49 protein-coding genes (1 of these 49 running past the window's edge) are annotated in these 57,671 nt (G+C 35.0%); 11 read left to right on the top strand and 38 right to left on the bottom strand.

The window, feature by feature from the left end:
* Positions 1-418: the 5' portion of a DUF4296 domain-containing protein gene (locus AC07XU_RS11955; protein ID WP_494943860.1), read on the bottom strand. It extends 182 nt beyond the left edge of the window; only the first 418 of its 600 coding nucleotides appear in the window; the start codon lies at positions 416-418; its stop codon lies off the left edge, out of view.
* A gap of 72 nt (positions 419-490) precedes the next feature.
* Between AC07XU_RS11955 and AC07XU_RS11950 the strand changes: the two genes are divergently transcribed.
* The 5 genes from AC07XU_RS11950 (at position 491) to AC07XU_RS11930 (ending at position 5,029) form a co-directional block, all read left to right on the top strand.
* The gene (locus AC07XU_RS11950; protein ID WP_494943859.1) at positions 491-1,180 is read left to right on the top strand and encodes a YggS family pyridoxal phosphate-dependent enzyme; all 690 of its coding nucleotides are present in this window, start codon (positions 491-493) and stop codon (positions 1,178-1,180) included.
* A gap of 101 nt (positions 1,181-1,281) precedes the next feature.
* Positions 1,282-1,752, top strand: coding sequence for a GNAT family N-acetyltransferase (locus AC07XU_RS11945; RefSeq protein WP_494943858.1), 471 nt, complete (start codon positions 1,282-1,284; stop codon positions 1,750-1,752).
* Positions 1,749-2,555 carry a DUF3298 and DUF4163 domain-containing protein gene (locus AC07XU_RS11940; protein WP_494943857.1) on the top strand — a complete coding sequence of 269 codons (807 nt, stop codon included), beginning with the start codon at positions 1,749-1,751 and terminating at the stop codon, positions 2,553-2,555. The genes AC07XU_RS11945 and AC07XU_RS11940 overlap by 4 nt, the downstream gene beginning before the upstream one ends.
* Positions 2,555-3,829: an aspartate kinase gene (locus AC07XU_RS11935; protein WP_494943856.1), complete on the top strand. Its 1,275-nt coding sequence runs from the start codon at positions 2,555-2,557 to the stop codon at positions 3,827-3,829. The genes AC07XU_RS11940 and AC07XU_RS11935 overlap by 1 nt, the downstream gene beginning before the upstream one ends.
* Before the next feature lie 21 nt (positions 3,830-3,850).
* The gene (locus AC07XU_RS11930) at positions 3,851-5,029 is read left to right on the top strand and encodes a THUMP-like domain-containing protein (protein WP_494943855.1); all 1,179 of its coding nucleotides are present in this window, start codon (positions 3,851-3,853) and stop codon (positions 5,027-5,029) included.
* Between the two features lie 253 nt (positions 5,030-5,282).
* On the opposite strand, the gene AC07XU_RS11925 is transcribed toward AC07XU_RS11930, so the two are convergent.
* From AC07XU_RS11925 to AC07XU_RS11905, 5 genes are all read right to left on the bottom strand, one after another.
* Positions 5,283-5,480, bottom strand: coding sequence for a cold-shock protein (locus tag AC07XU_RS11925; RefSeq protein WP_494943854.1), 198 nt, complete (start codon positions 5,478-5,480; stop codon positions 5,283-5,285).
* 89 nt (positions 5,481-5,569) lie between these two features.
* Entirely contained in the window at positions 5,570-6,205 is a 636-nt protein-coding gene (locus AC07XU_RS11920) for a peroxiredoxin (RefSeq protein ID WP_494943853.1), read from the bottom strand.
* Between the two features lie 56 nt (positions 6,206-6,261).
* Positions 6,262-7,185, bottom strand: a complete 924-nt coding sequence (locus AC07XU_RS11915; RefSeq protein ID WP_494943852.1) for a DUF72 domain-containing protein — start codon at positions 7,183-7,185, stop codon at positions 6,262-6,264.
* A gap of 71 nt (positions 7,186-7,256) precedes the next feature.
* A complete protein-coding gene (locus AC07XU_RS11910; protein ID WP_494943851.1) occupies positions 7,257-8,348 on the bottom strand; it encodes a S1 family peptidase in 1,092 nt (363 codons plus the stop codon).
* Position 8,349: 1 nt separating this feature from the next.
* A complete protein-coding gene (locus AC07XU_RS11905) occupies positions 8,350-8,916 on the bottom strand; it encodes an RNA polymerase sigma factor (RefSeq protein WP_494943850.1) in 567 nt (188 codons plus the stop codon).
* 394 nt (positions 8,917-9,310) lie between these two features.
* Between AC07XU_RS11905 and AC07XU_RS11900 the strand changes: the two genes are divergently transcribed.
* From AC07XU_RS11900 to AC07XU_RS11880, 5 genes are all read left to right on the top strand, one after another.
* Positions 9,311-9,514, top strand: a complete 204-nt coding sequence (locus AC07XU_RS11900) for a hypothetical protein (RefSeq protein ID WP_494943849.1) — start codon at positions 9,311-9,313, stop codon at positions 9,512-9,514.
* Between the two features lie 97 nt (positions 9,515-9,611).
* Positions 9,612-9,803, top strand: coding sequence for a hypothetical protein (locus tag AC07XU_RS11895; protein WP_494943848.1), 192 nt, complete (start codon positions 9,612-9,614; stop codon positions 9,801-9,803).
* 136 nt (positions 9,804-9,939) lie between these two features.
* On the top strand, positions 9,940-11,286 hold the full coding sequence (purB, locus tag AC07XU_RS11890; RefSeq protein WP_494943847.1) for an adenylosuccinate lyase: 1,347 nt from the start codon (positions 9,940-9,942) through the stop codon (positions 11,284-11,286).
* Positions 11,287-11,406: 120 nt separating this feature from the next.
* Positions 11,407-11,958 carry a NifU family protein gene (locus AC07XU_RS11885; RefSeq protein ID WP_494943846.1) on the top strand — a complete coding sequence of 184 codons (552 nt, stop codon included), beginning with the start codon at positions 11,407-11,409 and terminating at the stop codon, positions 11,956-11,958.
* Positions 11,959-12,132: 174 nt separating this feature from the next.
* Positions 12,133-13,398 (top strand): Hsp70 family protein, encoded by a 1,266-nt coding sequence (locus tag AC07XU_RS11880; protein ID WP_494943845.1) that lies wholly within the window; start codon positions 12,133-12,135, stop codon positions 13,396-13,398.
* Here AC07XU_RS11880 and AC07XU_RS11875 read toward each other — a convergent pair.
* The 26 genes from AC07XU_RS11875 to AC07XU_RS11750 form a co-directional block, all read right to left on the bottom strand.
* A complete protein-coding gene (locus AC07XU_RS11875) occupies positions 13,395-13,763 on the bottom strand; it encodes an XAC2610-related protein (RefSeq protein ID WP_494943844.1) in 369 nt (122 codons plus the stop codon). The two genes, AC07XU_RS11880 and AC07XU_RS11875, sit on opposite strands and share 4 nt — an antisense overlap.
* A 51-nt stretch (positions 13,764-13,814) precedes the next feature.
* Positions 13,815-14,072 carry a hypothetical protein gene (locus tag AC07XU_RS11870; protein WP_494943843.1) on the bottom strand — a complete coding sequence of 86 codons (258 nt, stop codon included), beginning with the start codon at positions 14,070-14,072 and terminating at the stop codon, positions 13,815-13,817.
* Between the two features lie 14 nt (positions 14,073-14,086).
* Complete coding sequence (locus AC07XU_RS11865) at positions 14,087-14,875, bottom strand: inositol monophosphatase family protein (RefSeq protein WP_494943842.1); 789 nt, start codon at positions 14,873-14,875, stop codon at positions 14,087-14,089.
* Positions 14,876-14,877: 2 nt separating this feature from the next.
* Entirely contained in the window at positions 14,878-16,032 is a 1,155-nt protein-coding gene (locus AC07XU_RS11860) for a prolipoprotein diacylglyceryl transferase (RefSeq protein ID WP_494943841.1), read from the bottom strand.
* Between the two features lie 199 nt (positions 16,033-16,231).
* Positions 16,232-17,551: a tRNA (N(6)-L-threonylcarbamoyladenosine(37)-C(2))-methylthiotransferase MtaB gene (gene mtaB, locus AC07XU_RS11855; RefSeq protein ID WP_494943840.1), complete on the bottom strand. Its 1,320-nt coding sequence runs from the start codon at positions 17,549-17,551 to the stop codon at positions 16,232-16,234.
* Positions 17,552-17,727: 176 nt separating this feature from the next.
* The gene (locus tag AC07XU_RS11850; RefSeq protein WP_494943839.1) at positions 17,728-18,501 is read right to left on the bottom strand and encodes a hypothetical protein; all 774 of its coding nucleotides are present in this window, start codon (positions 18,499-18,501) and stop codon (positions 17,728-17,730) included.
* 2 nt (positions 18,502-18,503) lie between these two features.
* Positions 18,504-19,073, bottom strand: coding sequence for a UbiX family flavin prenyltransferase (locus tag AC07XU_RS11845; protein ID WP_494943838.1), 570 nt, complete (start codon positions 19,071-19,073; stop codon positions 18,504-18,506).
* A 344-nt stretch (positions 19,074-19,417) separates the two neighbouring features.
* The gene (locus AC07XU_RS11840; protein ID WP_494943837.1) at positions 19,418-21,043 is read right to left on the bottom strand and encodes an NADP-dependent glyceraldehyde-3-phosphate dehydrogenase; all 1,626 of its coding nucleotides are present in this window, start codon (positions 21,041-21,043) and stop codon (positions 19,418-19,420) included.
* A gap of 3 nt (positions 21,044-21,046) precedes the next feature.
* Entirely contained in the window at positions 21,047-22,621 is a 1,575-nt protein-coding gene (locus tag AC07XU_RS11835) for an MFS transporter (protein WP_494943836.1), read from the bottom strand.
* A 101-nt stretch (positions 22,622-22,722) separates the two neighbouring features.
* The gene (locus AC07XU_RS11830; RefSeq protein ID WP_494943835.1) at positions 22,723-23,391 is read right to left on the bottom strand and encodes a beta/alpha barrel domain-containing protein; all 669 of its coding nucleotides are present in this window, start codon (positions 23,389-23,391) and stop codon (positions 22,723-22,725) included.
* Positions 23,384-24,400 (bottom strand): PfkB family carbohydrate kinase, encoded by a 1,017-nt coding sequence (locus AC07XU_RS11825; RefSeq protein WP_494943834.1) that lies wholly within the window; start codon positions 24,398-24,400, stop codon positions 23,384-23,386. The genes AC07XU_RS11830 and AC07XU_RS11825 overlap by 8 nt, the downstream gene beginning before the upstream one ends.
* Positions 24,401-24,403: 3 nt before the next feature.
* Positions 24,404-25,804: a glucuronate isomerase gene (gene uxaC, locus AC07XU_RS11820; protein ID WP_494943833.1), complete on the bottom strand. Its 1,401-nt coding sequence runs from the start codon at positions 25,802-25,804 to the stop codon at positions 24,404-24,406.
* Between the two features lie 69 nt (positions 25,805-25,873).
* Complete coding sequence (locus tag AC07XU_RS11815; RefSeq protein ID WP_494943832.1) at positions 25,874-26,686, bottom strand: SDR family oxidoreductase; 813 nt, start codon at positions 26,684-26,686, stop codon at positions 25,874-25,876.
* Between the two features lie 163 nt (positions 26,687-26,849).
* Positions 26,850-27,680, bottom strand: coding sequence for a 5-dehydro-4-deoxy-D-glucuronate isomerase (gene kduI / locus AC07XU_RS11810; RefSeq protein WP_494943831.1), 831 nt, complete (start codon positions 27,678-27,680; stop codon positions 26,850-26,852).
* A 113-nt stretch (positions 27,681-27,793) separates the two neighbouring features.
* Entirely contained in the window at positions 27,794-29,437 is a 1,644-nt protein-coding gene (locus tag AC07XU_RS11805; RefSeq protein ID WP_494943830.1) for a UxaA family hydrolase, read from the bottom strand.
* Positions 29,438-29,446: 9 nt separating this feature from the next.
* Positions 29,447-30,943 carry a tagaturonate reductase gene (locus AC07XU_RS11800; protein ID WP_494943829.1) on the bottom strand — a complete coding sequence of 499 codons (1,497 nt, stop codon included), beginning with the start codon at positions 30,941-30,943 and terminating at the stop codon, positions 29,447-29,449.
* A gap of 303 nt (positions 30,944-31,246) precedes the next feature.
* Positions 31,247-32,284: a pectate lyase gene (gene pelA, locus AC07XU_RS11795; RefSeq protein WP_494943828.1), complete on the bottom strand. Its 1,038-nt coding sequence runs from the start codon at positions 32,282-32,284 to the stop codon at positions 31,247-31,249.
* Positions 32,285-32,374: 90 nt separating this feature from the next.
* Positions 32,375-34,300, bottom strand: coding sequence for a glycoside hydrolase family 88 protein (locus tag AC07XU_RS11790; protein ID WP_494943827.1), 1,926 nt, complete (start codon positions 34,298-34,300; stop codon positions 32,375-32,377).
* Between the two features lies 1 nt (position 34,301).
* Positions 34,302-35,972 carry a glycoside hydrolase family 28 protein gene (locus tag AC07XU_RS11785; protein WP_494943826.1) on the bottom strand — a complete coding sequence of 557 codons (1,671 nt, stop codon included), beginning with the start codon at positions 35,970-35,972 and terminating at the stop codon, positions 34,302-34,304.
* A 156-nt stretch (positions 35,973-36,128) separates the two neighbouring features.
* On the bottom strand, positions 36,129-37,745 hold the full coding sequence (locus AC07XU_RS11780) for a glycoside hydrolase family 43 protein (RefSeq protein WP_494943825.1): 1,617 nt from the start codon (positions 37,743-37,745) through the stop codon (positions 36,129-36,131).
* A gap of 153 nt (positions 37,746-37,898) precedes the next feature.
* Positions 37,899-38,852: a pectinesterase family protein gene (locus tag AC07XU_RS11775; RefSeq protein ID WP_494943824.1), complete on the bottom strand. Its 954-nt coding sequence runs from the start codon at positions 38,850-38,852 to the stop codon at positions 37,899-37,901.
* Between the two features lie 190 nt (positions 38,853-39,042).
* The gene (locus AC07XU_RS11770; protein ID WP_494943823.1) at positions 39,043-40,038 is read right to left on the bottom strand and encodes a pectinesterase family protein; all 996 of its coding nucleotides are present in this window, start codon (positions 40,036-40,038) and stop codon (positions 39,043-39,045) included.
* 1 nt (position 40,039) lies between these two features.
* Positions 40,040-40,810, bottom strand: a complete 771-nt coding sequence (locus AC07XU_RS11765) for a rhamnogalacturonan acetylesterase (protein WP_494943822.1) — start codon at positions 40,808-40,810, stop codon at positions 40,040-40,042.
* Positions 40,811-40,868: 58 nt separating this feature from the next.
* Entirely contained in the window at positions 40,869-42,548 is a 1,680-nt protein-coding gene (locus tag AC07XU_RS11760; protein ID WP_494943821.1) for a DUF4957 domain-containing protein, read from the bottom strand.
* Between the two features lie 12 nt (positions 42,549-42,560).
* A complete protein-coding gene (locus AC07XU_RS11755; RefSeq protein ID WP_494943820.1) occupies positions 42,561-44,399 on the bottom strand; it encodes a RagB/SusD family nutrient uptake outer membrane protein in 1,839 nt (612 codons plus the stop codon).
* Positions 44,400-44,411: 12 nt separating this feature from the next.
* The gene (locus AC07XU_RS11750) at positions 44,412-47,648 is read right to left on the bottom strand and encodes a SusC/RagA family TonB-linked outer membrane protein (RefSeq protein ID WP_494943819.1); all 3,237 of its coding nucleotides are present in this window, start codon (positions 47,646-47,648) and stop codon (positions 44,412-44,414) included.
* 228 nt (positions 47,649-47,876) lie between these two features.
* On the opposite strand from AC07XU_RS11750, the gene AC07XU_RS11745 reads away from it, so the two are divergent.
* Positions 47,877-48,875, top strand: a complete 999-nt coding sequence (locus tag AC07XU_RS11745) for a LacI family DNA-binding transcriptional regulator (RefSeq protein ID WP_494943818.1) — start codon at positions 47,877-47,879, stop codon at positions 48,873-48,875.
* A gap of 281 nt (positions 48,876-49,156) precedes the next feature.
* Here AC07XU_RS11745 and AC07XU_RS11740 read toward each other — a convergent pair whose 3' ends face one another.
* From AC07XU_RS11740 to AC07XU_RS11715, 6 genes are all read right to left on the bottom strand, one after another.
* A complete protein-coding gene (locus AC07XU_RS11740) occupies positions 49,157-49,387 on the bottom strand; it encodes a hypothetical protein (RefSeq protein ID WP_494943817.1) in 231 nt (76 codons plus the stop codon).
* 155 nt (positions 49,388-49,542) lie between these two features.
* Positions 49,543-49,974, bottom strand: a complete 432-nt coding sequence (locus AC07XU_RS11735; RefSeq protein WP_494943816.1) for a nuclear transport factor 2 family protein — start codon at positions 49,972-49,974, stop codon at positions 49,543-49,545.
* 113 nt (positions 49,975-50,087) lie between these two features.
* Entirely contained in the window at positions 50,088-50,477 is a 390-nt protein-coding gene (locus tag AC07XU_RS11730) for a response regulator (protein WP_494943815.1), read from the bottom strand.
* A gap of 41 nt (positions 50,478-50,518) precedes the next feature.
* Positions 50,519-52,441, bottom strand: coding sequence for an OmpA family protein (locus tag AC07XU_RS11725; RefSeq protein ID WP_494943814.1), 1,923 nt, complete (start codon positions 52,439-52,441; stop codon positions 50,519-50,521).
* A gap of 74 nt (positions 52,442-52,515) precedes the next feature.
* The gene (locus AC07XU_RS11720; protein ID WP_494943813.1) at positions 52,516-53,496 is read right to left on the bottom strand and encodes a PorP/SprF family type IX secretion system membrane protein; all 981 of its coding nucleotides are present in this window, start codon (positions 53,494-53,496) and stop codon (positions 52,516-52,518) included.
* Positions 53,496-57,671 (bottom strand): DUF7507 domain-containing protein (locus AC07XU_RS11715; RefSeq protein WP_494943812.1); only part of this gene is annotated, 4,176 nt, incomplete at its 5' end. The genes AC07XU_RS11715 and AC07XU_RS11720, both read right to left, overlap by 1 nt.

Here is a 57,671-nt window from a genome sequence, read left to right as displayed (position 1 = left end):
TATTCAAATTACGATCTAACAGAAGTGTATCGGACTTATCGAAAGAAAAAATACCTTTAAAATTATCATTTGATGCATTTTGAGCCCATGATGCATTTTTATCTTTTAGAACCGAAAGTTTAACAGAAATACTATCGTACATCTTTTTCATCACCTCTGGATGTTTGTAGTAATAGTTAAGGCTGTTGTTGTAAAGCGCAGAATCGATTTGAAACTTGTCGTAAACACCTTTATAATAAGATGAACCTACTTTTTTTGCCGTGTCTATACCTGGCAAAGTAGAAATGTATCCATCAACTAAATGTATATCAATAAGCACTTGCTGCATTTTATCGGGCTGTATAATATCTTTGGGTATGCCGGGTTTACAGGCATAAAAACATACAGTAATGATAATGAGATAAAAAATTCTGTTCATTATTTGTAATAACCTTCTAATTTCTTAGCCAAATTGAGCTAAGGTTGTTAATTTTACCAAAAATACTGATAAATGAGCATTACAGATAACTTATTAAAATATAAAAATGAATTAGATTCGGCTGGAGTTAAGTTGGTGGCTGTTTCTAAAAATCATCCAGCAGATGCCGCACTTGAAGCCTACAATGCCGGACAGCGAATTTTTGGAGAAAATATAGTGCAAGAAATGGTTGAAAAACAGGCTCAATTGCCTAAAGATATCGATTGGCACTTGATCGGTCATTTACAAACCAATAAAGTAAAATACATTGCTCCATTTGTAAAATTAATAGAATCTGTAGATAGTATTAAATTGCTTAAAGAAATTGATAAACAGGCTGCCAAAAATAAACGTGTTATTGATTGTTTGTTGCAAATTTACATAGCAGATGAGGATACAAAATTCGGTTTAGCTTTTGATGAAGCTATAGAAATATTAAGATCTGAAGAATTTGCTACCCTTAAAAATATTAGAATTGTAGGCTTAATGGGAATTGCAACGAATACAGCATCAGAATTGCAAACAAAAGCTGAGTTTCAGGAATTAAAAGTTTTATTCGATGGCATAAAAATGAGTTTTTTTAGAAAAGAAGAAAGTTTTAAAGAAATTTCGATGGGCATGTCGTCTGATTATAAGTTGGCAATTGCCGAAGGAAGTACAATGGTTAGGATTGGCAGTAACATTTTTGGAAAGAGAGTGATTAAGCATTGGAAGGAAGCTTAATTTAAGGTTGATGGTTAGAAGGCTGGAAGGTTAAAGGGTTGAGAGCAAAGATTTATGCCGAAAGACTAAATTGTAAAGATCAAAAACTAAAAACGAAAACAATGAACATAAACATACGGGTTGCCATTAAAGAAGATTGCCCAAGGGTATTAGAACTGATAAATGAATTAGCACTTTATGAAAAAGCTCCTGAAGAGGTTACAGTTACTTTGGCAGAATTTGAGGATGCAGGCTTTGGCGATAACGCCGTTTGGAAAGCTTTTGTTGCAGAAGAAAACAGCCATATTTTAGGCTTTGCCTTGTTTTATACAAGATACTCTACCTGGAAAGGCAGACGTTTATATTTAGAGGATTTTATTGTAACAGAAGCAGCTAGAGGAAAAGGAATTGGAAAAATACTTTTCGAAAAAGTTATTGAAGAGGCTAAGAATGGCAATTACAATGGTATGTCTTGGCAGGTTTTAGATTGGAACGCTCCAGCAATTAACTTTTACAACAAATATAGTGCAGCCCTTGAAAGCGGCTGGTTAAACGCTTCATTTTCAAAAGAAACAACACATCAATTGTTATGAAAAAATTAATGATTCTGCTTATTGGAATTGTATTATTTGCATCCTGTAGAAACGAAAAAAAAGCGGAAACATCTGCAAATACTGAAACCAAGACAGATACCCTGACTTACAATTACGATTCTGTAAAGGTATACAGCAAAAATATTGTTAAGATTGATGAAGAATTAAAAGACACCGCAAAAGCTACAGTGAAATATCCTGTGTTTAAGAATGATGCTTTAAATAAATATATACAGCGCCAAATTTTAAATTATTTTTCTGAAGAAGATCCTTCAATTATCTCTTATCAGGAAATTGCCAATAGTTTTATTAGAGGCTATGATAGCTTTTTTAACGACGATAAAAACACACCACAATCGTGGTTTTTAATTATTGATGTTCATGTTTTAAAACAAAGTTCAAATTACATCGCATTGCGATACTTACATGGTGATTATGCAGGTGGCGCTCATCCAAATTCCAGCATTACTTTTATTAATTTCAATCCTAAAACAAACCAAGCTATTACTTTAGATTCGTTAATACAAACTGCTCAAAAACCTAAATTATTAGCAGTAGCCGAAGCAATTTTCCGTAAAAATGAAAAGCTAACACCAACAGAGCCTTTAGCAGACAAATATTTTTTTGATAAAGGAAAATTTGCCTTGGCACAAAGTTTTTATGTAAATGATAAAGGCTTGGTTTTTCTTTACAATCCTTATGAAATTAAGGCCTATGCATACGGAACTACAGAACTTATTATTCCTTTTAAGCAGTTAAAAGAAATAGCAAAACCTAACACAATCTTATCAGAAAACAATTAATGCAAGTATTTAAGTTCGGCGGAGCATCTATTAAGGATGCAAATGGCATCAAAAACATAACCAACATCATAAAAAAATATCCATCTACAAATTTGTTGATTGTAATCTCTGCAATGGGAAAAATGACCAACAAGTTAGAAGAACTAACAAAGGCTTATGTAAATGGCGAAGAACATATTTTTGAAGTTTTTGAAGAAATAAAGGCTTTTCATTTTAATATTTTAAATGAACTTTTTGAAGATCATCATAATCCTGTTTTTGATGATGTAGCAAATACTTTTGTAGAAATTGAGTGGCTTTTAGAAGAAGAAGCAAGTGATAGTCCTGCATATTTATACGATCAAATTGTTTCTATTGGCGAATTGGTTTCAACTAAAATAGTTGCAGCTTATTTAAACCTAAGTGGAGTTTTTAGCATTTGGACTGATGCCAGAAATTACATTAAAACTGATAATAATTACCAAGAAGCAAATGTAATTTGGGATAAAACAGAACAGGAAATACAAAAACATTTACCAAGTTTTTTAGATAAAGGCATTGTGGTTACCCAAGGTTTTATCGGAGCTACGAGCGAAAACTTTACCAGTACTTTAGGTAGAGATGGCTCTGATTATTCGGCTGCTATTTTTTGCGCTTGCTTAAATGCAGAATCCCTGACTATTTGGAAAGATGTTCCGGGTGTTTTAAATGCTGACCCAAAATGGTTTGATGAAACTGAAAAAATTGAGGAACTTTCTTATCATGACGCGATAGAACTTACCTATTATGGTGCAAATGTGATCCACCCTAAAACGATTAAACCTATACAGAATAAAGGAATTACCCTTTATGTTAAATCTTTTTTGAACCCAGATGAGCCTGGAACGGCCATAACCAACACCAAAACTCCCTTACCTGTTGCATCATTTATATTTAAAGTAAATCAGGTACTCATCTCTATTTTTCCGAAGGATTTTTCATTCATTATCGAAGAAAATTTAAGTCAGATTTTTAATATCCTTCATAAAAACAAGGTTAAAGTTAACACGATGCTTAATTCGGCCATAAGTTTTTCGGTAAGTGTAGATCATGATGAAGCAAAAATTAAGCAGTTAATTAGTGATTTAAGCGAAACATTTAAAGTTAAATATAACGCTGGATTAGAGCTAGTTACCATCCGCTACTACAACCAACAAACCATCGATAGAGTTACTGTTGATAAAGATGTTTTATTGGAAGTAAAAAGCAGACATACTTGTCAAATTGTGATGAAAAATAAAACTCCAAACGCCTAAATAGGTATTTATTTTTCTAATATGAATCGAAATATTTTGAATGAAGAGGTACAGCAATACATCAATAAGCATATTAATGCAGATGTTAATCAAATTGCTTTGGCCAAACCTATCTTTGAAAATATTTCTTCGGCAGAATTAGCGGGTCAAATAGCGGCCAAAAAAAAAGCTAAAAATAAGTTACCAACTTGGTTTAGTACTAATAAAATTTATTATCCTGCCTTACTTTCCATCGAGCAATGCTCATCAGAACCTACTGCAAATTATAAAATCAATTTAACAAAAGGCAACTCTTTAATCGATTTAACTTCAGGTTTTGGAGTTGATAGTTTTTACTTTGCTAAAAAAGTTAAGCAGGTTTACAGTTGTGAAATTAATGAAGAATTAGCTGCAATTTCTTCTCATAACGCCAAACAATTAAGCACAAATAACATCCAAGTTTTAGCTGAGGATGGCTTGGATTTTTTGAAAAATACAACTCAACATTTCGGAACAATCTACATCGATCCTGCAAGGAGAAACCAGAGCAATAAAGTTTTTAGGCTAAAAGATTGTACGCCAGATGTAACTGAACATTTAGATTTATTTTTAAGCAAGGCTGATAGAATAATTATAAAAACTGCGCCTTTGCTAGATATTAAAGCTGGACTAAGCGAATTAAAAAACGTGAGTGAAATACACATTGTTAGTGTTAAAAATGAATGTAAAGAACTGCTTTGGGTAATAGATAAAGAATTTAGTGGCAGCACAAAAGTAGTTTGCGCAACTTTAAACGAAAGCTTAAAAACGTTTAATTTTACTATTGATGAGCTAAAAACCACTACAACAATTGCTCAATTGGCACCAAAAGGCTATTTATACGAACCAGATGTAGCGCTTTTAAAAAGTGGAGCTTTTAATTTAATCGCCGAACGATTTGAATTGCAAAAGCTGCATCAACAAACACAGTTGTATTTTAGTGAAGATGTTAAACCGGCCTTTATAGGAAGGATATTTGAAATTGAAGCATTGCTCACTTTAAATGAGCTAAAAAAAGAGAAAAATTTGTCCGGCAATGTAATTGTGAGAAATTTCCCTGAAAGAGCTGAAAATTTGGCTAAGAAATATAAAATTATCCCTAGTCATGATGATTTTATCATCTTTACACAAACAGCTAATGGTTATATTGCAATCAAAGCAAAAATAATTCAGCATTATTAATTTAATTCATTAATTAAGCATTCTGTTATACTTTAACCACCCCGCCCTTTGGGCACCCCTCCGAAGGAGGGGAATTTTGGTCGCAATTCCCTCCGATACGTCGGAGGGTGGTCATAAACCAGTAAATAATACAAACTTTTACAGCATCTTAGATAACATTCTAACTGAAAAACCCTTTCGCAAAGACAGGTTAACACAAAAAAAGTCTGTTTTGGTTAGAAACAGACTTTTTACTTATTAATGATTGTAAAATTTAAGATTTATTAACATTTACGGCTTGCAATCCTTTTTTTCCTTCGGCTATTTCAAATTCCACCTCGTCATTTTCCTTAATAGCATCAATTCCTCCGTTCACATCTTTAAAATGAACAAAAATTTCTTTATTGTTATCATAAACAATAAAACCATAGCCTTTTTCGGTATTAAACCATTTTACTTTTCCGGTATTCATAAAATTGCAATTGTATTTATAATTTTTTTTAGTTTTAGTTAACCTAAAGTTAATTATAAATCATTGAAATAATTAAATAGTTTTAAAATTTATTTATTTGGCTGTGGTGTGGTACGTAAATAAGGTTTAATTACTCTATGTCCTTTCGGAAACTTAGCTGGAATATCTTCCGTTTTAATGCTGTTCATCACAATTACATCTTCTCCATCTTTCCAATCTGCTGGCGTGGCCACGCTGTAATCTGCAGTTAATTGCAACGAATCAATAACTCTTAATACTTCAGTAAAATTTCTTCCAGTAGATGCCGGATACGTAATCATCAACTTTACCTTTTTATCTGGCGAAATCACAAACAATGAGCGAACGGTCATCGTTTCACTCGCATTCGGATGTATCATATCATACAAATCTGCAATAGATTTATCCTGATCGGCAATAATCGGAAATTCTACATTTGTGTTTTGCGTTTCGTTAATATCTTTAATCCAGCCATTGTGAGATTCAGGTGAGTCTACACTTAATGCCAAAACTTTAACATTTCTTTTATCAAATTCTGGTTTTAACGAAGCAGTGCGACCTAATTCGGTTGTGCAAACTGGTGTATAATCTGCAGGGTGAGAAAATAAAACGCCCCAACTATCTCCTAAATATTCATAAAAATCAATATCACCAATAGATGTTTTGGCTTTAAAATTTGGTGCTGTATCTCCTATTCTTAAACTCATAATATTTATTTTTTTAAGTATAATTTGTAATAATGTTTAAAGCTATAAAAAGTCTATCAAAAAAGTAGACTATTTTTGTCAATAAAATTTATCCGTGACAAATCGCTCCCTAAATGTTTATTAAATTGCTCAATTGTATAATCTGCAATTAATGGCGTATCTGCTTCATCATGCTGATGCAAAAAGAAATAAACTTGTGATAAGCCGTTAGCTAACCATTCCTTAATTCTTACAACCCACTCATCAACCCTAGCCTTGTCTGAGTCTAAAAATTTACCCCCATTACCTACAAATCGAATAAACGCTTCTGGAGTGGGTAATTCCATATGCAAACAATCTCTTCTACCGCTTGCATCTGTAATAGCAGCCCCTTTTTTTAATTTGGCTAACATGCTAAATAATTGTTTTTTAGCATCTCCATTAAACCAATCCTTATGCCTTACTTCAACAAAAACCTTTAAGTCTTTGGGTAATTTTGCAAGGTAGCTTTCTAAAATATCAATGTTATTTGGGCCAAAATTATCGCTTACTTGTAAAAAGCACGGACCTAAATATGGCCCAAAAGCAGAAATCGCCTTAATATATTCATCAGTTAAAAAATCCGTATCCTTTAACCTTTTGATGTGAGTTATCGATCTAGAAAACTTAGGGAAAAATAAAAATTCTTCATCAGTGTTTGCCTTAACTTGCTCTCTCCACTTTAAAATTTGCTCTTCTTTAGGTATGCTGTAAAAAACCGCATTCAATTCTATAGCGTTAAAGTGTTTAACATATTCACCTAAAAAATCTGCTTCTTTTGTTTTTTTAGGGTATATCAAATCTTTCCATTCCTTTCTCCCCCACTTTGCACAACCTACGTAAAACAAAGGTTTAGCAATTTTTTTCTCCTTGCTTAAAGTTAACGCAGTTTGCTCGCCATCTGGTGGCAAAGTAAAATCTACTTCAGCAATTTCTTCTGGTGCTACTCTTCCAAATTCCATAATTAAGTATATAAATAAAAACCCCGAACTCAAATAAAAGTTCGGGGTTTGTAAATTAAATATTTATTCGCTTAGTTATACACCTTAACCATAAAAACATAATCTTGTATTTTTTGCACTTGCTGATTGCGTTTTAAACCTTGCAAACCACTTCTTTTACCAAATGCAACACGTTTACTAAGCGAGTCTTGCGGAATAGCATTTAAAGCTTCCATAATATATCTAGATTTTACCGCAAAAGCAGCTCCATCAGTTTTGTGCTCTTTACCGTTAATTACACCAACTACATAACCATTGTTATCTAATAACGGACCACCACTATTACCCGGATTTACTGGAATAGCTACTTGCAAAGCAACAGTATCTCCATTTAAGCCAGTTTTTGAGCTCACATAACCATCACCTAAAACCACATCATCTTTAGGGTAACCCAAGGTATAAACCGCATCGCCAAGCCCTACGTTTCCTTTTCTGATACTATAAGGTAGGGAACCTAAATTTTCAAAAGCCGAATCTTTTATCTTTAAAATTGCAATATCATTTACTGCATCTGTATAATAACGCTCAACTTTAAATGTTTCTCCTTTGCTATTCTGCACAGAAATAGAACCTTTTCCATTTATTACATGGTAACTAGTTAAAATATATCCATTACTTGATATGGCAAAACCAGTACCACCAAATTTTGCTGGAGCATCCTCGGTTTTTCTTTTATTGTCGTTATTAATAGTTCTCACAATTATATCTTGCGAACCTTTAATATCAGATATTTTACCCGCCAAAAGTTGCATATCACCAACTTGTTTATTCTGACTTTGGATTGAATAAACCATAACCATTGCCAAAACTAAAAACGAAGCAGCAACCGCAATTGCAGATCTATTGTTTCTCCAAATTCTAACAATTCTCGATGGATGAGGCTTAACCTGATCACTTAAAGCAGCCACATCAATACCGTTATGAGCAGCATCCATACGTTCTTTAAGCAATAAAATATCAGCATATTGCTGCATCGATTCTAAAAAAACCTTATGTGCAACCACTCTATGATCAACAATTGGATCATTTGCACGCAACTGCTCAAAAGCTTTTTGCTCATCAGCAGTAAGTTTACCTTTTAAGTAATCTTCAATAATCGCTTCTAATTCTATCTCGTTCCTCATTTTATGATTGAAAAAATAACTTTTTTAGTCGTTGTAAACATTTATACTTCTGTGTTTTGGCATTATCTGTATTGGTATAGCCAAATTTCTCACATATATCCTGCATCGATAAATTGTGGATATAAAAATCCTCGATAATCGTTTTGCAAGGCTCGCCTAAACTCTCAAGCGCAACTTTCATTTTATCAAATTGCATGTCCTTTTGTTCATGCGTTTCAATATCTTCATCAATTGCTAAAACATCCTCAAAATCGGCTATGTTATTTGTTTTCTTACTCATCTGCGTAAGTTTTTTTAACCAAATGCGTCGGCTAACCGAATACAAATAAGTTTTTAACTTACTACTGAGCTCAAAATTGCCGCTCTTAATTTTGTTGTATAAAACAATAATCGCTTCCTGATACACATCTTTCGCATCGTCTTCATCGCCATTATTGTTTAAAATAAATTGTAAAACCATCGGAAAATAACCCGTATACAACTTATTTAGCGCTTCTTCTGAGTTGTTAAGTATACCTAATACTACCTCTCTATCTGTTGGAACTGAACTGCTTAACTTAATACTCACCAATTAATACTTTTAAACGTGAATGGTAACCCAATGATAGGCAAAAAAAATATTTATCGCTACAAAATGACAATTCTTTAGCCTTGCTAACTAAAATTTGAAAAGCAAAAACAGCAGCACTTATTAATGTTAGTCCTGCTTTTCGTTTCAATCTTTTTGTGTTTTTTGTTCATCAAAACTAATCAACTAAAATTCTACACCACAAAAAGTATTTACACTTCAATCAGGTTTAAAACACACATTTACTTGCAACAAACTCACAACCGTTAATACAAAAAACAACCAATGGTAACCCCAAAAATTAAAAAATATATTTGCTAGATTTTAAGGTCACCTTTTAAAAAGTTTGGCATTAATTGTAAATCAATTATTAACCAAATTTAAAAAAGAAACAATGAAAAACGCATTAAAATTAGGCGCATTAGCCATCGCAATTGTAATAACAGTAAGTTCGTGTGATTATTTTAGCACAAGTAAAAAAAATAATTCAATTGATACTACACAAATCGACACATCTATCATCGACACCAATAAAATAGATACCTCTAAAATAAATTCTGATCAAAAAAACGCCGTTCTAGATACTTTAAAGCGATAAATAAAAATAATTTAATTTTTTTTCACTTTACAGGGTTACCTTTTAAAGTTTAGGGTATTAACAGTAAATTAATTAATTATTTAAATAGAAAATTAAAATGAAAAACTTATTCAAATTTGGCTTTTTAGCTTTAGCATTATCTTTATCAGTTGTAGCTTGTAATTCAGAAAACAAAGCTGAAGGTACTGATACTGTAGGTTCTGATACTACTATCACTGCTGATACTACTGTAACTGATACAGTTGTAACTACTGATACTACTGTTGTTGATTCAACTGCTAAAAACTAGTATTTAGTCAAAACATAAAAAAGGCTTTAGCAAATTGCTAAGGCCTTTTTTGATTCTAAGCTATTTTATAGTTTTACCATTCTGTAAAATACCTTATTAATGCTAACTTTGCGGACATATCAATTTTTTCAAAACAATGAATTTATCTCCGCTTCAAGCCATTTCTCCTGTTGATGGCCGCTACAGAAAAACAACCGCTAAACTTGCCGAATACTTTTCTGAATCTGCTCTTATTAAATACAGAATTTTTGTAGAAATTGAATACTTTATCGCACTTTGTGATGCTAAAATACCAGGTTTAGAAAATTTTGATTCTAACCTATATCCCCAATTAAAAAATATTTATTTAAATTTTAATGATATAGATGCGCAAACTGTGAAAGACACAGAAAGCATTACGAACCATGATGTAAAAGCAGTTGAATATTTTATCAAGACAAAATTTGATGAATTAAACTTACAGCCTTACAAAGAATTTATCCATTTCGGATTAACTTCTCAAGACATAAATAATACCGCAATTCCCTATACATTTAAATTAGGCTTAACTGAGGCTTATTATCCAGCAGTTGCTGAATTGGTTGAAAAGATTACTGCTTTAGCAAAAGAATGGGAAAACGTTCCATTACTGGCACATACGCATGGGCAACCAGCTTCGCCAACCAAATTAGGTAAAGAGTTTATGGTTTTCGCAGAACGTTTAACCATACAATTGAGCAATTTAAAAGCGATACCAAATAGCGCTAAGTTTGGTGGTGCAACTGGTAACTTCAATGCTCACCATATTGCTTATCCAAAAACCAATTGGGTAGATTTTTCTAACCATTTCGTGAATAATGTTTTGGGCTTAAATAGAGCTCAATATACTACTCAAATAGAACATTACGATCAATTTGCTGCTCAGTGTGATGCTTTAAAACGTATCAACAACATCATTATAGATTTAGATAGAGATATTTGGGCCTACATTTCGAAAAACTACTTTAAACAAAAAATTAAAGAAGGTGAAGTGGGTTCATCGGCCATGCCACATAAAGTAAACCCTATTGATTTTGAAAATGCAGAAGGAAACGCAGGATTAGCTAACGCCTTATTTGAGTTTTTTGCAGCTAAGTTGCCGATCTCACGTTTACAAAGAGATTTAACCGACTCAACAGTTTTAAGAAATGTAGGTGTACCAATGGCGCATACATTAATTGCCATTACATCTACATTAAAAGGATTGAACAAAATTATTTTAAATGAGGAAGCGATCAATGCTGACTTAGAAAATAATTGGGCAGTAGTTGCAGAAGCAATCCAAACCGTTTTAAGACGAGAAGCTTATCCAAATCCTTATGAAGCATTAAAGGCATTAACACGTACCAATCAAAAAATAACTGCACAAACTATGGCTGTTTTTATTGATGAATTGGATGTGAATGACCAAATTAAGGCAGAATTAAAATTGATTACTCCGTTTAATTATACTGGGATATTTTAACCTCACCCCAACCCTCTCCTTCAGGAGAGGGAGTAGTTTCTATAAATGACCTAAAATAGACAACAACTATCTGCTATTTAGAATTAGAATTAATTATTTTTGCAATATAATTTTAAAGACATGACTATTAACGTATATACAGAGCAAACACCAAATCCGGCAACCATGAAGTTTATGGTAAATAAGCTTTTGATAAATGGTAGTGAAGATTTTGCAACAAGAGAAAGTGCAGAAGCATCTCCTTTTGCTAAAGAGTTATATAAGTTCAACTTTGTTAACGGTGTATTTTTTGCAAGTAATTTTGTAACTATTACCAAAACCGAGGATGCAGAGTGGGTTGATATAGAAGCAATTTTAAAAGAATTTGTAAAAGGAGCTGTAGAATCTGAATTAAAAATTAAAGATGCAACAGCAGATGAAGCACCAGCATTTGAAGGAAGCGACTTAGAAATTAAAATTCAGCAAATTTTGCACGATTATGTTCGCCCTGCGGTAGAACAAGATGGTGGCGCAATTAGCTATAAATCATTTGATGAAGGTGTAGTTACTGTAGAACTGAGAGGTTCATGTAGCGGTTGCCCGTCAAGTACAATTACATTAAAATCGGGGATCCAAAATTTATTACAAAGAATGGTACCTGAGGTAAAAGAAGTTGTTTCTATGGCATTATAACCCCAAACCTCCCGACAAATTGGGACAAGCTCTAAAGGGGCTTATCATAAAATTGATAAAAAAGAGTTCATACTTAATGTGTGAACTCTTTTTTGTTATAAAAAGCAATCAATATTATTAATTAACAGGTATTTTTCCTACTTTCGCCGCCCCACTAAGCAAAACCTTATCGCAATGAACAAGTATCTGTACGGAATAGACTTCGGCACGACCAATTCTGCATTGGCTATTTTTGATGAAGAAAAGAAAGAAATTATAGATACGATCATCATTCCATCGTTAATTTATTTTCCTTCCATTTCTCACCCAAACCAAGAGAAATATGTGATTGGTGAAACTGCAATTTCGTCTTATTTGAGCGATAACATGCAAGGAAGATTCATCAAATCCATAAAGCAAATTTTGTCTAGAAGTAGTTTTATTGAAACTCGCATACAGAACAAAAGATACAATGCATCTGATTTAGTTGCCTTAATTTTAAAAGAATTAAAACAGCGAGCTGATGAAATTATTGGCTACGATTGTAAGAAAGCAGTTATTGGCAGACCAGTATTTTTTGATGATGACAATACGCTAAAAGACACTTTGGCACAAACTCGTTTAAACAAGGCTGCACAGATTGCTGGTTTTACAGAAGTTCGGTTTCAATTTGAACCTATCGGAGCTGCATTTGCTTATGAAAAAACTATCAAGCAAAAAGAAAGAGTTTTGGTTGGCGATTTAGGTGGAGGAACAACAGACTTTACGTACTTGATTTTGGATCCTCAAAAAGTTGCGAGCAAAGACCGAAAAGGTGATATGATGGCCACAGGAGGTGTTTATGTTGGCGGAGATAGCTTTGACTCTGCTTTTATGTGGGAAAAAGGTACACCTTATTTTGGCAAAAACACCATTTATGAGGCAACACCTGGTAAACCTTTAAATGTTCCCAAATCTCTATTTGCAAATATTTGCACTTGGGACAAGATGAACTTTTTTAATGGATTAAGGATACAAAAAGACATTGAAGATTATTATTACTATTCTGGCAATGATCCGCTTTTTAAAAATTTGATTACGCTAATTGATCAAAATTTAGGTTACTCGGTTTTTCAAGCTATTGAAAAAACCAAGATTGAACTATCTAGCTCAAATCAAAGTGATTTTGTTTATCAGAAAATGGAGATCGATATAAATGAAACTGTAACAATTGAAGGGTATGGTGAGCTTATTTCAAAAGATGTAATCAAAATAAGCAATTACTTAGATGAATTTTTAGTGAACAATAACTTAGATCCAAAAAATATTGACAGTCTATTTTTAACTGGAGGTACTTCGATGGTAAAAGCGATACAGGATTTATTTAAGTCTCGTTTTCCTCATTTAAAAATAAACTCTGGTGATAATTTTAAAAGTGTGGCAAAAGGATTAGCTTACAGTGGCTATTTATTTGAAGATTAATTTGAAATTACTTTTTTTGCGTGATTTAATATTTTAGCAATTTCTTTATCTAAATCTAAATCATTTGTCTCTTTAAAGGGTTTTCCGATTTTAGTTAACTTATGGCTTTTTGAAAGTTTATAAATACTGTAATAATTTTCGCCAGCCAAACCTAAAGATACGATTACGTTGTATTTTTTATTAAAACTTGGATTAACGATATCATCAAAGCCATTAACCTTTTTTAATGTTTTTAACTTTGAATTTACTAAATATAGATGATAATAGGCATTACCGCCTCTACCCCCTGTCATTGTAAATAATACTAAATCTTTAACTCCATCATTATTATAATCTTCATAATCAACATTATCAATTATCGGCACAACATAAGATACCTCCTTCCAGAAAATAAATTCTTCCTTACCATCATCCCTTCAGAAATAAATGACAGCATTTTGTCCTTCATCTCCAGTTAAGTCTTTATTATACCCATCATCTGAAAATGCTATAGCAAGAACATATTTTTTATCAGCAAATGGATGATAATATTTCCAGCTAAGATTTTTCGTTTTTAGAATAATTGATTTTTTGAAATATAGCTGTTTATCCTGTTTACCTGTATTTGATAAACGTGATAAAATTGAAGTATTTAATGTGCAGAAAATTAAAAAGGTAAGTGTTGAAATTTTCATTTATAAGGCCAACATTAAAAATGCTTTTTAATCGTAGCTAAAATTTCACCACTCACAATTCCATTTGTAGCTAACATTTCTCTGGTTTCTAAAAATTCAGCGCCACCACTAAAGTTCATCACTTTGCCGCCAGCTTGCTGTACAAGATAAGCTCCGGCTGCTACATCGTAAGCGTTTAAATTGTATTCGAAAAAAGCATCGAACCTACCGCAAGCAACGTAAGCTAAATCTACAGCGGCAGAACCAATACGCCTTAAACCATGGCATTTCTGCATCATTTCTGTAAAAAGCTGCATGTATTGTGGTTGTTTATCAAACTGATAATATGGAAAACCTGTAGCCAATAAGCTTTGAGATAAATTTCCATTTTTTGAAACATGGATTGGCTTATTGTTTAAAAAAGCAGCTCCACCTTTAAAAGTAGAAAACATCTCTCCCCTATTAATCTCATAAACTACGCCAATTACAGGCTCATTCTCTTCATATAAGGCAACGCTAACTGCGTAAGTTGGTATGCCATGTATAAAGTTAGTAGTGCCATCTAGCGGATCAATGATCCAAGTATAAGTTTTGTCGGTAATGTTTTCTGTATCTTCCTCTGTTATAAATCCTGATCCGGGAAGTATTTTTGAAAGGTTTTTGACCAATTGTTTCTCTGCATTTTTATCTACATAAGAAACCATGTCATTTAAACCTTTATACTCAATTGCATTTGCATCAAAAGCCATAGCTTCCTTACGGATAAAATTACCCGTTAAACGTGTAGTAGCAACAACTTTAGCACAAAGCAATTCGTAGTTCATAATTAATAGTTTGCGTGTTTTTCTTTGTTTTTAATAGAATACCCTACCAAAATACAGCCAGAAATAAATAATATTGTTGAAATTAATTCTGCTTGAGTAAATGGAATTCCTGCAACTGTATATTTTGAATTGACACGAATTAATTCGATGAAGAAGCGTTCTAAACCATTAAAAATTAGATAAATGCCAAACATCATTCCTGGTAGTTTAATTTGTTTACGGATATTCCATAAAATTAAAAAGATGATGAAAGCCAATACAACTTCATAAATTGGAGTTGGATAAACTGGCTGAGCTAATTCGTTACAATATTTACCAACGCATCCCGCAATCGGATTACCTTCATTTGCTACGTTATTTGGATAGGTGTATGCCCAAAGCCAATCTGGCAACCAGGTAAAGGGCTTTGGATTTAAATTTGGTATACCCCAATCGCCATCGCCAGACAAGTGACAGCCAATCCGACCAACACTATAGGCCAACATCATTCCCGGACCACCAACATCAAGCATGTGTAATGGTTTAATTCCATTTTTGTAAGCGATGTATAATACTGCAGCACCGCCACAAATTAAACCACCGTAAAATGTTAAACCGCTGAAAGATAAAAGTCCGCCAATTGGATCTTGTATAAATGTATCCCAATGCTCTAAATTGTCAAAAATCTTTGCTCCAAGAAATCCCCAAACAGCTGCCCAAACAATTAAATTGCTCATCAACTCATGCGGACGAACAGTTACTTCAACTGTTTTTGGTTTAGGTAATTTTGTTTTTTCTTTCTCTTTATAATCCCAATAGGTAAATAATGCTGCTAATGCCAAACCACCCAAAACATTACCCTTAAGCGATAAAATAACTGTTTGAGCATCGTTTACAAACAGTTTATAGTTTAATAAAGCATAAATGAGTTTATAGCCAATAATGAAACCAAAAAACGCATTTGATGCCAATTCAACAAAAGATGCTGGCTCGCCAATGGTTACTGTTCTTTTTGTAGGCTTAAGAATTCCTAAAGCCTCTTTACGTTGCAACTCTTTACTAAACGCCCAATATCCGGCTACAAAAGCTAATGCCACAAATACGCCAAAAGTATTAAAGGGTAATGGTACATCTATACCAAACAAATAGTTTAAAAAGTGCGAAACGGTAGGAAACATAGTAAAAAAGTTTAGGCGAAGATAATAAACAAAGGTGAAAGACTAAAGCTTAAAGACCAAAGAAAGGTGAAAGTTGGAAAGTCGGGAAGTCGGGAAGTTGAGAAGTTGGAAAGTCGGGAAGTCCGAAAGTCCGAAAGATGGGAAGTTGGGAAGACTAAACACCTAGGTTGAAAGACGACTAATGAAAAAAGATATAAAACTAATGACTGTAAACTGTCTCTAATTCAGCAACTTCAACTTCTCCGTCGGCAAGCAACTCTACTAACTTCACATCTTTAAGCTCGTTTACCATGATAGGATCGTATTTAGCCTTTACTTTCACATAGTTTTTGGTAAAGCCATGCATAAATCCATTTTTTTGATCGTCTTCAAAAAGAACTTGGGCAGTTGAACCAATTTGCGATTGGTAAAAAGCTCTTCTTTTTTTATCAGAGAGGATATGCAACATTTTGTTTCTTTCGAAACGTGTACTTCCAGCAACTTTACCTTTCATTGTAGCTGCTTCTGTTTGCTCACGTTCTGAGTAGGTAAAAACGTGTAAATATGAAATATCTAATTCGTTTAAGAATTGATAAGTATCTAAAAAATCTTCTTGGGTTTCGCCTGGAAAACCTACAATAACATCAACGCCTATACAGCAGTTAGGCATTACAGCCTTGATTTTCGCTACACGTTCAGTGTACAATTCACGTTGGTAACGTCTTTTCATCAAGCCTAAAATTTTATTAGAACCTGATTGCAACGGGATATGAAAGTGAGGAACAAAGCGCTTAGAAGTAGCCACAAATTCGATGATTTCGTTGCTCAATAAATTTGGTTCGATTGATGAAATACGAATGCGCTCAATTCCTTCAACTTCGTCTAAAGCTTTAACCAGATCGAAAAATTTGTCTTTACGCTGGCCATCTCTAATTCCAAAATCGCCCAAATTAACACCAGTTAATACAATTTCTTTTACGCCACTTGCTGCAATTTGCGTAGCACGATTAACCACGTTTTCAATGGTGTCACTCCTACTTCCGCCTCTGGCTAAAGGAATTGTACAATAGGTACAAGGATAATCGCAACCATCTTGTACTTTCAAAAAAGTACGGGTTCTATCGCCAATTGAATATGCGGCAACAAAATTATGGTTTACTTTTTCAATATTTTGTTGATGAACAACTGCCTTCGGATTCTTAGTTAAATCAGAAATAAACTCAACAATTCTGAATTTTTCTGCAGCACCTAAAACCATATCAACACCTTCAATTTCGGCTATTTCAGTTGGTTTTAACTGGGCATAACACCCAACAATGGTCACGTAAGCATTCGGCGAATATTTAAGTGCTTCTTTAACAACTTTTCTGCATTTTTTATCTGCGTGATCGGTTACCGAACAGGTATTAATCACATAAACATCAGCACCTGCTGTAAAATTTACCACAGCATAACCAGCATCGGTAAACAAACGACCAATTGAAGAGGTTTCTGAGAAATTTAGCTTACAGCCAAGTGTATAAAATGCAACTTTTTTCATTGAGGTTGCAAAGATAAGAATTTGATGTGACTAAAGAGATTTGAGATGTTAGATTTGAGATATGAGACTTAAGTGTTGGTTAAAATTTACAATAAGATGTGAGATTTGAGAATGATTTGAAACCTTACATTCAGTTTCAGTTTACAGTTTTCAATTCTTAGTTAATTCAAGATTAACTAAAGTAACCAATAAAATATCTTGTAAGCAAAAAACTCCTTATCTGGAGTTGCCGATTTTAAAATCATATTAGTTTCAGCGGTTTTTATATTTGGCTCTTTTCTAAAACCAGTACCAAAAACTGTAAAGCTGTCTAATCTACCTTTTACAGTACTAATTTGGCTTCGGCTTGCATTAAATGTCAAACTATTTTCAGAAAAATTTTCAGTAAATTTATAATTATTATTATCCAACTTTTCAATAACTACCTTATCGTTTGTAGAGCTTGGTTTTCCTTTATGAAACATAATTCCATAGTTTTCCACAAAATTTCCATATTCATAAAGACGGTAAACATTAACGCCGAATGACGTATCTGGAAGTATGTTTTCAAATTTCTTTTTAGCCGCTACAATTCTTTCATAGTTTTCAAAACGGCTTTCCAAGAAATAGTCGTTAATTGTTATACTATTATAATTATGAGCCGTTTTCCTCATTTTTTTTATAACGGAAATCGGTGTGTTTTCTGTTGGGAAAAGAAAATAACTCAAAAGGATAACAAAACAGGTAGCGCCAACCTGAAAGAATTTCGTTTCAATACTCTTTCTTTGCAAAACAGAATGAATAATGGTAAAAGCAAAACTTACTAAGAAAATTATTGGAAACGTTAGGAATACAACAATTCCTCCGCCATACTCACCATGATGAAAAGATTGAAAAAGGATGAAATTAACTCCCAATGCAATTATTGGGTATGTCCATCTATTAATGTCTAATCTTTTTGCTTTCTGCATAACTATTCCTCATTCCAACGGTAGCTATTTTGTTCTAAGCCAGCCAAATCAATAACTCTACTTACCACTGTATATGCCACATCTTCTATGGTTTTTGGCAAACTATAAAATGACGGACTGGCTGGACAGATAATTCCACCAGCTTCTGTAACAGTTTTTAGGTTGTTGATATGAATTAAAGAATAAGGTGTATCTCTAACCACTGCAATTAGTTTCCTTCTTTCTTTTAAGATTACATCTGCGGCACGGGAAATTAAATCATTAGAAATGCCATGGGCAATGCGACCTAAAGTACCCATAGAGCAAGGCACAATAATCATGGTGTCGTATTTGGCAGAGCCCGATGCAAATGGTGCATTGAAATCCATTTTATGATAGAAAGTAAATGGATAGTTGTCATAATCTTCGTTACCTAACTCAAAACGCCAAACTTCTTTAGCATTATCAGACATTACTACACCAACTTTTTCTATTTGATCTGATAGTTTCACCAAATTATCAAACAAAACTTTTGCATAAACAGAACCGCTGGCTCCAGTAATAGCTACGATGATTTTTTTCTTCCTATTCATAATCTTTGCTCAAATATACGATTGTTGCAAATCAACAGATTGGGATATATAGGTTAGTTTATTGAATTAATGTAATAAAATATAGTGTAATCCTGTTGTAGTTTATCGGGCACTTTTCAGACATTCCTCATTTGCTTGCAACGACAATTCCATTAAAAACAAAAAAGGGCCTGAAACAAGTTTCAGACCCTACATCTACCTATGAAAAACATACCCCCGAAAGGGTAAGCCCAAATGTAACTAATTTTATAAACAAAAAGAAAGTTTAAACACTCTTTTTTTATTATCTATTTATTGTGATCAAAAAAATATTTTTCTAGGATACTAAAAAATGTGTTAGTGATCTAGAAAAGGTATTTAGTACTTAAAAAGTTGGAACTATTGCTATCTATAATTTCGTTGAGCAAATGCTTATTATTTTCGTTTAGCTTAGTAGCAACTAGCGAGCGAATAGAAAAAGAGCGCAAAGCATCTACAACAGAAAGTGTGCCTTCGGCACTGTCTTTTCTACCAGTGAAGGGAAAAACGTCGGGTCCGCGTTGGCATTGACAGTTGATATTCACTCTACTCACTTGGTTTACTAAAGGATCAATTAATGCAGCTACTTCTTGATCATCATTACTAAAAATACTTACTTGTTGGCCGTGTGTGGAATCGATTAAATATTGGATAGTTTCTTCCAGATCATCGAATGGTACAACCGGTACAACTGGGCCAAACTGCTCTTCAGTGTACAATTTCATTTGAGCATTAACTGGATACACCACAGCTGGAAAAACAAATGATTGATTTGTTGCACCACCATTTTCGTTTATCACCTTTGCACCTTTTGCTACTGCATCATCAATTACGTCTTTTAAATAGGCAGGTTTATGAGGTTCTGGAAGTGGCGTTAACGAAACTCCATCAACCCAAGGCATACCAAATTTTAGCTGATTAACAGCTGCAGTAAGCTGCGTTAAAAATTCATCAGCCAAGCTGCGATGAACAAAAATAATTTTTAAAGCAGTACATCTTTGTCCGTTAAATGAAAGCGAACCTAATACAGTTTCTTGTACGGCTAATTTCAAATCAGCCTTTGCTGTAATTATTGCTGCATTTTTTGCATCCAAACCTAAAATGGCCCGTAAACGATTAACTTTTGGGTGCATCTTTTTTAACTCATTTGCAACTTTACTAGAGCCAATAAGCGTTAACACATTTATTTTTCCTGATTCCATTAAGCCTGGAATGATTTTATTTCCACGACCATAAATGGTATTAACCACACCTTTTGGAAAACAGTTTTTGAAAGCTTCTAATAGTGGATAAAATAATAATGTACCATGTTTAGGTGGTTTAAACAAAATTGTATTGCCCATTATTAACGCAGGAATTAATGTTGTAAAGGTTTCGTTTAAAGGATAATTAAATGGCCCCATACACAAAACCACGCCTAATGGCGAGCGACGAACTTGTGCAACAATCCCTTGCTCCATTGTAAAACCAGACGACTGACGATCTAAGTCTTTCAACGCATCAATTGTAGCTTGAATATATTCTATGGTTCGGTCAAATTCCTTGGTAGAGTCTCCAATGGTTTTACCAATTTCCCACATAATTAATTTAACCACCTCTTGTTTTTTCTCAATAATGGCATGAGTAAACTTTTCGACACATTCAATTCGTTTAGCAACACTCATGGTTGGCCATTCTCCCCTGCCGTTATTGTAAGCGGTAACTGCTGCATCTAGCGCTGCTGTTGCTTCTTTAACATCGCAAAGCGGATAAGTACCAATTACTTTTCGTTGCAAGCCATTTTCTGTTTTGATACAAATTGGCGAAAGAACGGTGTGTACATCACCTGCCCAAGGTAACATTTCTCCATTAGACAAATATTCACGTTGGTTAACTTCGGCTGCCAAATTAAAGGCAGTAGGAATCTGCTCTTCTGTTAAAAAGAGTGCATCCAATTGTTCTTGAAAGCTCATAATTTATAGATCAGTAATCTTTTTATATTTTGGAACTAATAACTTCATTACCGACCATGCAATTAAATAGGCAACTGCACAAAAGGCGAACATAATGGTGTAGGCAACAGTCATATTTGACTGTACCAAAGGCTTTTGTATCTCTAATAACTGATTGAAAAGATTTAAATCAATAGCTTTTAAACGCTCTGCAACTTCTACTGGCAATTTATTAAGCGCCATAATGTTTAGGTTTACTTTATCGCCATATTTACTTGCTAAATCGAGAGAAGTAATTTGACTTATAAAAGCGTTGTTGCCTAGCTCATTAAACTTTGCAAATGATTCTGAGATACCTTTGTTGGCATAAGTATCGAAAATGTAACCTCCAACTTTAGTAATTAAAACGCCACCAATACCACCGGCCATACCACCAATACCCACTACAGAACCAATTGCTCTTTTTGGAAACATATCTGATACTGTGGTAAAAATATTTGCCGACCAAGCTTGGTGTGCAGAAGCACCTATACCAATTAAAACTACAGGAATCCAGAAAGTAATATCGCCCAATGGCTGAGCTAACAATACAATCAAGGGAAATAATGCAATTAAAAACATGGCTTTCATTCTGCCTTCGTAAACTTCATAACCTTTATCGGCAAAGTATTTAGGCAACCAACCACCACCAATACTTCCAATCATTGTCATACTATATAAAACCGAAAGTGGCAACATAATATCAGAGCCAGTCATGCCGTATTGATCTTTCAAATAACCTGGCAACCAGAACAAGAAAAACCACCAAACTCCGTCGGTCATAAATTTGCCGAATGTAAAGGCCCAAGTTTGTCTGTAGCCCAATAATTTAAACCAAGCTACTTTATCCACGTTAGCTTTATCGGCTACCTCGTCTTCATCGCTATTTATGTAAGCTAATTCTGCTGCTTTTAATCTTTTTTGTTTTTCTGGCGATTCATAAAACATCAACCAAAAGAATAACCAAATAAAACCAATTGCACCTACCAACTCAAAAGCTCGCTCCCAGCCCCAATGCTCGGCAATATAAGGCACTGTTAAAGGGGCTAAAATTGCACCAACGTTTGCTCCAGAATTGAAAATACCGGTTGCAAATGAACGCTCTTTTTTTGGGTGATATTCTGCTGTAGCTTTAATTGCTGCCGGAAAATTTCCCGATTCTCCAATTGCTAAAACAGCTCGTGAAAACATAAAACCAAGTATAGAAACTGGCAAAGCCGCGATACCAAAAGTTGTTAAAACTGAAGCTATACCCGTACCTATAGAAATTGAATAAGCATGTATAATTGCACCAATAGACCAAATGATAATTGCAATTCCGTAACCCCATTTTGTACCCAATTTATCTACAAATCTGCCTGCAAATAACATTGCTATTGCGTAGGTAAATTGAAAAACAGCAGCAATATCTGCATAATCGCTATTAGACCAGCCGAACTGTTCTTCTAGTGTGGGTTTTAGTAAACTCAACACCTGCCTATCAAGATAGTTTACTGTTGTAGCAAAAAACAGCAGAGCGCAAATGGTCCATCTGTAATTGCCAATTTTGGTTTGGTTCATAGTTTTTAATTTAACCCCAATTACTCCTAAAAGGATTGGTTTAGTTTAAATATTTGGTTGATTGCCACTTAATTCCTCCTCAAAGGGAAGAACTTAAGTTTTTATTTTGGTTTTACTTTATTGATGATTTCAAAAGCCTTCGTGGTTAGCGAATACAATTCATCGTATGCTTTATTCTCTAATATCTTTTTACTTACTAATTTACTGCCCATTCCAACTGCGCAAACACCAGCTTTAAACCAGTTATCTATATTGCTTTCTTCAATTTCTACTCCGCCAGTTGGCACAAACAATTGACCTTGAAAAAGTTCTTTAATAGAGGATAAGTAATCTGAACCTAAAATATTTGCAGGAAAAAGTTTAATGATACCCGCTCCCATTTGATGCGCTACATTAATCTCTGTTGGTGTCATACACCCAGGTATCCAAAGTTTATCGGCGGCGTGGGTTATTTTTCCAACTTCAGCATCAACTACCGGACAAACGATAAAATCAGCCTCGGCCGCTAAAAAATCGTTTAATTCTGATGTGTTTTTGATGGTTCCAATCCCTAAAAACAAATCCTGCATTTCGGTTTTTAGCGCATTTTTTAAGAACTTAAAATTTTCAAGCGCAGCTTTGCCCCTATTGGTATATTCGAAAACTCGAACGCCACCTTTATACAAAGCACGTACAATTTCTAAACTTACGGTTGGATCTTCATAATAAAACAAGGGCAACATTCCCTGATTTTTAATTGCTGCTATGGTGGTTTCTTTATTCTTAATCATTTTCTGCTAATGTTTTTTGTACGTCTGCAACGGTTGCGGTTGTTGCATCGCTAGGAATGTATAATTTATTATAAGCTGCTGCAGTAGCAAAATTTAAGGTTTTTAATGGATCATTATTTTGATAAAAACCATAAATTAAACCAGCCATAAAGCAATCGCCGCTACCTACTTTATCTAAAATTTGTTCCGATAAATACTCTTTAGATACCAAAAGCTCGCCATTTGTGTAAAGTGCAGTATAATATCTAATTCCTTTTTTATAATCGAAACGGAAAGTATTTGCCACCCATTTACAATTTGGGTACTGATTTATTATTTCTGCTGAAGTCTTTTTAGCTTGCGCTAAATAGGTATCTTTATCATCAGCTTCTACAATTCCTGATGGAACCGGAATATTTAGCATTTTTTCTGCAGCCCAAATGTTACCCATAATTAAATCGCAATATTGAGCTAATTGAGGTATAATTTCTGAAGGTTGCTTACCATACTGCCATAACTTGGCACGATAATTTAAATCAATAGAGATGGTAATTCCCTTTGCTTTTGCAGCTTTTACAGCTTCTAAACAAACATCGGCAGCTGCCTGATTTAATGCAGGACAAATAGCGCTAAAATGAAACCAAGTTATACCTTCTAAAACCTTATCCCAATCTATAGTTCCGGTTTGCAACATGGCAAATGCCGAGTTTGCTCTATCGTAAATTACACCGGCATTTTTTAAGTCTTTTCCTTTTGGCAAATAGTATAAACCAATTCTATCGCCACCATGATGAATTTTTGAAGTATCAACATTGCGATGGTTAATGTAATCGATAATCTGCTCAGACATGAAATTTTCTGGTAAAGCAGTAAAGTATGCCGATGGGATCTCCCACAATGCTAATGCTGTTGCTACATTTAATTCTGCACCTCCAACATAAAACGGCAATTTATTTTCTGCAAGCCATTCACCATCTCCATCTGGGCAAATGCGTAACAATAGTTCACCAAAATTTAAAACCTTACCCATAATTTAAAAATTAAAATAAGTTTTTGCGTTATTGAAACAGATATTTTGGATTACCTGTCCTAACCATTCCTTATCATACGGCAATTCTCCATTTTCTACATCTGTACCAAACAAATCACATAAAATTCGTCTAAAATATTCGTGACGAGGATAAGAAAGGAAACTTCTCGAATCGGTTAACATTCCTACAAATTGACTTAACAAACCTAAATTAGACAGTGCATTGATCTGATTAATCATTCCTTGCTTCTGGTCCAAAAACCACCAACCAGAACCCCATTGCACTTTACCAGCTACAGTTCCATCTTGGTAATTGCCAATCATGGTAGCCATTAACTCATTATCAGCCGGATTTAAATTGTATAAAATGGTTTTAGCTAATTTATTATTTAAATCTAGCTTATTTAAAAATTTAGCCAATGATTTTCCTTGCGGGAAATCTCCGATTGAATCGAAACCTGTATCTGGACCCAAAGATGCCAACAAGCGATCGTTGTTATTTCTCAAAGCACCCAAGTGAAATTGTTGCACCCAACCTTTCTCATGGTCCCAAAGTGCAAATTGAAATAACATAGCCGATTTGAATTTTAAATTCTCTTCTAAACTTATTGTTTCGTGATTTCTTATTTTTAAGAAAATAGCTATGATTTCCTCCTGAGTATAATCCTCGGCATAAATTTGCTCTAAACCATGGTCAGAAACAGATGCACCATTTGCAGCGAAATAATCATGACGAGATTTTAAAGCCGACAAATAAGTTTCGTAACTGTAAATTGCTCCACCAGTTAAATCAGCCAGTTTATCAATATAAGTATTTAAACCAGCAATATCATCAGCATTCATTGCTTTATCTGGTCTAAATGCAGGCAAAACTACAACCTCAGCATTGCTGTTTTTTATTTGTTGATGATATTCTAAACTATCCAAAGGATCGTCGGTTGTACATAAAGTTTTAACGTTCATTTTACGCAACAAACCTTGTACGCTGTATTCTTTGGTTTGTAACTTTTTATTACACTCGTCGTATATTTTTTTCGCATTGGCGGAAGAAAGTACTTCGTGAATATCGAAATAACGTTGTAATTCTAGATGTGTCCAATGATAAAGTGGGTTTCTTAACGTATATGGAACTGTTTCTGCCCATTTCTCAAATTTCTCCCAATCAGAAGCAGCTCCAGTGATGTAATATTCATCAACACCGTTTGCCCTCATTGCCCTCCATTTGTAATGATCACCATAGAGCCAAACTTGAGTAATATTATCGAAGTTTTTGTCTTGCGCAATTTGGTCTGGCAATAAGTGATTATGGTAATCAATTATCGGCATATCCTTAGCAAACTCATGATACAACGTTTGTGCTGTTTCGGTTTGCAATAAAAAATTTTCGTCTAAAAAGTTTTTCACTATGTGATGTATTTTTTAATAATATATTATTTAACAGATCCTGAAATAAATTCAGGATGACGCCACTCACTATACCCCGCTAAAGATAGAGAAACCACCATCTACACAAATCATTGCGCCTGTTACAAATTGCGATGCATCACTTAATAACCAAACTAAAGCGCCTTTTAATTCATCTGGATCACCAAAACGTTTAAATGGAGTTTGTTTAATTACCGACTGACCTCGAGGTGTAAAACCACCATCTGGTGTAGTTAATAAGTTTCTGTTTTGCTCGGTAAGGAAAAAACCTGGTGCTAAAGCATTCATTCTAATTTTATCGCCATAGCGGTTGGCCAATTCCACTGCGAACCATTGCGTATAACAATCTACCGCAGCCTTACCCATGTTATAACCCAACACTTTGGTTACTGCCTTTTTAGAATTCATAGATGAAATATTAACGATACTTCCTCTACCTGTTTGCGCAATAGCTTCTCCAAAAATTTGAGTTGGAATTAGTGTTCCCCATAAATTTAGGTCTAACACTTTTTTCATTCCATCCATTTTCATGGCAAATACACTTTCTTCTGGTTGTAAAACACCATCTGGCATGTTGCCACCAGCCGCATTTACCAAACCATCAATTTTACCAAAAGCAGCAATGATTTTTTCTCTGGCAGCAATCAATTGTGCTTCGTCCATTGCATCGGCAATTAGCGCAATGGCTTTACCACCGTTTTTATTGATAGCATCTGCTCTTTCATTTGCGATAGCTTCGTTTCTGCCTAAAATACCAACTGCACCACCTGCCTCAACTATGGCATTAACAAATGAATTACCTAAAATTCCTGTTCCGCCAGTTACTACGATTACTTTACCTTCTAAAGAAAATTGTTCCATTTTGATTATCTTTTTAACCACCAAGACACTAAGATCACAAAGTTGTGTTGCTAAATTCTTGGTGTAGTTTGTGTCTTTGTGGTGAAACTACTTTATGCCTTGGGTCGTGTCTCCACGAACCATTTACTAGCTTTCGTTTCGTTGAGACACGAACCGTACTTAACTATTTTAATTCTTTCACTCCAAATGTATCCATATCGGCATAGTCGAGGTTTTCGCCTGCCATACCCCAAATGAAACTGTAATTTTTTGTTCCGCTACCTGCATGAATGCTCCAAGTTGGAGACAAAACTGCCTCATGATTAGCTACGATAATGTGACGCGTTTCTTGTGGTTCGCCCATGTAATGAAACACACGATGCTCTTCATCAACGTCAAAATAGAAATAAACTTCCATTCTGCGGTCGTGCGTATGAGGCGGAATGGTATTCCAAACACTACCTGTAGAAAGAATGGTTAAACCCATTACCAATTGACAACTTTGGATCCCATCTTTATGGATATAACGCATAATTTTACGCTCATTAGCGGTTTCTACGCTTCCTAATCGAGCAGAAAAAGCATCGGCATTTTGCAAATAAGTGGTTGGATAAGTTGCATGAGCAGGCGCTGATAAAATATAGAATACAGCTGGATTATTAGCATCAGCACTGCTGAAACTAATTTCTTTTACACCTTTACCCATATATAAACAATCTAACTTCGCTAAATTGTAAGTGGTTCCGTCGGCGATGATTGTACCTGCGCCACCAACGTTGATTACACCCATCTCTCTTCGTTCTAAGAAAAACTCAGCACGCAAAATATCATAAGTACCTAAAGGCACAACTTTGGTTGTTGGCGTAATTAAACCAGTAACCATTCTATCGTAATGCGAATAAACAAAGTTTGCTTTGTCTTTTTCCTTTAAATCATCTAATAAAAAACGTTCCCTGATTTTATCAGTTCCGTAAGTTTTAAAATCTTCTGAATGTACGTGTTGTATAATTTTCATTTTTATTTTTTTATTCGTCATTGCGAACCGATAATTCATCGGGAGAAATCTGTTGGTTCTGCGCATTTACAAAACAGATACCTCTGCGCTGCGTTCGATACGACGGTTATGTTTTATAATGACACTCCTCTTTTCCAAGGAATAAAATCATCTTGATTAAGTAAAACTGATTTAGGAATTACTTCGCCACTGGCAGCTTTAATGCAATATTCTAAAATATCTTCGCCCATTTCTTCAATGGTTTTTTCGCCTTCAATTACTGGCCCGGTATTGATATCAATAATATCGCCCATTCTTTTGGTTAAAGCATTGTTGGTAGAAACTTTAATTACGGGACAAACTGGATTACCTGTTGGCGTACCCAAACCTGTTGTAAATAAAATTAGTGTTGCTCCACTAGCAGCTTTACCTGTTGTTGCTTCTACATCGTTACCAGGCGTACAAACTAAGTTTAAACCATGTTTAGTACTTGGTTCGGTATAATCTAAAACATCTTCAACAGGAGACGAACCACCTTTTTTGGCTGCACCATTGCTTTTTATCGCATCGGTAATTAAACCATCTTTAATGTTACCTGGCGATGGGTTCATGTGAAAACCTGAGCCTGCATTTTCTGCCGCCTGACTGTATGCACCCATTAAACTGATGAATTTTTTAGCAGCAGTTTCGTCTTTTGTACGGTCAATTAAATCTTGCTCGGCTCCACATAATTCTGGAAACTCTGCCAACAAAACTGTAGCTCCTAAACCAACTAACAAATCTGAACAATAACCTACTGCCGGATTTGCTGAAATGCCGCTAAAACCATCGCTACCACCACATTTTACACCTACATTCATTTTGCTTAAAGGTGCAGGTTGGCGTTCAATTTTATTGGCTTCTACCAAACCTTCAAAAGTTTTTTTGATAGCTGATGCAATTAAATTTTCTTCGCTTTGCGATTGCTGCTGCTCAAAAATGAACATTGGCTTATTAAAATTCGGGTTACGTTCTTTTAAATCATTGGTAAAATCTTGAACCTGTAAATTCTGGCAACCTAAACTTAAAACTGTTACGCCAGCAACGTTTGGATGATCGGCATAAGCAGCCAATAATTTACTTAAAATTGCCGCATCTTGTCTAATTCCACCGCATCCACCTTGATGGTTTAAAAATTTAATTCCATCAATATTTTTAAATGGGCGGTCTGCTGTAGTTCCTTCAAAAGAAAGTGGAGCTTCTAAAGATGAAATATCAACACCATGCTTATAAGCTTCAACCAAATGTTTGGTATAACTTTTATATTTTGCGGTTACTGCATAACCCAATTCGTTATGTAAAGCTTCTCTAATTACATCTAAATTGCGGTTTTCGCAAAACACTGTTGGTATAAACAACCAATAATTTGCTGTACCAACTTTGCCATCTGCACGGTGGTAGCCATTAAATGTTCTACCTACGAATTTAGAAACATCTGGTGCTTGCCAGCTGTAACGATACGGACGATATTCATAAGGCGCAGCAGCATGCTTCAAATTATCGGTGTTCATTACCGAACCAGCACGAACCGTAAACTGAACTTTACCAACTAAGGTTCCGTACATACTTACCTCATCGCCTGCGTTCATATCAGTAATGTAAAACTTATGCTTTGCATCAATATCATCAACTAAAACATAATCTGCACCTTGATAAGTTACCGTTTGACCAGCTTTTAAATCTGTTAAAGCGACCAATACATTATCTTGAGGATGAACTTTTAAAACTTGTTGTTTCATCTATATATTTTATATTAATTGAGTAGAATTTTGAGTTGCTAAAGCAGAAACGATACCTTTTTCAGCAATCAAATTATATTTTTCTATTACCGCATCTGTAAAACCTGGCAAAAGTGTTAAATCTGCTTTCCAAAAATCAACATCTTGTAGCACAGCTGATGGATAATTTTCTTTGGCAATTTCATTAAAATAGCTTGCACTATCATCTGTAATTAGATATGGGTTGCCTTGATAAGATCCGTAAAATTTACCATCCTTTTCATTTGCCACATCCATGAAAGTTAAATAAGCTGCAAAACCAAAAGCGATATTTTCTGGAACGCTGTTAAATAATTTATAGTGATTAAGCAACAATGGTAAAATACGGATTTTCATCTTCATACTGTACTGAAAAGTGATATTTAACCACAAATGCTCGATAGAAGGATTAGCAAAACGATCTTTTACAGTGCTAGCAAATTTAGTTGTTTTGTCTTCGGTAACTTGATAAGGAATAGCAGGAGCAATTTCATTAGCCATTAAGCTATCGATGTATGCTTTAATCTCCTCATTTTGCATGGCATCTTTTACCAAACTAATGCCAGATAAATAAGCAATACCAGATGTTAAGGTATGTGTTCCGTTTAACAAACGAACTTTTAATTCTCTGTAAATTTCAATGTCTTCGGCAATTACTACCCCTTCATCTACTTTTGCGAAACTTAAAACCTCTGCAACTTTGGCATCACCTTCTATTGCCCAAAGACTATAAGGCTCGCTCATGGATAGCAATTGATCTTCATAACCAAGTTCCTCTTGAAGTTTGGCTAAATTTGCAGCATCGGGCTTACCCGGAACAATTCTATCTACTAGTGAGTTACAAAATCTATTTTCGCTTTGCAGCCAGGCTATAAAATCTGCCGAGAGCTTATTATAATTTGCCAGTTCTAATACTATTGAACCTAATTTTGCACCATTTTCTGGTATCAACTCTGTTGCAATAATTACTAAACCAGCAGCTGTTGAACCTAGCGATTGGTAACGCTCATGCAAAACGGCTAATACCTTGGCAGGAAATGATACCGGCGGATTTTGATTGATGCTTTCAAGAACCAATTGAATACCTACTTCGGTTGTATTAGAAACAATGATTTCTAAATCTTTAGACTTAGCTATCTCAAGGATGGCGTTCCAGTTTTCGTTAGCAGAAATTACCCTACTTATGGCTGATGAAATGATGTTTTCTGATACAAACGCTCCATTAGAGATCCCTCTGATGCAAAGTGTGTATAAATTATCTTGCGCATCAAATTCTGAGGTTGGTCCGCTGGTAGATTTTACTACTGCAACCCTGCCATTAAAAACGCCTTGTCTGTTGGCTTTATCTATAAAATAATCTGGCAAACCACGTAGTAAAACACCAGTTCCGAATTGCAATACTTTTTCAGGAAATTCAAAAATATTTGGTTGTGGCACAATCACATCAGCCTTATTGATAAGGTTTAGATTTGCTTGAGATAAGATCATTTTTATGAATACAGGTTACAATTTATAATAGTTGTAAAGCATACAGCGCATACTTTGCAACATTTGGTTATAGCAATAATACCTAATTTAGATGGCTTTAAACGCGATTTGACTGCAAAAATTTGCGCAATCGTTCCCGATTTCGGTTTCCAGTTTACAGTTTTCAGTTAACAGTTTTTAGTCAGAGATTTCAGTTGGCAATCTTCAGTTGTCAATTAACGTTTTCAATTAATAACTTTCAATTGGCGGTTTACTGTTTTCACTTTATAGGTTGCTAACTGTCAACTGCAAACCGTTAACTAATTACTGGTTGGCTTTTTGCCATTTTGGATATTCTTTTTGGATTAGGCTATTTGCCCATGTACCATACCAAGCATAGCCTTTTCTTCTTTCGAAGCTGATATCTGCTACGTTGTATTTAATAGAATTATCTCTATCGCCAAAAATTGGTTTATTGGTTTCGAATTCATAAAACCTTGCCCAAATGATCGAGTTGGGGTCTTGTATTAATCCTCTATCTTTTCCGTCTGGAAATTGCTCGAATTTATAGCCCACAATTTTTGAGTGATCAAACCAAGTCAGGGCGTTATTGATTGCAGATTTAACTGCATCAGAAGGATTTTTTATCCTCATTAAAAACTTTATAATCCCAACAGACTCGGCTGAGCTTAACGAAGCTGGTTCAAAAGCTCTTGCTTTTGCAGGCTTTAATGTATTTTGATCATATTGAGCAGCCCAAATACTTGGCTTGCCATTTTGTACGACCTGAGATTTTACGATACAATCTACTCCTCTTTTTACAGCATCAGTAGCTTTTGCAACAAATCTCTCATTTACATTCTCAAAATCGTTTGTTTTGGTGCTAATATCTAACATGATATTTAGCACATTAATCATTGCATTATCGTTAAACGTAATTTCTGCTCGATAACTGCTGTTATCTGGATAATATTGAGGCCAACCGCCATTTGCATATTGCGCTTCTAATAAATATTCAATCCCTTTTTCGGCAGCTTTTAAATAAGCCGGATTTGATGTGGTTTTATATGCTTTAACGAGCTCCGTAATTTCTCTACTTGTTGCTTTATTGTCTATTGTAGCATGTTTGGCTGGTGTTGCTTTAATTTTATTCATCAAATCAGCATCTATTGCCTTTTCATAAGAAACCACGCTTTTATCTACCAATTGCTTTGGCCAACCACCGTTTGATAGTTGATAAACCAGCATTTTTTCGGCAGTTTCATCAATTTTAACATTGGTTTGATTGGCATTTTGAGCAACTGCACAAGAAGTTAAACTCAAATAGATTATGGTAAAAAGAAATTTAACTGTGTTTTTCATGTTTAATTATTTAACCGCAAAGAAACTAATACACAAAGGTTATATTTTTTAAAAGCTTTGCATTTGCTTAGCAACTTTCCGACTTCCCGACTATTTCACCTTTTCATTTAACCAATTAACCAAATCATTTAAGGCTTTATAATTATCATACAATGTTGGTAATTTTCTTCCATCAACATACTCATTATACAACCACGGATCGCCAATTACAAAAACAGTTCCTTTCCCATATATGGTAACTGCTATAACATCTGCTCCATCTGCATCTTTTAAAATTGATTTGGCATCGCCAGATAATTTTAAGCTACTGTACTCTTTAATGAAAAGGTTTTTAGCTGTCTTTAAAACTTCATTCCCATTTGGCACCACCACTTTTGCGGTTTCAAATACACCAGCAACAGGAACTTTACCTTTGGTATCGCCATTAAAATGAACGCCAAATTTATTGGCTAATTTGTTAAAGTGCTCAAGTTCTACATTCGGCCCATCATTGCCCATAAGCACTAAAATGCCGCCAGCTTTTACCCAATTGCTAATGTTGGTAATGTCTTTCTCTTGTATTAAATTAGGTTTAGGTGTTTCTTTCTCGTTATCAGGATCTACAATTAAATAAACTGATGTACCTTTCAAATTTGCAGATGTTGGTGCTTGATACAAGGTTTTAGTAGTAAAGCCTTTGCGTTCAAATGCTTCGCCTAAAAAAGTAAAACCGTTATTTCCTCTTTCATCAAATTTATAATGCCATGATAAATCGTTGCCACTCTGGTCTTTCTTAACCTCGTTGTTAAAATAAGAATCAAGTGTTAATGTTTTGCCCAAAGCTGGTTTAGGCAATGCTGCCAATTCCATTTCGTTAGCTGCCAAAATAAAAGCACCGATGCCTTTTGCATCATTGGTAATCACTTTCTCTTTCATGTAATATTCGTAACTACCATCACGGTAAGGTTTGCCACCCAAACCAGAAACTGAAACCGTGCCTTTTAAGTTTACCAAACCTGGTGCTACTTGTTCTACAAATTCAGATTTAATGCCATTATAGCCTTTATCCGCCACTGCGAAATAAGATTTAGGCAAATACCCCATTCTTACTGCCTTTGCGAATGCATAAACAAACATGCTCGATGCAGATGATTCGAAATAATTACCCTTACCTTGTGGTTTGTCTAAAATATCATACCACAAGCCTGTTTTTGCATCTTGTACTTTTTGTGTAGCTGCCGCGAAGCGATTTAAAATAGCAATTAGTTCTTTACGTTTCGGATGATTTTTTGGGAAATTATCTAAAACATCGACCAAAGCCATACCATACCAACCCATTGCTCTAGCCCAAAAATTTGGCGATCTGCCCGTAGTTTTATCAGCCCATTGTTCTGTTTTGGATTCATCCCAACCATGGTACAGCAAACCAGTTTTAGCATCACGAGAATTTTTTTCCATCCAAATAAACTGATTGGCTATATCATCAAATACAGATTGATCATTAGTAAAAACTGCATATTCTGCATAAAATGGTTGTCCCATGTACAAACCATCTAACCACATTTGGTTTGGATAAATTTTCTTATGCCAAAATCCTCCTTCTTTGGTACGAGGATGTTTTTTTAATTGCTCCCATAAAATAGTAGCTGCTTTAAAATATTTTGGCTGGTTGGTTACTTTGTAAAGCGTTAATAATGTTCTACCGTTTTTAATGTTATCAATATTGTAATCCTCTTGTTTGTACATATTTATTGTACCTTCTTTGGTTACATAATTGTCCATGCAAGCTTGCATGTAGTCAAAATATTTTGGATCGGCAGTATTTCTCCAAACCCCATCAATTCCCTCTAACATTACCCCTTGATCATAAGACCATTTTACAGGTCTGAAATTATTGGTGGTGGCATTTGCCGAGTCTTTAGATAAGGCCAAAACCTGATCTGACATTTGTTGAGATAAAGGTTTTACTTGAGCGTTAACCTGAAATGTAAAACTTGCTAAAGCTGTTAAAGCTAAATATCTAAGCGATTTTTTCATGTTATTTATTGATCTGTAATGATTTTTCTGTTGCACCTGCGGTAAATTCTGATTTAGTTGTTGCTTTTGTAGCATCTAAACCAGATGTTTTTATTTCGCTATTTCTATCTCCGCTAATGCGGAAAAGCAACTGTGCAGCATTATAATTGATATTTTTAAAGTTAATTACATTTCCATTTTGGATGCTAATTAATGGATTTGTATTTGATGAGTTGATATTAATATTGCTTAAGTTGATGTTTTTTGCTTCTTGAATATCGATGCCTTCTTTAGAATTAATATTTAAATTATTGATAGCAATATTACTAATACTTAACTCGGGTAAACCTCTAATAAATAATGCTTTAGCAGCACCATCGCATACCACATTATCTATATTAAAATCTTTAAAAATTGGAGTTTCTTCAGTAATTGGCAACAACTCTACTTTTATTGCTTCTCTTTTATCGCCTTTTAAAGGTATTGGATCTACAGCTGCATAATACATATCAAACAAAATTGCTTCGCCAACAATACCCGTCATGTTAATGTTTTTGATGAAGATTTTCTCCACAACACCACCTCTTCCACGGGTTGTTTTAAAACGTAGGCCGATATCTGTACCGATAAAAGAACAATCTGAAACGAAGATGTTTTTAGCACCACCAGACATTTCGCTGCCAATTACGAAGCCACCATGCGCATGATAAACCGTGCTATTGCGGATAATTACATTTTCTGTCGGCATGCCGCGTTTTCTACCTGCTGCATCTCTACCAGATTTAATACAGATTCCATCATCGCCAACATCAAAAGTACTGCCTTCTATTAAAACGTTTTTACAAGATTCTAAATCGATGCCATCGCCATTTTGTGCGTACCAAGGGTTTTTAGCATAAACATTTCTAACGGTTAAATCTTCACACATCAGTGGATGAATATTCCATGCCGGTGAATTTTGAAAGGTTACTCCTTCTAATAAAATCTTTTTGCATGAGGTAAAAACCAATAAATTTGGTCTTAAAAAATCTTTAATTGAGGCATAAAAAGCAGCAGTTTTATCTTTCGTAATTTCGCCTGGGTTTTTCAATTTCGATGCATCTAATGATTGTTGTGACGGATACCAAGTTTTTTTATCATCACTTAACACACCACCTGTTGCCACCAAAGCAGCCCACTGACTTTCATTTAACTTACTTTTTTTAACCATTCGCCAAGCATCACCTGCACCATCAATAATTCCAAAACCTGTTACTGCAATATTGGTTTGGTTGGTTGCCCATAACGGCGATTGGTTGCGCATCTGCGGTAAACCTTCCCAATTACTTTCTACTAAAGGATATTGGCTAAAATCTCTGGTAAACTGCAAAATCGCATTCTTTTGCAAATGTAAATTCACATTACTTTTCAACTCTATCGGACCAGTGATCCACATTCCCTTTGGCACTAAAACAACACCACCACCTTTTTTATTGCAGGCAATAATGGCATCGTTAATTGCTTTTGTATTGAGTGAAAAACCATCGTTTTTTGCGCCATATTTAACAATGCTAATGGTATCTGCTTTAAATGAAGTTTTAGCAATTACTGGTAGATTGGTCCATGAATATTCTTGCTGTTTAGCTTTTTGAGCATAAACACTTAATGAGGCGATAAAAATTAATGTAAAGATAGTTGAGACTATTTTTTTCATCCGGAATACGATTTATATTGGTTTTGATAATAACAAGTCTACACAGTTTAATGCATTAATGAAACAAAAACGGCATAAATAACTATGCAATCGTTATCAGTTTGCTGTTTTAAGTTGAGAGTTTACAGTTTTGGATGCAGAATAAAACAACGTCTATTACTTCTCAATTCTAAAAAAATCAAAATCTGCAAAACCTGCATCATTGGTTTGCTGATCGCGAACTGCGAATAAGCCAACTTTGGCTCCTATCCATTTGCCAGGTTCTGCTTCAAAAACAGTGTTAATGTTAGTGTATTTGTCTCCATCTAAACTATAAGCGAATTGACATTTTGCGCCTTCACTTACGGTAACTGCTAAATAAATGGTGTTAGTTGAGAGCTTAATTATCGTTTCTTCTTTTTCGGCTTTGCCTTTATCTGCAGCTTTGCAAACCGTGTAAACTAAATAATTACCATCCTTTTTACTTTTAACGGCCAAGTTTGCATAGCTTAATCCTGCTATAATTAATCCAGCTTTTTCATTTTCTAACTTGGTATTTGGTGTAAAAGCAACTTTAGTAATTGCGGTAAATCGTTCAGTTGGGAATTTCTGTAAAAGCAAGTTTGGCACTTCCCAAAAATTCTTTGCACTATCTGGCATTTTAACAGTATACAGTCTTAACAGGCCCTTGGTAGGGCTTAAAAAAGACCAAGTAGCTTGAGGATTTGCTTGCCATTGCCATTGTAAACCAAGGTTTATTCCATTAAATTCATCACTTTCTGCAGGCGTTGCAATTGGTGTAGCTTTAGCGACATTCGGTTTTTTATAGATTGATACCGGCTCACCTTTTCCATCTCCATCTTTGTCTAATCCAATTACCGGCCAATTATTTATCCATTTCATTGGTTGTAAATGAACCACTCTACCATAAGCTCCTTTATCTTGAAAGTGCAAAAACCAATCTTCGCCAGTTTGCGTAGTAACCCAAGCACCTTGATGTGGGCCATTAACAGTAGTTGTGCCCTGATCTAAAGCAACTTCTCGCTCGTATGGGCCGTAAACATTCTTTGATCTTAGAATTGTTTGCCAGCCAGTTGCCACTCCCCCACCTGGTGCGAAAATATAATAGAAACCATTTCTTTTATAAAATTTTGGACCTTCAATAGTTGGATCTAACTCATGACCATCGTAAACCAATTTACCTTCATCAATTATTTTATCGCCTTTGGCATTCATTTGTTTCACCACTATAACGCTTTTTATACCTGCTCTGCTGCCTGCGTAAGCGTGTGTGAGGTAAACTTTTCCGTCTTCATCCCATAGTGGACAAGGATCTATTAATCCTTTGCCTGCTTCAACCAAAACAGGATCAGACCATGGTCCGGCAGCATTTTTAGCTTTGGTTAAGTAAATGCCAAAATCTGGATCTGGGTAATAGATATAAAATTCGCCGTTGTGAAAACGAATAGAGGGTGCCCAAACTCCATTGCCATGTTGTGTTTTTGCAAAATGATCAAAAGGTGGTTGTCTTTTTAAGGCATGGCCGATGATTGTCCAGCTAACTAAATCTTTAGAATGCAAAATTGGCAAGCCTGGCACGGCATCAAAACTTGAAGAAACCATGTAAAAATCTTCTCCAACTCTGATAGCATCTGGATCAGAATAATCTGCATCCAATACTGGGTTTTTGTAAGTTCCATTACCTAAATCGGCCACCCAAACTTTAGAAACTTGTTTCTGTGCATACGTTGTAGTGGAAAATAAGAGTAGGAAGGTTAGGGTTTTTAGTTTCATTTTTTATTGATTTTTTGGGCGATTTAAATGCGCCATCATGCATTTTATCTGTATGTTAATTCCAAATAAATAAGTCACAAAAACGGGCTTTGTCATTCCGAGGAACGAGGAATCTGAGATTGTGAGATCCTTCACTGCGTTCTGGATGACAAACTATTTGCTTGGCAACCAAGCTGATGTGCCAGCAAAAATATTTTTTAAGTTGTATTTTTTAGCTTCTTTTTTGGTTAACTGCTTAGACCAACTTACTCTACTTTCTTTAACAAAACCTGGTCCTTTAGAACCGTATTCTGCGTAAAAAGTAGTTTTATGGTTATCATAATTGTTCCAAACAGACCATCCCTCTGGCAAAATATGTTTACCCATTTCTGTATTGATAAAAACAGTTTTGGCATTTGCACGCCATGGCCTACCTAAGTAAACTTTTTGAGCACTTTCGTTGGCTGTTAGTTTGCAGTTTAAAAAAACAAATCCGTAAGGTATATCTTTTACTGTTGAAGCTGCTGTGATATACGAATTCTTTTTACTGTGGATGGTACAATTTTCGAAAACTGCTGTTGCCGCACCAAAAATAAAATCAGTTGTACCTTCAATGTAACAGTCAGCATAATATTGTCTACTGGTATCTGTTGACGGAAATAAAGTATCTTGGTTACCTAAAATTCTACATTTTTTGATGATCACTTTGTCTGCTTCTACATGCAAAGCTACCGCTTGACCTACTGTGCCAGCTGTATTCTCAAAAGTTAAATTTTCAGCTTTAAACTCATTACCTTTTACCAAAACGGTGTAAGATGTGTAGGTGGTTAATCCGTTTTTACCTGAATAATCATCATAGGTGATAATTGTTTCGGCTGCGTTTTCTCCGACTAAAGTAATTCTAGTTTTTTGAGATGGAATAACTAGTTTTTCTTTATAAATGCCTTTTTTGATGTAAATAGGAACTTGAACTTCAGACCAATCGCGGACTGCCATTACTGCTTCTTGGATAGTTTTAAAATCTCCGCTACCATCTTTGGCTACAGTAAAAGATGTAGGAAATGTTTGGGTTTGCGCAAAAGCGGATAAAGAGACGAAGAGGAAGATGCTTGATAATAGGGTTTTCATATCTTATTTGTCATTCTGACGAAGGAAGAATCTCAACATCAATTACTTTAAAAAATTTATCTTATTTGAGTTTATTAGGTTAATGATTATAGTTATTATTATTGTTATTGTAGCTATTAAATCTCATTTTAAGGGATCCTTCTCCGCCACGGCGGATCTGGATGACAAAATCATCATGAAAAATTCAAAATCACTCTTTAGGATTCCAGCCTTTAAAAATTTTGTCTAACGTATATTCATTAACGCTTGTTTCATTTAATTGGTGCGACCAGCTTACGCGAGCATTTGCATTTGAACCAGCGCCTTTGCTATCGTATTCTGCATAAAAAGCGGTTTTTTCGTTGCTTTCTTTACCCCAATTGTTCCATCCTTCTGCTTTAATCATTTTGCCTAAATCGCAATTGATAAAAACAGATTTAGCATACGGTCGCCATGGTCTGCCTAAATAAAATGAATTTTCAGGAGCATTGCCAGTAATTTTGCTGTTGATAAAAACATAACCATATTTCGAGGTATCTGGTGATGATGAAGCGGTGATGTAACCAGCTTTTTTACAAAAAATTTCACAATCTTCGAAAACAGCGGTTGATGAACCAAAAATAAAATCTACCGTACCTTCAATGTAGCATTTGTAATAATATTGCCTACTGCCATGGCCATAAGTGTAAAGTGTATCTTGAAAACCTAACATACGGCAATTGGTAAATTTAGCTTTATCGCCAGCAACGAATAATGCAACGGCTTGTCCAACGGGTCCGGCAGAATTTTGAAAAGTAATATTCTCGGCAACAAAACCATCACCATAAATATACACACTTGCAGAACCTGAAGTGCCTTTTTCTTCGCCAAAAGTATTCTTCTTTTGAGCCCAATCATCAAATGTTAAAATGGTTTTTTCTACGCTTTCGCCAATCAGTTTTACCAGTTTTTTTGAGGCTGATAAATTTATTTTCTCTTTATATGTTCCGTTTCTTATAAAAATTGTTGTGGTTACTTTTCTAAAATCTGGCACTGCATTAATGGCTTCTTGTACAGTTTTAAAATTGCCCGAACCATCTGTTGCGACTGTGAAATCGTAAGAAGATTTGAGATGTGAGGTGTGAGATCTGAGATAGTTTGCATAGAGAAATGAGCAATTCAACAATACAACAATCAAACCATAAAACAATCCTCTAAAAACCTTCATATTATAAATTTTTCATTGCGTTAAAAACCAATTGCGCCACAGCTAAAGCACCTTCTTTTTGAAAATGAGTATTGTCTTTTTGTCCATCGGGATAAGCTTTGTAAACTCCTTTATCAAAATTCATAAAGTAATTTTTGGTTACGTAATCTTGTCCTTTAGCCGTAAAGTTATCGATTGAAAGTTGAGTTAAATCAATCAATTTCACATTTAATTCTTTAGCGACTTCTTTAACTGCGTTTGGATATTCGCCATGAACATTGCTTAGTTTTCCATCTTTCCAAGGATAATTTCTATTTACTGGTGTAATTAAGATTGGTATTGCACCTTTTTCTCTAGTTTGATTAACATATAATCTCAAAAATTCTTTATATCCCGTTAGGTTTACATAGCGTTCTGGCTTGTCAACCGCAGCATCGTTATGGCCAAATTGCATCATTACAATATCATTCTTTTTCAATGCTTTGTAAACTTCAGCCCATCTGCCTTCTTCAAAAAATGTTCTTGTGCTTCTTCCACCCTTCGCTTTATCAATCACTATAACGCTATCAGTCTTGATCAAATTTTTTATTGATTTTAAGCTTTCTTTTTTTAAAAAAGCTTTAAACACTTGTCCCCAACCATGTATCGGAAACCTTTTGTTCTGGTAATCGCTTTCTAAAGAATAGTCTGCTACTGTAGAATCGCCAATTAAAAATATAGCTGTTGTTTTTTGCGCAGGGCGAAAAGCGAGTAGCGAGATCAGAATAAGCGAATAGAAACCGTAAATTTTCATAATTATTTATCATTAAAAAGACGAAGCAAAAATACTTCGTCTTTTTAATTAAGGTTTATTAGTAAGTCCAACGCGGATCTCCTATTGCAGAACTCGTATTACTTGCCGTTCTTAAAGGAGAATTATCTGGTAATTGAAAAGCCGGAGCAACTGTATTGGCTGTCCACCCTAAATCGATACTCTGATTAGCGGTTTGCGTAACTGTTGTAGGAAAAGTTAATGGAGTTGTACCCGAGCTAAACAAATTAAACATATTGGTATAAGATATACTTGATGTTGAACCTGTACCTGTTGAACGAATAGCGGCTGCCACAACTGTGCCCGATTTTGGCGTGTTTGCAACAATACTATTTATTAAACTAAATCTCACTGGATTGGTATTTGCATCCAAAATTGAGTACCTAGCATTCCCTCCAAAACCATTAATTGTACAATTACTGATAGTAATTGATGGAATAACTGAAGCTGCTACAACTGCATTTGCCGTAATTAAGCCTGGTCCTGAGTTGTATAATGTAGATTTTGTAATGTTGAGATTGGCAAAATCTAATTTATTTAGATGAAAGGTATGGTATGATGACGAACCATTAGAGCCCATATCATAAAGAATTGAATTGTTTACCGTAATGTTTCCAATTTTAAATGAGGTAGCATTTGAACCTCTATCTGCCCTTAAAAATGAAGTAGCTGCATTACGGACGATACAATTATCTACCACAACATTGGTAAACACTGCTGATGAACCATTACTTGCCTGTGAGCCTATAAAATTTAAGAAATAAAGTGCAGATGCAGCGGCTCCGTCAAACTCAATGCCCGATAGTGTAACACCAGCACCAGTACCTTCGATCACAATTTCTTTATAATTTACTTTGGTGTCTGTTGGTGTACCCGAAGTAGATTTTAGCGTAATCGTTTTACCTGTAATAAATGTATTAACTGCAGTTGCTGCATAAGTTCCTGGGTTTAAACCAATAACTGCTCCATTTGCTGCTGCTGCTATAACTGCATTTAAATCATCAGATGGATTGATGATGCGAGTATAAACCGTAACAGGTAAAGTTGCAAAAGTTAAAATACCTCTACTTCTTGTGCCATTAAAAAGCTCTGCCGTATAGCTAACTCCGCCTGCTAAACCGGTTATTGCTTTTATGCCAGTAGAAACACCGCCGATTGTACCGCCAGCTGTTAAATCTGCTGCTGTTAAAGCAACATTTATGGCAGCTCCGTTTGCAGGGGTTAATCTTATACTGCTTAAGCCAGTTTCGGTTTTAAAACGAAGTGAAACTGAAGTTTCTCTAATTTCTGGTTCTCTAACTCCTAAAAATAATTGAATTCCTGTTAAGGAAAAAGAAGAGCTAACCACATATTTTGATTCAGGCTGATTTTCATAAGCATTAGCTTTGATACGTGCAAAATAAGGTGTGCGAATGGCAATGTTATCTTCAGTAACCACAATACCTGCGGTATCTACAACTTTGGTATAAGCAATGGTTGCAAAATCTGCAGTTGTAGAAAAATCTACTGTGTATTTTAAAGGTTTGCCAGATGAAAACAATGGTATTGCCCATTTGATTGTAGCAGATGTTTGGCCAGCAGTGATAGCAATGTCACTAGCCTTAAACAAACGTGGTGGATCTAAATTTTCTTCCTCTTCTTTTTTACAAGACGAGATGAGCACTATTGCTGCAAATAACAACAATAAATATTTGCTAGCTGTATTGATAAACAATTTCATATCTGATAATTTTTAATAACCAAAGTTTTGCACCATGTTTGGATTTTCATTCAAGGCAGTTTTTGGATAGGGTAACAGTTCTTTTTTATTTGGCTCAAAATAGAAAGCAAATCCAGTAGAAATACTTGTAATCTGATTATCTGTTGTTAAGGCTCTTCTCCAGTTTTTAACCGTATATCCGGTTGGTGCAGTGGTAGAATTTAAACCTGGTGCAAACAAAACGTTGTTTGGAGCACCACCAAAAAGATCTAAAGTTGCAACCTCTGTAACGCTTGGTGTTAAATTGTAGTTAGCTTCTTTAGCGTATACATAGTTGGGCACATTTACATAAGGACCTGTTCCATCTATTAACTGCTGCAATTTAGCTCTAGTTTCAATGAACTTACTGTTAATTAAGTTCCAGCGAATTAAATCGAACTTTCTAATTGCTTCGCCGCCAAACTCCAATAATCTTTCTTTAACAATGGCATTAAAGAAATCTAATTTGTTAGTTGGCGTAACTGGAATACTAGCTTCGAAACCAGCAAAAGCACGTTTTTGTACCAACTGTAAAGCTTGCACAGCTGTTGCCGATGGACCATTTCCTATTTCATTATCAGCTTCTGCATACATTAGTAAAACATCTGCATATCTTAAAATTGGCCAATTAACAGCAAATTGTTGCGATGATGATCTTCCATCAAAACTTGTCCATGATTTACGGAATTTTGCATCAGTAAAATTATTTAAAGTGTTAATTATTTTTTTTGACGTGCCGGTAATTTCAAAAATCCCTAAGGTTACATCTCTTCTACAATCTTTACTTGGGTCAAATTCATAAAAATAGGTGGCAATAGCATTCATACCACCACCACCAGTACCATACGTAGAGGCTGCATTAAAACGGATACCATTGTAATAACCTAATTTACTATCGGTATTTGCATTTGCACCAAAAGCAGCAACTTCAAACATCAATTCGTTTTCGTTATCAGCTCTTGTGCCGTGTAAGCTTTTAAAAATATTTTCGTAAACCGGATTTAAGTTGTGTGAACCATTATCCATAATTGCTTTACATTCATCTTTAGCAATCTGATAATATTTTATGTAATCAGCGCTTCTTTCCATTGTATTCGTTTTTGTTCTTAACGAATATCCACCACGTGCCAAAGCAATTCTTGCTCTTAAACCTTTAATTGCACCTTTTGTAAAACGGAAGCTTCCATAATCTGGGATTTCTGATCTCCATGGAACTAATTCTGATGCCAATTGCAAATCGGCAATAATTTGATCGTAAGTTAAATCTCTATCCGCATTTGCTGGAAAAAGATTTTCGGCATCGGCAGCCGGAACAAATCTTTGCGGTACATCGCCCCAGTTGCGAATTAACTCATAATAAAATTGAGCTCTTAATGCTAAAGCTTCACCATGGTAGCGCTTCATTAAAGCTTGCTCAGTTGGCGAACCGCTGGTATATAATTTAGATTGAGGAATGAACTTAATGCATAAATTTGCCCTTTCAATACCTGAGTATAATTGTGCAAATGGCTGTATTAAGTCTGTATTATCAGAACTTGCACCATACATGCTAATTCCTCTCCTATCAGAAGGGCTGTAACTACCAGATGTTTTAAAATCATCGGCTGTAATGCCAAACAAAGTTGATAAACGACTACCATAACCGTTATCGCCTACTAATCTATTATATACACCAACTAGCGCTGTGTTTGTAGTTGCTGTTGATTCGAAAACCACTGCCTCTGATGAAGTTGATGGCGATTCGAAATCTAAAAACTTTTTACAAGATGGTGTAATCATTATCGCTCCGACAGCAAAAGCTAAGGTTGCGTATTTAATAATTCTATTTTTCATATCAATTAATGATTAAAATGTCATGTTTAAACCTGCCAAAATATATCTGCTACGTGGATATGCAGCATAATCAATACCTGGTGTTAACGGATTTGACCTGCGTGTATTTGCTTCAGGATCATAACCTGTGTAACTGGTAAAACTATGTAAGTTATTTACCGTTGCATAAACTCTTAATCTAGAAATAAATTTACTGCGTTGAACAAATTGCGTTGGTAAAGTATAACCTAAAGTGATGTTGTTTACACGTAAAAACGATCCATCTTCAATTGCGTAAGATGTTAAAGTATAGTTACCTGGAGATGGTGTCCATAAAGTAGTATTTGCGTTTAATGTAGCCAATACTGCCGGATCAGTAACCCTAACGCCATTGGCATCAAAATTTTTCCATCTGTTGTTCATGGTTGCCAATAAGTTATTGTCTCTCACATTAAATTGAGATGAAAACTCGATGGTATTGGCATTGTAAACTTCGTTACCAACTGTAAAGTTCATAAAAACACTTAAATCGAAGTTTTTGTAAGCAAACTGATTAGTAAAACCACCAGTAAATTTAGGTTGAGATGTTCCTAAAACTGTTTTATCGTCATCGCCAATTAACATACTGGTAGAGTTAGAAAGCTTTTTAACTTTCATATCTCCAGGTTGTGGCTCTCTATTTCCAATTAACACTCTACTGTTTGCAATACCTGGTTTTAAAACGTAGGTATACGCCAATGTTGTTGTGTTTTGCGTTACATTAAAATCATCTAAATTGTAACGACCATCTGAAACGAAGCCATAAAACTGACCAACTGGTTTACCAACTTCTACTTTAAAATCGGCTAAACTATTAACCCAACCAGATTGCACAACATAAGATTGTACGCCATTTTGCAATTCTAAAATTTTGTTTTTGTTGAATGATATATTAAAACCAGCATTGTAACTGAAATCTTTAGATTTTACAACCACACCATTTAGTTGCAATTCGATACCTCTATTTTGCGTTTTACCCACATTTTGTTGCTGTGTGTTGTAACCATTTATTGGTGGTATGTTTGCATTTAACAACAAATCACGGGTTCTGTTATCATATAAATCTAAAGCGATAGAAACTCTATTTTTTAACAATTCGATATCAAAACCAATGTTTGCAGAAATGTTTTTCTCCCAAGTGATGTTGCTATTTGCCAATACGTTACCTGCAATTAAGCCTGTAGTAACAGAGCCATCATTGGTAGCATATCCACCTTGTGTAGAATTGGCAGAAAACAATGTTCTAAATAAATCTTGTCCGATTCTGTTATTACCTGCTAAACCATAACTAGCTCTAATTTTAAATTGATCTACCCATTTCAAATCCATTTTTTTAAAAAAATCTTCTTCAGATAATCTCCAAGCAATTTGTGCCGATGGAAAATCTCCCCATCTGTTTCCTTCTGCAAAGAAAGAAGAGCCATCTCTACGGTAATTCAAAGTTGCTAAGTATTTACCTTTGTAGTTGTAAGATGCTCTAGCAAAAAACGAAAATTGACGTGAGCCAGATTGGAAAGATGTTGGTTTATCTTGAACCGATCCTGCTGTTGGTGGTTCTGCTTTTTGGATACCAGCAAAAGCTTCATCGGCAGTAATATTGATAGGAAACCATCTGATGGTACTACTGTTAGATTTTGCATCAATTTTATTTAACTCCTGCCCAGCTAATAAATCTAAGCTATGATTATTTCCTAAGTTTGGTTTGTAATTGATAATGTTGGTATTAATTAATGTTGTACCATTAGAATTATCTAAAACAACTACTGGTAAACCAGCACTGTTTCTGGCAATACCACTTAAAGGACCATTAAATCCATTAATTTTTCTATCCGCAAAGGTTAAACCTAATGTAGATCTAATGCTTAAATTTTTAAGGATTTGATAACTCAAATAGCCACTGCTAATCAAATCATTTCTATAATCGTATTTTAACTCTTGTTGCGCTAAAGATATCGGATTTGAAAGTTGTGTAGTTAAAAAGTCTGCATCAAATAAATCTCCTGCATCGCCACCACCAGAGTAAGGTTGGTAACGTACCGAGTTTCTTAAACGGTTAGTACCTTGTGAGCCTGTGCTTGTTGTACCAACACCTTCTACCCTTTGGCGACTGTAACGCACATTGATACCTGTTCTAAACTTATCAGAAATTTTATGATCAAAACGGAATGAAGCAAAAGTTCGGCGATAACCAGACTCTAGCATAATCCCATCTTCATCTGTATTGTTGACCGTAAAATTATAAGTGGTAGTTTTGGTACCACCCGACAAATTTAAAATCTGCGTATTAGAAAAAGCTTGGCGACCAAAAACACGATCTTGCCAATCGATGTTTGGAATATTTTTATAAATCTCTAAATCCTCAAATGTGCCATATTTTTTGGTGAAAGCATCTTTAACTTCTTGTGTTGTGTTGTTGTTGTATAACTCATATTGATAAGTTACAAACTCGAATGGGTTCATAACATCCAATTTGTTTACAATTTGTCTCACACCAGCAAAGGCATCAAAAGAAACAACTGTTTTACCGTCTCTACCACTTTTAGTAGTGATAATTACCACACCGTTTGCACCTCTACTACCATAAATAGAGGTAGAGGCCACATCTTTTAACACATCTATACTTTGAATTTCGTTTGGCGATAAAATAGATAATGCATTTTCTACCTGAATACCATCAACAATATACAAAGGAGAATTATCTCCAGTTAATGAACTTCCACCCCTAACTCTAATTTGTATTTCGGCACCTGGGCTACCTTCGGTTGTTGTTGCAGTTACCCCGGCTAATTTACCAGCTAAAGCTTCAGCAACTGTTCCTACCGGAAAATCTACCAAATCTTTTGCACCAAGTGACGAAACAGAACCAGTAACTGCCTCTTTACGAACGGTACCATAACCGATGTTAACAATGTTAACTTCATTTAAAGTAGTAGAATTTTCTTCTAAAGCGGCATTAACTTGATTTTTTGTGCCAACCTCAACTTCTAATTCATTAAAACCAACTGATTTAAATACTAAGATAACTGAACCGGATGATGGAATTCCGATTTTATAAGCACCTTTATCATCGGTACTTACGGCAATTTTGGTTCCTTTTATCAGCACACCCACACCTGGCAGTGGAGCGTTGTTACCCTTTTCGGTAACCTTACCAGTTATTTGTCTGGTTTGTGCGTTTGCTAAATTTATACCAATAGCAAGCACACAAAGGAGCAGTAAAATTTTTTTCATACATTTTAATATTTGGTTTAGAAATGCCTTTTTAGAGACTTCTATTTAAACAAGTCTACATTGTTTTTTTTATAAAGCATAACAGTACAGGACACTAAATTTGTGCAATCGTTCCCGACAACGTTGCCAAAAGTGACACAGAATTTTTATGTTCAAGCCTCAGAAAAAAATCGTATCATTATAAACTGATTTTAACACTTCAATTAACAGCAAAATATTGCTTAAATTATGTTTGAGCCTGTAACCATAAAAGATATTGCAAAAGCCTTAGGCTTATCTACTTCTACCGTTTCGAGGGCATTAAGAGATACGCATGAAATTAGTGCAGCAACCAAAAAAATTGTTTTAGCTTATGCTAAAGAAATTAACTATCAGCCTAATCCAATAGCACTAAGTTTAAAAGAACGAAGAAGTAAATCTATTGGCGTAGTGGTAAGTGAGGTTGCCAATAGTTTTTTCTCTCAGGCAATAAATGGCATCGAATCTATCGCTTATGATAGAGGCTATCACGTTATCATTTCTCAAACACATGAATCTTACGATAGAGAAGTAATCAATGTTCAGCATTTGGCATCAAGATCTGTAGATGGTTTATTGGTTTCTTTGTCATCGCAAACAACAGATATCTCTCATTTAACAACCTTACACGAAAGAGGCCTACCAATTGTTTTTTTTGATCGCGTAGCGGATGAAATTGATACGCATAAAGTTATCGCCAATAATGAAAAAGGCGCTTTTGATGCTACAGATCATTTAATAAAATCTGGCTACAAGCGAATTGCACACTTAACAAGTTCGAGCTATTTATCTATTAGTATTGAGCGTTTATCAGGTTATGAAGCAGCATTAAAAGCAAATGGTTTAACCGTAAACCCAAATTACATTAAACATTGTTTGCACGGCGGAATGTTATATGAAGAAACTGAAAACGCGATAAAAGAATTAATGGCGCTACCAGAAAAACCAGATGCTATTTTTGTTGCCGGCGATAGATTGAGCACAGGCTGCTTAAGTGTTTTAAAGAATTTAAACGTATCAATTCCGGTGGCCGGTTTTAGCAATTCTGATGTCTTGGATCTTTTCAATCCATCGTTAACCTCAGTTAGGCAACCTGCATTTGAAATCGGCCAGTTGGCCACACAAATGCTTTTACAATTGATTGAGGCAAAATATCCAGTAGAAGAATTTGAGAAGAAAATTCTAGAAACTGAACTTTGCGTGCGTTAGGTTTAAGAAAAATACTCCATTTCTTAGGATAAAATCTCAACTACAGAATCTCTTCAAAATTGCTAACTAAGTTTGTTAAACAAATTAGGTAATGATGAAGATGTCATGAACAGCTATGTCCAACAATTCAGTAAAACAAGGCTTTGGATATGGCTAAATCCGACTCACCATCATTGGTTTGCTCTGCTATTCTTTTTAAAAAAAGCAGCAAGTTACAACCTAATCGTACAAATTAATTTTAAAAATCATGAACGTAGCACATTGGCATTTAAAATGGCTTATTATTCGGTTTCAAAACCAGTTGCTAACTGCTGCAGTTCTTCTTGAGAAATTAACTTAGGGTCGTTGTATTGCTTCTCTAGCATAGAAAGCGCCACTTTAATATGACCTGTTGTTGTATTAATTAAACACTCACCACCTTCAATAGTAGCTGAGATGTACTTACCTATTCCACGGTTAATATCCGCAAAACGAAGCACTAATTCATGGAAAATAAACACTGGATAATTCATACCTAAAAGTATGAACGCAATGTTAAGCTAACATGAAATTTATGTTATTTTTTGTTAACATTAAGTTAACATTGAAACCTACGAATGGATGTTTTATTGATTTAAAACGAAAATTGAGAACAATTTACCTTAACAATTATTTAATATTTAAAGCTTTAAACGGGTAACTTAAAAGCTTGTCTGCCTAGCAATTTCCAACTTTTACCTTGTTTTTGAAATACCAACATTACTCCAATGTGTGCTTCACCAGGTTTTCCACTGTCATTTGTAACTGCATGTAACTGATGCCTAACAATAGCTGTTTTATCAGTTACTTTAATGGTTTGATTTTTATATTCGATAGATACAAAATCAGAAGAACCATTTACAAATGCCTCAACAAAAGCTGTTTTATCTTGTATTTTTCCACCAGAGTGACCATAGCTTAAATCTGTTGCTGCTAAGTTTTCTAATGCTGATCTTTCTCCACTAATTAAAGCCAAACGCATATTTTCTACAGCTTCAATCACTTCTTTTTCAGCTTTGGTTTGGGCTTTAACACCTATTATACAACAGGCGATGAAAGCGCATAAAATAATTTTTTTCATTTATAAGTATCTTTAAATATAAAGATGCAACTTAAATAATAAATTAACCAATAAGAAAATTAAACATAAAAAAAGCTCAAAGTATGAGCTTCGTTTCTTTTATGTTGTTCAATTTATATCATTGGAATTATTTCATGCTTTCTTAAAGGCTTTGTTAAAAGCTTAACTACATCAGGTTCTGCAGAAATAAGTTCGATATCTGCCTGTATATCAGAACCGGTTAGTACAATAATTCTACATTCATCTTTTAAAGAAGAACCTAAACTTTTAAAATGCTGCATAAACTCTATTCCGTTCATTCCGGGCATATCTAAATCAAGAAAAATGATGGAAGGAAAAGCTTCTGGATTGTTTTTGTTGGTTTGAAGATAATCTAATGCTAAAACTGCACTTTCCATTACCAGTACTTCCCCATTTACCACATTAGTTTTTAAAACATGTGCGGTAATCATCTGATCGATCAGATTATCATCAACGATCATTATTTTTTTCTTTTGCTCCATTAGCTTAAGATTTGATTTTGCATTATCATTACCTTGATTATCTATTGTTTAGTGATTTTAAATTCTGTTCTTCTGTTTTGTTGATGTTCTTCTTCGCTGCAGTTTTTACCATTGGTACAACTATTTAGCAGGCGTGTTTCGCCATAACCCTTTGCCGAAATTCTATATCTATCAATTCCTTTGTTAATGATGTACTTAACCGCTGCATCTGCCCTCGCTTGAGAAAGTTTAAGGTTATATTTATCATTTGCTCTGCTATCTGTATGTGAACCTAACTCAATCCAAATTGAAGGGTTTTCCTTCATGATTTTAACGAGTTTATCTAATTCAATAGCAGCATCATTTCTAATCTCGCTTCGGTCTAAATCGTAATAAATATTAGATAATTTAATTTCCTTAAATAGTTCAATTGGATCCAACAAAAGATCCTTTTTTAACACAGTTGATTTATTTAAACCTACGCTGCTCACCTCTTCGGTTTCGGCATTTCTAAAATCAGTTTTTACACCTTTAACATAGTACTCTTCATCGCTATCTAAATCAAATTTGTATTTACCCAAACTGTCTGTTTGTACACTAATTATAGAACCATCGGCTTTGCTTAAGCTCACAATGGTACCTGGTAATGCTTTTCCAGTAACCCTATCTTTGGCAATACCTTCTAATCTAAAAGTTAGGTTATAGTCTAAAATAAAGCTATAAATGTCGTCGCTACCTTTACCACCAAGTCTATCAGATGAGAACATTCCCTCTTTTTTAGTATTTAAGGTAAAAGCAAAATCATCTTGAGGAGAATTTAAAGGGTAACCCATATTTTTAGGTGTAGATAGATCATCGCCTCTTTTAGAAGCTTTAAAAATATCTAATCCGCCCATCCCAACTCTACCATCAGTAGAGAAATAAAAGTTGTTATCCTTATCAAAAAATGGAGTTCTTTCTGCACCTTCAGTGTTAATTTGTTCGAGGTTAATTGCTTTGCCCCAAACGCCAGCATCTGTTTTAAAACACACATAAATATCTGTCTTACCTTTTCCGCCAGGCATATCTGAAACAAAGTATAAGGCACTGCCATCTTTGTTTACAAATGGATCACCAACCGAATAAACATTTACGTTGTTATATTTAAATGGCTCAACTTTACCCCAATTGCCCTGCTTATCTTTTTTGCTTGAGAAAATTTCAACTTTTACTGTTTTAGGTATGCCTTTTTCTCTTTCAATTAATTCTGGGATTTTGGTTAACGTAAAATACATTTCATTTCCATCTTCGGTAAAAGTTGCAGCACCAACATGGTAATCAGACCCTGCATTAAATGGAAATAATTTGGCTGTATCCGTTTTTGATTTTTTGTACAATCTTAAATAATTATTGCCCGTCCATCCATAAATTACCTTATCAGGAAGTTGGTTCGGATCATCAAATTTGATAAATGGTTTGCTTTTTTTTACTTCATCGCTAACGGTAACATTTTTTCTATCTGAAGTAAAAACAACATCATTTTGGTAGTTAACAGCTCCCCAATCTTCAAACTCACTATTAAAAACATTTTCATTTTTAATGGCGACTGCTTTTGGGTTGTTCATCCAGCTTAATGCCGAATCGCAAGATAATACCAGCATACTTTTTTGACCAGCGTTAACCGATTTATTCAAAGCAGCGTATTTTTCATATTGAATTTTTGCTTCGGTAAATTTAGAGTTATTTCTTAGCGCATCGCCGTAGTACAAAAATGCATCTGGTGCTGCTCCTTTAGTTTTGGTTAGTAATGCGTACCAACTTTCGGCTTGTGGATAATCTTTAATTAAGCGATAACAGGTTGCCAATCTTTCTGTTGCAATTAGTGTAGGTTTTTTTTGATAGGCTTCTGTATATAACTTTATAGCATTGCTGTAATTAAACAGTTTAAATTCTTTATCAGCTTCTAAAAGGATGTATTGCGCTTTTGCCACTTTAAAATTTACCATTAATGCAAAAATTAAAGTACTTGATAAAAATATTTTTTTAAGGTTTAAACCCATTTTAATATTGCCTTTTTAAATTAAAAATACCTTGGTGTTAACATTTTTAGCACTCGCTTTGGGTTGATAACTACACCCACAGAAATTTCGTGAGTACCACCACTGTAGCCAGATAAACGACTTAATGTTTGATCATATGCATAACCAATTCTTATGTTTTCTGTGGCAAAAAAATCTACCATTCCAACCACAGAGTTGGTTTTTTGAAGGTCGGTTTGTAAATAGCTTTTATCATATAACTTAACCGCTGTGCGATAACTAGCACCAACCCAAAATCTGCCCCCAAATAACACAAATGCATTTACATCTAAACTTGTTGGCCCACCCCTATCATCTTTTAATAAAAATGATGGCTTAACCTGAATATCTTCATTAATTGGTAGTAAAACTCCTCCTGTTAAATAAAAGTGAGTTTTTGGAGTTTGGAAATAAACGCTTAAATTCTTTTGATTGATGATATATTGGGCAATCAAATTATCGGCAGAAAAGCCTAAGTAAAATCTATCGTTAGAATAGAAAACTCCAGCTCTTGCATCTGGTACGATAGCGGTTTCGTTACCGATGGCCAATAAATTATCGCCTTCATCTCTTGCATTTAAACGATCGGCATTTAGGCCTTTTTGTAAAACCCCTAAACCTACACCAAAAGCTAAACGTGAACTTTCTGAATTACCAACTCTTAAACGGTAAGCATAATTTCCATAGGCAGAAACCGTACTTTCGGCACCCAATTTATCTGCTGCTACTTGTAAAGCTAAACCTACATTGCCATCATTTGCAATTGCATCTACCGCTAGCGACATGCTTTTTGGAGCTCCGGTTATGCCAGTCCATTGGTTACGGTAAAAGCTATGTATATTCAATTGCTCTTTATATCCAGCATATGCTGGATTAATATAAATGCCATTAAACATATATTGACTGTATTGAGCATCTTGCTGGGCAAAACTAACCAGCGAAGTACACAAAATTATCAGTATAAAAAATCCTCTTTTAATCATTAGTTATTTCTCAATAAAGTAATATAACCCTTAGTAACTGTCCACACACCTTTGGTATCTTTTACTTTCAATAAGTAGTAATAAGTACCTTCTTTTAAACCATTGCCACCCCAATCGTTTTTATAGCTGCCATTGCTATGGTAAACCTCATTTCCCCAACGGTTAAAAATGGTTAAGAAGTTTTCTGGATATAGCTCTAACCCATCAATTACCCAAGTATCATTTTTACCATCGCCATTTGGTGTAATTACGTTTGGTTTAACATCAAGAGCAAAAATCTCTTTTAAATCGGTGGCTGAATTATCACTTAACTGCGGGTCGTTTTCGTTTGCTTTAACAGTTGCAGTATTAGAAATTACACCAGATTTGTTTGCTTTTACCTTAATGTTTAAGATGGCAACTGCACCAGGCTGCAATGATGGCACTGTCCAAGTTAGCGTTTGATTACTGTTGCTATAATTTGCAGAACCAGAAGCCGAAACATGTGAAACATAGGTTAATTCTGCTGGTAAAGCATCAGTTACTGTTACATTGTTAGCTATAAAATTGCCGTTGTTTTTAACCAAAATGGTATAATCAAATGGTGTATCAACTCCGGTTGGGGTTAAATGATCGCTTGTTTTAGCGATACTTAAATCATTTCTAATTTCTGCAGGTAATGGTTGTGTTGTTTTTACATCGCCATTGCTTGTCAAATCTGGCGTGCTGCTTGTTACTCTTACAGTATTTACCAAAGGCTGACCAGCTTGTGGAGATCTAGTAGCACCATTAGATGTTTTAACTGTAACTTCATAAACTACTTGAGCCTCACCTGGAAACAATGCAATTGTTTGTTCTAAGTTTCCAGTTCCTGATGTATAAGGTAAAGTTAAACCTATAGCAGTCGCTGTCCATTTGCTAATAGTTGTTCCTAATGGTGCATAATCTGAAATTCTTACATTGCTAGCTGCACTTGGTCCATTATTTTTAATGTGGATATTATAAACAACATCTTCACCAGGTACATATTTAACCTGAGCAGCATTTTTTAGACTTTTAACCGTTACTAAATCTGCACTTGGTGTTAAAATAGTCACTGTAGCATCGTCAGGTTCTGATGTATTAGGATCATCTGACAATGGATCTGATACAGGATTATTCTTAGTATCTGTTCCATTTGCGCTAGCCTGATTGCTATAGCTTCCACTGTTTATTTCTGCTTGTGTTAAGGTGTGTTTTGCAGTAAATATTGCAATGGCACCTGGTAAAATGTTTGCAACATTTGTTGGCGAAACGCTACCTGCATCTGCGCCAGCATCTGTAATGCTTACACTATTAATGGTAACATTACCAGTGTTTTTAACAATTAACGTATAGTTAATCACATCGCCTGCTTTGATACCTGTATTATTTGCAGTTTTAGTCAATACCATAGCTGGTGCCGATCCAATAGTAATTACTGTTGCATCGTTAATTGCCGGAGTACTTGGATCATCAGAAATCCTGGTAACAACATTTCCTTTTGGATCTTGAGCAGATGCATTAGCTTGATTACTAACTGTGCCCAAATTCACATCAGCTTGAGTTAATATGTGTGTAGCCGTAACATTTACTGTTGCTCCCGGAGCTAAACTAGCTATTGTACCGTTGCTTATAACAGCATTTGGATCAGTTATTACAATATTTGATAGCGTTACATTACCTGTATTTTTTACCGAAATAGTATAAGTAATCACATCTCCAGTTTTTGCACCTGTATTGTTGGCAACTTTTGTTAAAGTGAATACTGGTCGAGCAGAAATGATTGCCAACGTAGCGTCATTTGCAACAGTAGTATTTGGATCATCAGATATTTTAGTAACAGTATTCCCTTTAGGATCTTTTGCTGAAATACTTGCTTGATTGCTTACTACACCTGCGTCTATATCTGCCTGAGTTAAGATATGAACAGCAGTTAATGTTGTAGATGCACCAGGTAATAAGCTTGTAATTGGAGAACCTGTTATAGTTGCATTTGGATCTGTAACTACAATGTTTGTTAAAGTAACATTGCCTGTATTTTTAACTTCTAAAGTATAGTTTAACATTCCGCCAACAACTGTTGGAATAGCTCCTGTAACCACTTTAGTAAAGTTAATTAAACTTGATTGTGGGGTATTTACAATCGTCGGAGTATCATTATTTTCATCTGTTCCAGAAATATCAGAAATGGTATTGCCAGCTGGCGATTTAGCATTGATGCTCGCCGTGTTGCTAACACTACCCAAATCTTTATCTGCTTGCGATAAGGTATAGCTTTTTGTATAAACAGTACTAGCACCTACAGCTAACGAACCAGGTAAAACAATATTTAATCCGATTTTCGCGTCTATTAAATTGATGTTGTTTAACGCTACAGTTCCAGTGTTTTTAACTGTGAAAGTATAGGTAATCGTATTTCCATCAGCACTCATCAAACCTGTTTTAACCAAAGCAATTTTACCTTTTAAAATTGGTGTTGTAACTGATGCTGCATTGTTATTCGGATTAGGATCTCTTGCCAATTGAGCTGCATCTACTGTTACACTATTGGTAATTTCATTCTGAGTGTAATTTGCATTGACAGTTCCGTTCACTATTAAGCTTACCGATTGACCAGCATCTACATCTGCATTAACTGTAAATGTATTTGCAATTGCACTGTAAGTACCGCCAGTTGCTACATAAGTCACGTTATCTAATCCCGTAGGTAATGTTTCATTAAATACAATTGCTCTGCCAGCTAAAACTGTAGCTGTTCCAATATTTCTAACAGTAATCGTATAACTGATATTTTCTCCTACTTCAACACCTGTTTTATTGGCTGTTTTAGTAACTGTTAAATCTGTTATCCAATTAGGTATAGTTATTACAACCGTTGTTACTGCTTTGTTATCTATGTTTAATTTATCAGTAATTTGATAATTTATAGTGTAAACACCTGGCAAAGTACGTGGCTGTACAATCACTTTTCCGTTCGTTGGGTCGATGTTTATTTTTGGATTTTCTGTTGATAATTGTGTAATCGTTACGTTATTAACTGTAGCTTGATTACTTGAATTGTAAAGATCATTTGCCAAAATATTCATATCAATTGTACCACCGAAGAAACCTAAAATTGTTCCTGTATCTGGTAAAGCTGCAATTGTTCCTGTAGCTACGGTAACCGTAATTGTTGCCTGCTTGGTCTGACCAGGATTTAGTTTGTCTTCAATTTGATAAACCAAAGTATAACTTCCTGCCGGAGTGTTTGGCGCAACGTTCACCTTTCCTGTTGCAGGATCAAGTGTTATATTCGGGTTGCTCGTAGAAACCTGGCTCAATGTTACATCATTCAGCGTAGCTGGATTTCCGTTGTAGGTATCGTTAGCCAATACATTTGCAACAGCTGTGCCACCAATCAAGCCGTTTGCAGAACCAGTATCGTTTGCTGCCAACATCACAGGTGCATCAACGGTAACCGTAATTGTTGCCTGCTTGGTCTGACCAGGATTTAATTTATCTTCAATTTGACAAACCAAAGTATAACTTCCTGCCGGAGTGTTTGGCGCAACGTTCACCTTTCCTGTTGCAGGATCAAGTTTTATATTCGGGTTACTCGTAGAAATCTGGCTCAATGTTACATCATTCAGCGTAGCTGGATTTCCGTTGTAGGTATCGTTAGCCAATACATTTGTAACAGCGGTGCCGCCTGTAAGTCCGTTCGCAGAACCCGTATCGTTTGCTGCCAACATCGCAGGTGCATCAACTGTAACCGTAATTGTTGCCTGTTTGGTCTGACCAGGATTTAATTTATCCTCAATCTGGTAAACCAAAGTATAACTTCCTGCCGGAGTGTTTGGCGCAACGTTCACCTTGCCCGTCGCAGGATCTAATGTTACGTTCGGGTTACTCGTAGAAACCTGGCTCAATGTTACGTCATTCAGCGAAGCTGGATTTCCGTTGTAGGTATCGTTAGCCAATACATTTGCAACAGCAGTGCCACCAATCAAGCCGTTTGCAGAACCCGTATCATTTGCTGCCAACATCGCTGGTGCATCAACTGTGATAGTTACTGTTGCCTGTTTGGTCTGACCAGGATTAAGTTTGTCCTCGATCTGGTAAACCAAAGTATAACTTCCTGCCGGAGTGTTTGGCGCAACGTTCACCTTTCCTGTTGCAGGATCAAGTGTTATGTT

The organism is Pedobacter sp. GW456-11-11-14-TSB4, assembly GCF_059424425.1.
The sequence above is the reverse complement of the archived record's forward strand: the minus strand, read 5'-3'. Positions and strand labels throughout refer to the sequence as shown.

Excerpts from the sequence above, each read along its gene's own strand:
- AC07XU_RS11950 (WP_494943859.1), top strand. The coding sequence starts at position 491 with ATGAGCATTACAGATAACTTATTAAAATATAAAAATGAATTAGATTCG.
- AC07XU_RS11945 (WP_494943858.1), top strand. The coding sequence starts at position 1,282 with ATGAACATAAACATACGGGTTGCCATTAAAGAAGATTGCCCAAGGGTA.
- AC07XU_RS11940 (WP_494943857.1), top strand. The coding sequence starts at position 1,749 with ATGAAAAAATTAATGATTCTGCTTATTGGAATTGTATTATTTGCATCC.
- AC07XU_RS11935 (WP_494943856.1), top strand. The coding sequence starts at position 2,555 with ATGCAAGTATTTAAGTTCGGCGGAGCATCTATTAAGGATGCAAATGGC.
- AC07XU_RS11930 (WP_494943855.1), top strand. The coding sequence starts at position 3,851 with ATGAATCGAAATATTTTGAATGAAGAGGTACAGCAATACATCAATAAG.
- AC07XU_RS11925 (WP_494943854.1), bottom strand. The coding sequence starts at position 5,480 with ATGAATACCGGAAAAGTAAAATGGTTTAATACCGAAAAAGGCTATGGT.
- AC07XU_RS11920 (WP_494943853.1), bottom strand. The coding sequence starts at position 6,205 with ATGAGTTTAAGAATAGGAGATACAGCACCAAATTTTAAAGCCAAAACA.
- AC07XU_RS11915 (WP_494943852.1), bottom strand. The coding sequence starts at position 7,185 with ATGGAATTTGGAAGAGTAGCACCAGAAGAAATTGCTGAAGTAGATTTT.
- AC07XU_RS11910 (WP_494943851.1), bottom strand. The coding sequence starts at position 8,348 with ATGAGGAACGAGATAGAATTAGAAGCGATTATTGAAGATTACTTAAAA.
- AC07XU_RS11900 (WP_494943849.1), top strand. The coding sequence starts at position 9,311 with ATGAAAAACGCATTAAAATTAGGCGCATTAGCCATCGCAATTGTAATA.
- AC07XU_RS11895 (WP_494943848.1), top strand. The coding sequence starts at position 9,612 with ATGAAAAACTTATTCAAATTTGGCTTTTTAGCTTTAGCATTATCTTTA.
- purB (WP_494943847.1), top strand. The coding sequence starts at position 9,940 with ATGAATTTATCTCCGCTTCAAGCCATTTCTCCTGTTGATGGCCGCTAC.
- AC07XU_RS11885 (WP_494943846.1), top strand. The coding sequence starts at position 11,407 with ATGACTATTAACGTATATACAGAGCAAACACCAAATCCGGCAACCATG.
- AC07XU_RS11880 (WP_494943845.1), top strand. The coding sequence starts at position 12,133 with ATGAACAAGTATCTGTACGGAATAGACTTCGGCACGACCAATTCTGCA.
- AC07XU_RS11870 (WP_494943843.1), bottom strand. The coding sequence starts at position 14,072 with ATGAAAATTTCAACACTTACCTTTTTAATTTTCTGCACATTAAATACT.
- AC07XU_RS11865 (WP_494943842.1), bottom strand. The coding sequence starts at position 14,875 with ATGAACTACGAATTGCTTTGTGCTAAAGTTGTTGCTACTACACGTTTA.
- AC07XU_RS11860 (WP_494943841.1), bottom strand. The coding sequence starts at position 16,032 with ATGTTTCCTACCGTTTCGCACTTTTTAAACTATTTGTTTGGTATAGAT.
- mtaB (WP_494943840.1), bottom strand. The coding sequence starts at position 17,551 with ATGAAAAAAGTTGCATTTTATACACTTGGCTGTAAGCTAAATTTCTCA.
- AC07XU_RS11850 (WP_494943839.1), bottom strand. The coding sequence starts at position 18,501 with ATGCAGAAAGCAAAAAGATTAGACATTAATAGATGGACATACCCAATA.
- AC07XU_RS11845 (WP_494943838.1), bottom strand. The coding sequence starts at position 19,073 with ATGAATAGGAAGAAAAAAATCATCGTAGCTATTACTGGAGCCAGCGGT.
- AC07XU_RS11840 (WP_494943837.1), bottom strand. The coding sequence starts at position 21,043 with ATGAGCTTTCAAGAACAATTGGATGCACTCTTTTTAACAGAAGAGCAG.
- AC07XU_RS11835 (WP_494943836.1), bottom strand. The coding sequence starts at position 22,621 with ATGAACCAAACCAAAATTGGCAATTACAGATGGACCATTTGCGCTCTG.
- AC07XU_RS11830 (WP_494943835.1), bottom strand. The coding sequence starts at position 23,391 with ATGATTAAGAATAAAGAAACCACCATAGCAGCAATTAAAAATCAGGGA.
- AC07XU_RS11825 (WP_494943834.1), bottom strand. The coding sequence starts at position 24,400 with ATGGGTAAGGTTTTAAATTTTGGTGAACTATTGTTACGCATTTGCCCA.
- AC07XU_RS11815 (WP_494943832.1), bottom strand. The coding sequence starts at position 26,686 with ATGGAACAATTTTCTTTAGAAGGTAAAGTAATCGTAGTAACTGGCGGA.
- kduI (WP_494943831.1), bottom strand. The coding sequence starts at position 27,680 with ATGAAAATTATACAACACGTACATTCAGAAGATTTTAAAACTTACGGA.
- AC07XU_RS11805 (WP_494943830.1), bottom strand. The coding sequence starts at position 29,437 with ATGAAACAACAAGTTTTAAAAGTTCATCCTCAAGATAATGTATTGGTC.
- AC07XU_RS11800 (WP_494943829.1), bottom strand. The coding sequence starts at position 30,943 with ATGATCTTATCTCAAGCAAATCTAAACCTTATCAATAAGGCTGATGTG.
- pelA (WP_494943828.1), bottom strand. The coding sequence starts at position 32,284 with ATGAAAAACACAGTTAAATTTCTTTTTACCATAATCTATTTGAGTTTA.
- AC07XU_RS11790 (WP_494943827.1), bottom strand. The coding sequence starts at position 34,300 with ATGAAAAAATCGCTTAGATATTTAGCTTTAACAGCTTTAGCAAGTTTT.
- AC07XU_RS11785 (WP_494943826.1), bottom strand. The coding sequence starts at position 35,972 with ATGAAAAAAATAGTCTCAACTATCTTTACATTAATTTTTATCGCCTCA.
- AC07XU_RS11780 (WP_494943825.1), bottom strand. The coding sequence starts at position 37,745 with ATGAAACTAAAAACCCTAACCTTCCTACTCTTATTTTCCACTACAACG.
- AC07XU_RS11775 (WP_494943824.1), bottom strand. The coding sequence starts at position 38,852 with ATGAAAACCCTATTATCAAGCATCTTCCTCTTCGTCTCTTTATCCGCT.
- AC07XU_RS11770 (WP_494943823.1), bottom strand. The coding sequence starts at position 40,038 with ATGAAGGTTTTTAGAGGATTGTTTTATGGTTTGATTGTTGTATTGTTG.
- AC07XU_RS11765 (WP_494943822.1), bottom strand. The coding sequence starts at position 40,810 with ATGAAAATTTACGGTTTCTATTCGCTTATTCTGATCTCGCTACTCGCT.
- AC07XU_RS11760 (WP_494943821.1), bottom strand. The coding sequence starts at position 42,548 with ATGAAATTGTTTATCAATACAGCTAGCAAATATTTATTGTTGTTATTT.
- AC07XU_RS11755 (WP_494943820.1), bottom strand. The coding sequence starts at position 44,399 with ATGAAAAATAGAATTATTAAATACGCAACCTTAGCTTTTGCTGTCGGA.
- AC07XU_RS11750 (WP_494943819.1), bottom strand. The coding sequence starts at position 47,648 with ATGAAAAAAATTTTACTGCTCCTTTGTGTGCTTGCTATTGGTATAAAT.
- AC07XU_RS11745 (WP_494943818.1), top strand. The coding sequence starts at position 47,877 with ATGTTTGAGCCTGTAACCATAAAAGATATTGCAAAAGCCTTAGGCTTA.
- AC07XU_RS11740 (WP_494943817.1), bottom strand. The coding sequence starts at position 49,387 with ATGAATTATCCAGTGTTTATTTTCCATGAATTAGTGCTTCGTTTTGCG.
- AC07XU_RS11735 (WP_494943816.1), bottom strand. The coding sequence starts at position 49,974 with ATGAAAAAAATTATTTTATGCGCTTTCATCGCCTGTTGTATAATAGGT.
- AC07XU_RS11730 (WP_494943815.1), bottom strand. The coding sequence starts at position 50,477 with ATGGAGCAAAAGAAAAAAATAATGATCGTTGATGATAATCTGATCGAT.
- AC07XU_RS11725 (WP_494943814.1), bottom strand. The coding sequence starts at position 52,441 with ATGGTAAATTTTAAAGTGGCAAAAGCGCAATACATCCTTTTAGAAGCT.
- AC07XU_RS11720 (WP_494943813.1), bottom strand. The coding sequence starts at position 53,496 with ATGATTAAAAGAGGATTTTTTATACTGATAATTTTGTGTACTTCGCTG.